25 protein-coding genes and 1 pseudogene are annotated in these 44,493 nt (G+C 72.0%); 17 read left to right on the forward strand and 9 right to left on the reverse strand.

The window, feature by feature from the left end:
- On the forward strand, window positions 1-3,786 hold a 3,786-nt coding region (locus ACP4J0_RS33520), incomplete at its 5' end, for a type I polyketide synthase (protein ID WP_426602474.1).
- A gap of 99 nt (window positions 3,787-3,885) precedes the next feature.
- Here the strand turns inward: ACP4J0_RS33520 and ACP4J0_RS33525 are convergent.
- The 3 genes from ACP4J0_RS33525 to ACP4J0_RS33535 form a co-directional block, all read right to left on the reverse strand.
- A complete protein-coding gene (locus tag ACP4J0_RS33525; protein WP_426602475.1) occupies window positions 3,886-4,896 on the reverse strand; it encodes an ACP S-malonyltransferase in 1,011 nt (336 codons plus the stop codon).
- A gap of 234 nt (window positions 4,897-5,130) precedes the next feature.
- The gene (locus tag ACP4J0_RS33530; protein WP_426602476.1) at window positions 5,131-5,976 is read right to left on the reverse strand and encodes an ABC transporter permease; all 846 of its coding nucleotides are present in this window, start codon (window positions 5,974-5,976) and stop codon (window positions 5,131-5,133) included.
- Entirely contained in the window at window positions 5,973-6,980 is a 1,008-nt protein-coding gene (locus tag ACP4J0_RS33535; protein ID WP_426602477.1) for an ABC transporter ATP-binding protein, read from the reverse strand. The genes ACP4J0_RS33530 and ACP4J0_RS33535 overlap by 4 nt, the downstream gene beginning before the upstream one ends.
- Before the next feature lie 448 nt (window positions 6,981-7,428).
- Here ACP4J0_RS33535 and ACP4J0_RS33540 point away from each other — a divergent pair, with 448 nt between their 5' ends.
- The 4 genes from ACP4J0_RS33540 to ACP4J0_RS33555 all read left to right on the forward strand — a co-directional run bounded on the left by ACP4J0_RS33540 (window position 7,429) and on the right by ACP4J0_RS33555 (window position 11,140).
- On the forward strand, window positions 7,429-7,986 hold the full coding sequence (locus tag ACP4J0_RS33540; RefSeq protein ID WP_426602478.1) for a sugar phosphate nucleotidyltransferase: 558 nt from the start codon (window positions 7,429-7,431) through the stop codon (window positions 7,984-7,986).
- Window positions 7,983-8,657: a thioesterase II family protein gene (locus ACP4J0_RS33545; RefSeq protein WP_426555087.1), complete on the forward strand. Its 675-nt coding sequence runs from the start codon at window positions 7,983-7,985 to the stop codon at window positions 8,655-8,657. The genes ACP4J0_RS33540 and ACP4J0_RS33545 overlap by 4 nt, the downstream gene beginning before the upstream one ends.
- A gap of 217 nt (window positions 8,658-8,874) precedes the next feature.
- Window positions 8,875-10,278 carry a class I adenylate-forming enzyme family protein gene (locus ACP4J0_RS33550; RefSeq protein ID WP_426602479.1) on the forward strand — a complete coding sequence of 468 codons (1,404 nt, stop codon included), beginning with the start codon at window positions 8,875-8,877 and terminating at the stop codon, window positions 10,276-10,278.
- 61 nt (window positions 10,279-10,339) lie between these two features.
- The gene (locus ACP4J0_RS33555; RefSeq protein WP_426602480.1) at window positions 10,340-11,140 is read left to right on the forward strand and encodes a hypothetical protein; all 801 of its coding nucleotides are present in this window, start codon (window positions 10,340-10,342) and stop codon (window positions 11,138-11,140) included.
- Here the strand turns inward: ACP4J0_RS33555 and ACP4J0_RS33560 are convergent.
- The 5 genes and pseudogenes from ACP4J0_RS33560 to ACP4J0_RS33580 all read right to left on the reverse strand — a co-directional run.
- On the reverse strand, window positions 11,064-12,725 hold the full coding sequence (locus ACP4J0_RS33560) for a flavin monoamine oxidase family protein (protein ID WP_426602481.1): 1,662 nt from the start codon (window positions 12,723-12,725) through the stop codon (window positions 11,064-11,066). The genes ACP4J0_RS33555 and ACP4J0_RS33560 overlap by 77 nt on opposite strands.
- Before the next feature lie 177 nt (window positions 12,726-12,902).
- Window positions 12,903-13,631, reverse strand: coding sequence for a 4'-phosphopantetheinyl transferase family protein (locus ACP4J0_RS33565; RefSeq protein WP_426602482.1), 729 nt, complete (start codon window positions 13,629-13,631; stop codon window positions 12,903-12,905).
- Window positions 13,628-14,575, reverse strand: a complete 948-nt coding sequence (locus ACP4J0_RS33570) for a metallophosphoesterase family protein (protein WP_426602483.1) — start codon at window positions 14,573-14,575, stop codon at window positions 13,628-13,630. The genes ACP4J0_RS33565 and ACP4J0_RS33570 overlap by 4 nt, the downstream gene beginning before the upstream one ends.
- Entirely contained in the window at window positions 14,556-17,477 is a 2,922-nt protein-coding gene (locus tag ACP4J0_RS33575) for an AAA family ATPase (protein ID WP_426602484.1), read from the reverse strand. Before ACP4J0_RS33575 ends, ACP4J0_RS33570 begins: the two co-directional genes overlap by 20 nt.
- A 919-nt stretch (window positions 17,478-18,396) precedes the next feature.
- A pseudogene (locus ACP4J0_RS33580) lies at window positions 18,397-18,660 on the reverse strand (ISAzo13 family transposase); the annotation flags it as partial.
- 447 nt (window positions 18,661-19,107) lie between these two features.
- Between ACP4J0_RS33580 and ACP4J0_RS33585 the strand changes: the two are divergent.
- Genes ACP4J0_RS33585 through ACP4J0_RS33605 form a run of 5 tightly spaced genes read left to right on the forward strand, consistent with a single transcriptional unit; the run spans window position 19,108 to window position 23,177 of the window.
- Window positions 19,108-19,971 carry a 3-hydroxyacyl-CoA dehydrogenase family protein gene (locus ACP4J0_RS33585; protein ID WP_426602485.1) on the forward strand — a complete coding sequence of 288 codons (864 nt, stop codon included), beginning with the start codon at window positions 19,108-19,110 and terminating at the stop codon, window positions 19,969-19,971.
- Between the two features lie 2 nt (window positions 19,972-19,973).
- Window positions 19,974-20,246 (forward strand): acyl carrier protein, encoded by a 273-nt coding sequence (locus tag ACP4J0_RS33590; protein WP_426602486.1) that lies wholly within the window; start codon window positions 19,974-19,976, stop codon window positions 20,244-20,246.
- A complete protein-coding gene (locus ACP4J0_RS33595) occupies window positions 20,239-21,348 on the forward strand; it encodes an acyl-CoA dehydrogenase family protein (RefSeq protein ID WP_426602487.1) in 1,110 nt (369 codons plus the stop codon). Before ACP4J0_RS33590 ends, ACP4J0_RS33595 begins: the two co-directional genes overlap by 8 nt.
- Before the next feature lie 15 nt (window positions 21,349-21,363).
- Window positions 21,364-22,440, forward strand: a complete 1,077-nt coding sequence (locus ACP4J0_RS33600; RefSeq protein WP_426602488.1) for an HAD-IIIC family phosphatase — start codon at window positions 21,364-21,366, stop codon at window positions 22,438-22,440.
- 59 nt (window positions 22,441-22,499) lie between these two features.
- Window positions 22,500-23,177, forward strand: a complete 678-nt coding sequence (locus tag ACP4J0_RS33605) for a class I SAM-dependent methyltransferase (protein WP_426602489.1) — start codon at window positions 22,500-22,502, stop codon at window positions 23,175-23,177.
- Between the two features lie 476 nt (window positions 23,178-23,653).
- On the opposite strand, the gene ACP4J0_RS33610 is transcribed toward ACP4J0_RS33605, so the two are convergent.
- Entirely contained in the window at window positions 23,654-24,304 is a 651-nt protein-coding gene (locus ACP4J0_RS33610; RefSeq protein ID WP_426602490.1) for a carboxymuconolactone decarboxylase family protein, read from the reverse strand.
- Between the two features lie 399 nt (window positions 24,305-24,703).
- Between ACP4J0_RS33610 and ACP4J0_RS33615 the strand changes: the two genes are divergently transcribed.
- The 7 genes from ACP4J0_RS33615 to ACP4J0_RS33645 form a co-directional block, all read left to right on the forward strand.
- Entirely contained in the window at window positions 24,704-38,437 is a 13,734-nt protein-coding gene (locus tag ACP4J0_RS33615) for a type I polyketide synthase (RefSeq protein WP_426602491.1), read from the forward strand.
- Window positions 38,438-38,634: 197 nt separating this feature from the next.
- Complete coding sequence (locus ACP4J0_RS33620; protein WP_426602492.1) at window positions 38,635-39,405, forward strand: AraC family transcriptional regulator; 771 nt, start codon at window positions 38,635-38,637, stop codon at window positions 39,403-39,405.
- Between the two features lie 257 nt (window positions 39,406-39,662).
- A complete protein-coding gene (locus ACP4J0_RS33625; protein ID WP_426602493.1) occupies window positions 39,663-40,718 on the forward strand; it encodes an iron-siderophore ABC transporter substrate-binding protein in 1,056 nt (351 codons plus the stop codon).
- Window positions 40,715-41,758: a FecCD family ABC transporter permease gene (locus ACP4J0_RS33630; RefSeq protein WP_426602494.1), complete on the forward strand. Its 1,044-nt coding sequence runs from the start codon at window positions 40,715-40,717 to the stop codon at window positions 41,756-41,758. Before ACP4J0_RS33625 ends, ACP4J0_RS33630 begins: the two co-directional genes overlap by 4 nt.
- Window positions 41,755-42,807, forward strand: coding sequence for a FecCD family ABC transporter permease (locus ACP4J0_RS33635; protein WP_426602496.1), 1,053 nt, complete (start codon window positions 41,755-41,757; stop codon window positions 42,805-42,807). Before ACP4J0_RS33630 ends, ACP4J0_RS33635 begins: the two co-directional genes overlap by 4 nt.
- Window positions 42,804-43,658: an ABC transporter ATP-binding protein gene (locus tag ACP4J0_RS33640; RefSeq protein ID WP_426602498.1), complete on the forward strand. Its 855-nt coding sequence runs from the start codon at window positions 42,804-42,806 to the stop codon at window positions 43,656-43,658. Before ACP4J0_RS33635 ends, ACP4J0_RS33640 begins: the two co-directional genes overlap by 4 nt.
- 289 nt (window positions 43,659-43,947) lie before the next feature.
- Window positions 43,948-44,493: MFS transporter (locus ACP4J0_RS33645; RefSeq protein ID WP_426602500.1), on the forward strand; the 546-nt coding region annotated here is incomplete at its 3' end.

A 44,493-nucleotide genomic window follows, 5' to 3' on the forward strand; every position in this document is an offset into this window, starting at 1 on the left:
ACCGTCACCACCGCGCTCGCCCACGCCCACACCCGGGGCATCGCGGTCGACTGGGAGGCGTACTTCGCCGGGACCGGGGCCCGACTGGCCGACGTGCCGACCTATGCCTTCCAGCAGGAGCGGTACTGGATCGACGTGCCGGTCTCGCAGGTGGGTGACGTGGCGTCGGCCGGTCTCGGCCGGGCGGAGCATCCGCTGCTCGGTGCGGCGGTTGAACTCCCCGATTCCGAGGGGTTGTTGTTCACCGGTCGCCTGTCGCTCGATTCCCACCCGTGGCTGGCCGACCACGCCGTGTCGGGCGCGGTGCTGCTGCCCGGGACGGCGTTTGTCGAGCTGGCCCTGCACGCCGGACAGCGGGCCGGTACCGAGCTGCTGGAGGAGCTGACGCTGGAGGCGCCGCTCGTCCTGCCCGAACGCGGCGCACTCCAGCTGCGATTGTCGCTGGCCGAGCCGGACGCGAACGGGCGGCGGGCGCTGCACGTGCATTCGCGCCCCGAGGCCGCGAGCGGCGAGAGCGGCCTGGACGTGCCGTGGGCCCGGCACGCGAGCGGTCTGCTCTGCCCGGTGTCCGCGGCGACCCCGCCGCCGGCGCAGGACGCGGTGGTCTGGCCTCCGGCCGGGGCCGAACCGCTGGACGTGACGGGTCTGTACGACGGCTTCGCCGCCGTCGGGTTCGCGTACGGCCCGTCGTTCCGCAACCTGCGGGCGGCCTGGCGCCGCGGTGACGAGCTGTTCGCCGAGCTCCTGCTGCCCGACGAGGCCTTGGCCCAGGCCGCGCAGTTCGGGGTGCACCCCGCGCTGCTCGACGCGGGCCTCCACGGCATCGTGCTGGGCTCCTCCCTCGTCGCCGACGACGAGCAGCGGGGCGAGGACGGCCCCCGCATGCGGCTGCCCTTCTCCTTCGGCGGTGTCGGCCTGCACGCCGTCGGTGCCGGTGCGCTGCGGGTGCGCCTGGCCCCCGCGGGTTCCGGCGCGGTCTCGCTCGCGGCGTTCGACGAGCGCGGCGAACCGGTGGTGTCGGTCGAGTCGCTGCTGCTGCGGGAGATGAACCCCGCCGGGCTGCGGGCGGCCGGCCCCGCGTTCCACGAGTCGCTGTTCCGGCTGGAGTGGCCCGCCGTGGCCGGTGGCGCCGCCCCGGCGGGCGGAAGCTGGGCCGTGGTCGGCACGGACCCGTTCGGCCTCGAGGCCGCGCTGCGGGGAGCGGGCGTCCCGGTCGAGGCGTACGCGGACCTGGACGCGCTGGCCGGCGTGGTGGCGGCGGGCAAACCGGCACCGGACACCGTGCTGGTCCCGTGCGTCCCGGCGGGCGCCGCGAGCGCGGCACAGGTCGCGGAGGAGGCCCGGCACGCGGCGCACTCCGCGCTCGGGCTGGTCCAGGCGTGGTCGGCCGAGGAACCGCTCGCCGCTTCACGGCTCGCGTTCGTGACGCGCGGCGCGGTCGAGGCCCGGCCCGGCGAGGGGGTGCGGGACGTCGCCCAGGCGGCGGTGTGGGGCCTGGTGCGATCGGCGCAGTCCGAGAACCCCGGCCGCTTCCTGCTGCTCGACCTCGACGCTGAGGACGACGGCGGCGACGACCCGGCGAAGCTCGGCCCGCTCCTGGCGGCCGCCGCTGCCGCGCAGTCGTCCGGCGAGCACCAACTCGCCCTCCGAGGGGGAACACTGCACGCCGCACGGCTGGCCAGGGTCCCCGCGGCACGGCCCGAGGCCACCGAACCCGCCGAGTCCGCCGAGCCCGCCGAGGAGCCGCAGGTCCCCGCTCTCGACCCGAAGGGCACCGTCCTCATCACGGGCGGCACCGGCGTGCTGGGCGGCCTTCTGGCCCGGCACCTGGCCACGGAACGGGGTGTGGGGCACCTCGTGCTGACCAGCAGGCGCGGCCCCGACGCCGACGGTGCCGCCGAGCTCGTGGCCGACCTCACCGCGCTCGGTGCCGAGGCGACCGTCGTCGCCTGCGACGCGTCCGACCGGGAGGCGCTGGCGGCGCTGCTGGCGGGCATCCCCGCCGAGCACCCGCTCACCGCGGTCGTCCACGCGGCCGGCCGTCTCGACGACGGACTGGTTCCGTCGCTGACCCCCGAGCGGATCGACACCGTCCTGCGTCCGAAGGTGGACGCGGCCCTGCACCTGCACGAGCTGACCCGGGACGTGGACCTCGCCGCGTTCGTGCTGTTCTCGTCGGTGGCCGGCACACTCGGCAACCCCGGACAGGCGAACTACGCGGCGGCGAACGCCTGTCTGGACGCCCTCGCCCAGCACCGGCGCGCGGCGGGGCTGCCCGCGGTGTCGCTGGCGTGGGGACTGTGGGAGACGCCCAGCGGGATGACCGGCGAGCTCACGGCCGCCGACATGCAGCGTCTGGCGCGCGCCGGACTGTCGCCGCTGACCTCCGGGGAGGGCCTGGCGCTGTTCGACACGGCCTGTGCCCTTGCAGCGGCCGCCGGCGGCGGGACGGGAGCGGACACGGCCGACGACGGCGTCCTGGTCGCGATGCACCTGGACACCGCGCCGCTGCGTGCCCGGGCGGAGGCCGGTGCCCTTCCAGCCGTCTTCCGGGGGCTGGTGCGCGGTGCGTCCCGCAGGGCCGCCGGGCAGAGCGCCGGCGAGGCGGCGGCATCGGCGGCCGCCCGACGGCTCGCGGAGCTGCCGGGGCTGTCCGAGGAGGAGCAGGAGCGGGTGCTGCTCGACGTCGTGCGCGCACAGGTCGCGGCCGTGCTCGCCTACCCCTCGCCCGACGCGGTGGGGGAGACCCAGGAGTTCCTGGAGCTGGGTCTGGACTCGCTGACCGCCGTGGAGCTGCGCAACCAGCTGAACGCGGCGACGGGCCTGCGGCTGCCTCCCACCCTTGTCTTCGACTACCCGACACCCATCCTGGTCGCCGGACTGCTGCGTGCCGAACTCGCCGGGGCTTCCGGGGACGCCCAGTCGGCCGCGGGCGACGCGGGGGGTGCCGGGGACGAGGGCGCCGGAGTGTTCGGCGCGATGCTCCAGGAGGCCGGAGCACAGGGCACCTCGGGGCAGTTCATGGAGATGCTCATGCAGGCCTCGCGGTTCCGGCCCTCGTTCGCCTCGCCGGCGGAACTGCGCAAGGCGCCCGCCTTCGTGCGGCTCGCCCGGGGTGAGAAGCGGCCCGGAGTGGTCTGCTTCCCCTCGATCCTGTCGATCTCGGGCCCCCACCAGTACGCCCGGTTCGCCTCCGGGTTCCGGGGGCACCGGGACGTGTGGGCACTGGGCGTGCCGGGCTTCCTGCGCGGTGAGCAGCTGCCGACGTCCGTGGAGGCCGTGATCGACGCGCAGGCGGAGGCCGTGCTGCGGAACACCGGCGGCGAGCCGTTCGTGCTGCTCGGCCACTCGTCGGGCGGCATGCTCGCGCACGCGGTCGCCGCGCGGCTGGAGGGCGCGGGAACCCGTCCCGAGGCCGTGGTGCTGATCGACATCTACTCGCACGACGACGACGCGCTCGTGGGCCTGCAGCCCGGTCTCGGCCAGGGCATCGCCGAGCGCCAGGACAGCTATGTGCCGGTCGACGACACCCGTCTGCTGGCCATGGGCGCCTACTTCCGGCTCTTCGCGGGCTGGAAGCCGACGCCGGTGACGTCCCCGACGCTGCTGGTCCGGGCCGGCGAGCGGTTCTTCGACTGGTTCCGGCCCACCGACGGCGACTGGCGTTCCTACTGGGACCTGGAGCACACCGCCGTGGACGTGGAGGGCGACCACTTCACGATGATGGAGCAGCACGCGGCGACGACCACGCGGGCCGTGGAGGACTGGCTGACCCGAACCCTCTGAGCGGGCCCGCGGCACGCAGCCCGCGGGCCGCGGGTGGAACGGCGGAGGGCCGGTCCCCACCACTCGGGTGGGGACCGGCCCTCCGCCGTCGGCGCCGTGTCAGGCTCCGCGCCGCTCCCGCTCCCGGGCACGCTTCTTCGGCAGCCCCACCGTCACGACCTCGAAGGAGTCCTTGGTGAGGTCGAGCCGGTGGAAGAGGTTGTCCGGCCCCGTGACGCACACCGCGCCGACACCGAGCCCCTTCAGGCCCGCGACCACGTTCGGCCAGTGGATCGGCCGGTCGAAGGTGTCCAGCATCATCGCGCGCAGCCCGGCGGCGTCGCGGACGACCGTGCCGTCCACGTCGTTCACCACGGGAAGGGCGGGGTCGGCGAGTTCGTACGCTCCGAACACCTCCGCCTCGGCCTTGCGGCGCAGCTCCGAGAACGACGCGGCATGGACCGGCGGCCACATCGAGTACATGGAGTAGCCGCCCGCGGCGCTGATGCGCGCCTTGAGCCCGTCGAGCTCCTTCTCCTGCACCGACAGCATGTGGAAGCCGGTGTCGAGCCGTCCGGAGACGTCGTACCAGGCGCCGCGGTCGTCGAGTTCGGCGAGGATCGCGGCGAACGGCTCCTGCGGCACGCGGACGAAGCAGTGGGTGACGACGTCCTGGTAGGCGCCGGCGAAGTACTCCTCCTCGCAGCGGGCGCACTCCGCGGTGAGCCGCACGACGTCCGCGAAGGACAGCGAGCCGACGAAGGCGGCGGCGGCCTTCTGGCCGAAGCTCGGTCCGGCGCAGACGTCGGGGGAATGGCCGAGGGCGTCCACAGCCCGGTCCGCCATGGCCATCGAAGCGATCAGGAAAGCGATCTGCGAATAGGCGGAGTAATCGTCCTCCGCGGCGCGAAAACGGTCGAAGAGCGAGAAGCCGAGCGCTTCGTCGGCCTCGGCGAGGCGCTGGCGGGCGTACGGGTCGAGCAGCAGGAACTTCCCGATCTCCGAGAAGGACGAGGGCCCCATGCCGGGAAACACGATGGCCGTGCGGTTCCGCTCCTCGGCGTCGCCGGAATGCGGTTGCCGGGAAAGGGCGGTGATGTCGTTCTCGGGAGTCGGCTGTGAATTGCTCATGATGCGGATGCCTTTGCCGCCGGCCGGTCGCCCGGTCATGGTCGGTGTACGTCTGGAGCGGGTCGGGAAAGAGCGCTCGGACAAGGGGGTGCTTTCGCCGGACGGGCCGGACGAAAGCGGCCCCGCGCACCCGGCCGCGCGCGGTGCGCGTGGCAGGGTCCACGAGGCGCTGGGTGGTGCGGAACACGGAGTACGGGACACGGAGCGGGCGGGACGCGGACCTGTGCCGCCGGATCAGTCCTGGGCCCGGCGCAGGAAGCCCAAGATGCCGATCGTCCCGAAGATCACGATCGCCGCGCTGAGCGCGGTCAGGTCCACCCATAGAGGGATCGATGCGGGGCCCGCCGGCAGCATCAGGTCGCGGATGCCCTCGCTGACGTACGTCAGCGGGTTGAGGGTGCACAGCACCTGGAACCAGCGCAGGTCCGTCAGGGCCCGCCACGGGAACTGGGTGCAGCCGGTGAACATCAGCGGGGTCAGCGTCACGGCGAAGACCACGCTGATGTGTCGGGCCGGGGCGAGGGTGCCGATGGTCAGCCCCACCGTGCTTCCCGCGAGCGCGCCCATCAGCAGCACGCCCAGGGTCGGCAGGAAGGTGTCCATGGGCCAGGAGACGTTGTCCAGGACCAGCAAGCCGATCGGGATCATCACCAGGGAGGCGATGACGCCGCGCAGCGTGCCGAAGACCATCTTCTCCACGGCGACCAGGGTGGTCGGGATCGGGGCGAGCAGGCGGTCCTCGATCTCCTTGGTCCAGGAGAAGTCGATGACCAGCGGCAGCGCCGTGTTCTGCAGGCTGACCAGGAAGCTGTTCAGTGCCACGACGCCCGGCAGCAGGACCTGCTGGAACCCGCCCGCGGTGAAGCCGAGATCGCCCAGCACCTTGCCGAACACGAAGAGGATGAACAGCGGCTCCACGAGCACCTGCGCGAGGAAGATGCCCAGTTCGCGGCCGGTGACGAAGGTGTCCCGCCAGAGGATGAAGAAGAACGTGCGGGTCGCCGTGCGCACGCCGGTGCGCTCGGGGCGCAGCTCCTCGGGGAAGCCGGCGACGGGGTCGGGGGCGGTGGTCGCGGTCATCGTAGCTCCCGGCCGGTCAGATCGATGAAGACGTCCTCGAGGGTGGCGGTGCCCACGTACAGGTCCTTGATGTCGCAACTGGCGTCCGCCAGGACGGTGATGACCGTCGGCAGTACCGAGCCGGACGGGGCGTCGCTGTAGATGCGCAGGCGGACCGGGGCCTGCTCGCCGGCCTGCTCGGTGTCCTCCTCGTGCTGCACCACCTCGACCCGCTCGACGGGATCGATGCCCTCCAGCAGGCGCGTGACGCTCTCCGCCCCCGGCTGCGCGGGCTGGACGGTGAGCGTGAGCGCGGTGCTGCTCAGGCTCTTGAGCAGCGCCTGCGGGGTGTCGAGGGCGAGCAGCCGGCCGTGGTCGACGATGCCGACGCGGTCGCAGAGTTTGGCGGCCTCGTCCATGTCGTGGGTGGTGAGCACGGTCGTCACGCCCCGCGCGCTCAGTTCGGCGATGCGCTCGTGGATGAACAGACGCGCCTGGGGGTCGAGCCCGGTGGACGGCTCGTCGAGGAACAGCACGTCCGGACGGTGCATCAGGGCCCGCGCGATCATCACCCGCTGGGCCTGGCCACCGGACAGCTCGTCGCCGCGGGCCTTGCGGCGGTCGGCCAGCCCGACCCACTCCAGGCACTCGTCGGCGAGCCGGTTGCGCTCCGAGCGGCTCATGCCGTGGTAGCCGGCGTGGAAGACCAGGTTCTGGCGCAGGTTCAGCGACCGGTCGAGGTTGTTGCGCTGCGGCACGACGGCGAAGGCGCGGCGCGCCCGCGCCGGGTGGGCGGCGACGTCGACTCCCTGGACGAACGCGCGGCCCGCCGTGGGGGCGACCCGCGTCGTCAGGACGCCGATGGTCGTCGTCTTGCCCGCTCCGTTCGGCCCGAGGAACCCGAAGACCTCGCCCCTGCCCACCGAGAAACTCAAGCCGTCCACCGCGGGCCGGTCGCGGCCCGGGTATTTCTTGACCAGCCCGTCCACCACTACGGCGGAATCCGTGGTCTGATGTGATGTCATTGACGCCTACGAATCGTGCGGGACGCGGCAACGGCAGTCCGGTGATTCGCACGGTAATGTCGTGTGACCGGCCACGCGTCGAGCGCCGACTGAAGAGGACATGGATGGTGCGGATCCTGTGTAGCACAAGGGGTTTCGGCACACTTCGGTCCCTTGTCGATCTAGGGGGCGGCAGGGAATTGTAAGGGGGGAATAGGGGCTGCCCGGCCGTTTCTCGCATCGCTTTTCCGGTCGCGTCGGCAAACATTGGGAAAGCGGTGTTGCAGCCCGGTCGGGAATCCCTCTAGCATCGCCGCGTGATCGCGCCGAATTGCATCCCCGGAAATGAAATTCCGGTGGGTCGCGCTTGTGCGTTTCTTCCCGCGGACCCCGGCTCACCGGGGCGGGCGGTGTACGGCGCGACAGGCGCCACTGCCCTCCGCACACTTCCCCCGGGCAAGGAGACCCCGTGAAGGCACTCGTCGTGCCGGCCGAAGGACCGGTCCTCCGGCAGGTCCTGCGCGGCATCGCCGACGCGGGCGTCGTGGACGTGGGTGTCGTCGTCGCCGGCCCGGACGACGGCGTCAAGGCAGAGGCGGGGGACGGTTCCCGCTTCAGTATCAGCATCACCTACCTGCCGGAGCAGCCCGGGCAGGCGGGCACGATCGGTGCGGTGCGCAGCGCCCGGGAATGGCTGGCGGACGACGACTTCGTGCTGTGCGCGGGCGACGGATTCCCGCCCGGCGGGATCGTGGAACCGCTGGAGGAGTTCCGGGTCCGGCGGCCCGCCGCGCAGATCATGGCGGCCCGGGCCCCCGGCCCCTCCTCCTGGGACGTGTACTTCTTCACCTCGGCACTCCACACGGCCGTGGAGGCGGTGCAGCGCCCGGCCGCGGGCGGCGACGGACTGTCCGACGCCCTCCAGTGGCTGTACGACAAGAGCCTCGGTGTCACCGTGTGCAGCGCCGAACCGGACGGGGCCGGCTCCGCGCACGGGGCGGCCGGGGCAGGACCGGCCGGGGGATGACGTCCGAGTCCAGCGGCCACGCCCGAGCTGTCACGGACGTCGCGTGCGACGGCGTGGTGCTCATCAGGATCGAGCAGCCGGCCGTCCCGAGCCGATACCGGCTGGTCTGCTTCCCGGACGCGGGAAACTCCTCGGCCTGCTATCTCGCCATGTCCGAACTCCTTCTCCCCACCGTTGAGTTGCTCATCGTCCAGTACCCGCTGCTGGACACGGGGGAGGCGGAGCCGCCGGTGAACCGTCCCGGCCTCACCGACAAGATCTACGATGCGGTGCGCGACTGGACGGACCGCCCGCTGGCCCTTTTCGGCCACCGTCTGGGGGCCGAACTCGCCTACGGTGTCGCGCAGCGGCTGGAGCGGGAGACCGACACCGGGCCGCTGACGCTCTTCGTGTCCGGCCGTCCCGGTCCCGGCCACCGCGGATTCCTGGGGCCGCCCGCTCTCCAGTGCTGCGTCGTCGCCCTGACGGGGGACCACGACCCGCAGGCGCCGCTGCCCGGCGTACGGGCCTGGCGGCGCTGCACGGCCGGGCCGTTCGACCTGGAGGTCTTCCCCGGCGCGCCCGGCTACCTCGACTCGCACCGCCGCGAGGTCGTCAATCTCGTGCACGACCAGCTCATCTCGCTCCACGGACCCGAGCCCGACCGTGCCGCGCCGAAGCAGGGGCCGTAGGGGGCGGAACAGGGGTACCCCGCGATGTGCCCTGGTCCCTAGCGTGACGGGTGGAGAACCGCGTCCACGGTACGGGACCGACAGCACCGCCGCGCAGCGCAGCGCGCGCATCCCCCGCGCTCCCCCCCAGTGAACGGGTCCGGGCACGCCCTCGGCACCGCGCAGACCACGTCAGCACCGGCCACGTTCGGCCCAGAGGAAGGACTCAGTGCCACCGATGACCGCGAAGATCTTTGCAGCAGACTCGGTACGGCTCGTCGAGGAGTTCGAGCAGGACGCCCTCCGCGTGGCCGATGTGCTCCGGGAACACGGGATCGGCCTCGGCGACCGCGTCATGCTGAAGGCCGGGAACTCGGCGAGCTACGTCTGCGTCCTCTACGCGCTGATGGAGGTGGGAGCCTCCATCGTCCTCGTCGACCAGCAGGAGCACGTCGAGGAGACCCGGCGGATCGCCCTGCGCACCGGCGTCAAGGTCACCATCGTCGACGACGAGACCCCCATCGACCAGGGTGCCGACCCCCTCTACCTGTACGAGCTGATGGTCGCCACGGCGGGCCGGCCCTCGGTGCCGCGCAACCTGTCCTGCGACGCGTGGGGCGAACTGCCCGACGGCCTGATCATGTGGACCTCCGGCTCGACCGGCTCGCCCAAGGGCGTGGTCAAGTCCGGCGGGAAGTTCCTGCGCAACCTGCGGCGCAACGCCGAGCAGGTCGGCCACCGTCCCGACGACGTGCTGATGCCGCTGCTGCCCTTCGCCCACCAGTACGGGCTGTCGATGGTGCTCATCGCCTATCTCACCCGCTGCTCCCTGGTCATCGCCCCCTACCGGCGCCTGGACCGGGCCCTGCGCATGGGGCGCGACGCCGGCGTCACCGTCATCGACGCCACCCCCTCCAGCTACCGCAGCATCCTGAGCCTGGTGACCCGCAAGCCGGCGCTGCGCGAACACGTCGCCGGCGCCCGGATGTTCTGCGTGGGCGCGGCGCCGCTGGACGCCCCCCTCGTGGCGGCCTACGTCGAGGAGTTCGGCCTTCCGCTGCTGGACAGCTACGGCTCCACCGAACTGGGCAACATCTCCTTCGCCACCCTCGGCAACCCCGTCGCGTGCGGCCGTGCCATGGACGGCATCCGGCTGCGGATCGTCGACGAGGACGGCCAGGAGGTCGCCGCCGGGCAGCCCGGCGAGATCGAGGTCGACACCCCCGACGCGCTGGAGGGGCAGATCGCCGACGACGGCTCCGTCCTCCCCGTCCCCACCGGATGGCAGCGCACCGGGGACCTCGGCCACCTCGACGACGCCGGCAACCTGCACGTCCTGGGACGCAAGTTCGCCGTGCACCGCATGGGCTACACGCTCTACCCGGAACTGATCGAGCGGAAGGTGGCGGCAGAAGGCTGCCCCACCCGCATCGTGCCGCTCCCGGACGAACTGCGCGGCTCCCGACTGGTCTTCTTCGTCGAGGACGAGGAGCAGCGGGACGCCGGCTACTGGCGGGAGCGGCTGTGCTCGCTGCTGCCCGCCTTCGAACAGCCCAACAGGGTCGTCGTGCTGGAGCGGTTCCCGCTCAACCGCAACGGCAAGCCCGACAAGAAGCAGCTCGCGCGGATGGCCGCCGAGTGACACAGCCCGCCGCCCGGCGGTGGCGGCGGGGCACGGCAGGAATCGACAGGGGAGTCGGCTGGTGCCCGAGATCCGCGCCCGGCCCGCCCGCCCCGCTCCAGTGGCAGACCTTCTTCTCCCTCCCGGCCGAACGGTTCGGCGCCCCGGCGCCGTCGTCGAACGATCCGGGCTCTCACTGGGCAAGGTCGGGCAGCCGCGTGTCCTCTTCCCGCAGGCGCGCTTCGTGCACCTGTACCGCAGCGGGCCCGACTGCGCCCTGTCCATGAGCCGGCACATCGCCTTCCGCATGATCCCCATGATGCTGGAGATCGCCGAGCGGTGCGGCGTGGACTCCCCGTACGAGCTGACCGCGGAGCACTTCGCCCAGGTCCCGCCCGACCCGGCCCCGCTGCTGACGGGCACGTACGACCCCGCCCTCATCATGGACCGGCCCATCCCGTTCCCCGTCTTCGGCGACATGTGGTTGCGCTGGATCGTCGACGGCGTACGGAACCTGGAGGAACTCCCCGCCGGCATCCGCACCTCGCTGTCCTACGAGGACCTGCTGGCCGAGCCGCGCGAGGAGCTGACCCGGCCGGCCGGGTTCATCGGCGTCGAGGCCCGCCCCGACTGGCTGGAGGCCGCCGCCGGCCTTCTCGACGGCGACGGCCGCCGCGGCTCCGCGGGCCTGCTGGACCCGGCCGAACCGGAGGCGCTGCGCCAGTCCTGCGCCGAGGGCACGGCGGCCTTGGCGGGCGCGGCCGGCCGGCCGTGGGCACGGCGTCCGAGCCGGAGAATCCCGGGCCTCAGCAGTCGTAGGGCAGGTCGAGGGGCGCGAGCACCTCGAAGAGGTCGCCGGGGCCGGGATTCTCCGGGTGTGTGATGCCGCCCAGGTGCTCCAGGACGCCCCACACGGCGTTCAGCGCCGTCGTGACCGCGCCCTCGGCGAAACCGGCCGTCCAGGAGACGTCGTCGCCGCACAGGAAGAAGCCGCGCTCGGCGGCGGGCAGGCCGCGCTGCATGAACTGGGTGAACAGCCGCCGCTGGTAGCGGTACTGACCCGGCAGGTTCGCCTTGAACGCGCCCATGAAGTGCGGCTCGGTCTCCCAGGTGATCGTGAGCGGGTCGCCGACGACGTGGGAGCGGATGTCGAGCCCGGGGTAGACGAGAGCGAGATTGTCCAGCAGGACGTCCAGCCGCTCGCCGGGGGCCAGCGTGGCCATCTTCAGCGAGTCGTCGTTCCAGGTGTACGACAGGCACATCACGCCGGGGCGGTCCGGGCCGTCGTCGAAGAGGTACACCCCGCGCGGCATGCGGTCGGTGAGGGTCATGCTCATCACCGGCTCGCCGGTGAGCGGGTCCAGGTCGTGCCAGAACGGCCGGTCCGTCAGGACGAACAGCTTGGAGGCGCCCATGTAGTGCGTGCGTTCCACCGCGGTCCACAGCGGCGCGGACAGCAGCGCCGGGTCGCACTCCACCCGGTTCAGCAGCGTCCACAGGTGCGGGGTGTACACCACCGCGTCGAACCGGTCGTCACGCCCGGAGGCGTCGGTGACCCGGAAGCCGCCGCCGTCCCGGACGACCGAACGCACCCGGGGCCGCGCCGAACCGCCGTGCAGGGACGCCAGGGACGTCCCCGCCGGCCAGTGCGCGCAGTGTTCCGGCCGGTGCTCCCACAGGCCGTACGGTAGCCGCTGGGAGCCGCCGGTGATGGCGACCTGGTTGGCGTCGGCCTCGGTGTAGACCACGCGCAGGATCTCGAGTAGCGAATTGGGGAAATCGGTGTCCCAGCCGCCGGTGCCGAAGCCCACCTGGCCGAAGATCTCCCGGTGCCGGAACGACTGGAACGCCGAACTGGTCGCGAGGAAGCCGTAGAAGGACTGGTCGTCGAACTCCCGGACCAGCCGGTTCCACACCCGCTTCAGCGTCTCGGTGTCCCGCCGCTGGACGGCGTCGCGCATCGTGGCGAGTTCGGCCCGCTCCTGCAGCGCCTTCTCCCACGCGGAGGCCACCTGCACGTAGACGTCCGGGAGGTCGTCGGCCACCCGCGCCCGGTGCCGCTCGCCCATGAGGTGGATCAGGGTGCTCGGCGTGCTCGGCGCCAGCGGATTGGGGAACGGGGTGGTGCGCAGCCCCAGCAGGTCGACGTAGTGGAACAGGGCCCGGGCGGAGAGCGGGAAGCGCATCGCCCCCATCTCCGCCACGCGGTCCGGCTGCCCGGGGAAGGGCACCGAGCGCATGCGGCCGCCGATCTGCTCCGCCTCGTACACGACGGGGCGCAGGCCCAGGCGCATCAGCTCGTACGCCGCGGTCATGCCCGCCATACCGCCACCGACCACGGCCACCGGGGATCCCAGGCGTTCCGGGGGGAGGGCGCCGAGCCCGGCCGGATGGCGGAGCCAGCCGTCGTACGAGAACGGGAAGTCCGGCACGAGCATGGTGACGGGGGCCGGGCTGACTGACGTCATCGGGAATACCTCTCGGGCCGATTCCGCGGCGCTTCCAGGAAACGGGAGACCGTTCGGGCGGGAGCCGGGCAGCGCGGCGCGCCGGGCCGCACGCCCGGGGTACGGGACACCGCGGCCCGCGGCTGCGCAGTCACACCGGCAATGACGCTATTTCGGCGGGAGTCGGGGCAACAACCCCTAGGAACCCTGGTAACGGACCGTGCCCGGACGGGTTTCCGGCACCGCAGCGCGGGCTGCGGCGGGGAAGCCGATGGCCGTGACGACGAGCCCGCGGTCCGCGAGCCACCGGCCCGTGAAACGCTCGGCCAGGCGGCCGTCGGGAGCCCGCCGCGGCCGCAGGATGCGCGCCGAGAACGTGCCCTGCGGCCGGGCGGCCGTGCCGTCTTCCTGGAACGCGATGTCGGCGTCGTCGAAGTCCAGTTCGGTGCCCACCAGCGGGTACCAGGTCTTGTAGACGGCCTCCTTCGCGCTGAACAGCAGCCGGTCGCGGCTGAACCGCGGCATGGCGCCGCCCGCGCGGACCCAGGCGAGCTCACCCGGCAGCGCGATCGACTCCAGAACGCCGCCGGGCAGCGGCAGGTCCGGTTCGGCGTCGATGCCGATCGCCGCCAGATCGGTGTCCCGGGCGAGCGCCGCCGCCCGGTAGCCCTCGCAGTGGGTCATGCTGCCGACGACTCCGGCCGGCCACTGCGGGACGTTGCGCACCCCGGGCAGGACGGGGACGGGCGGCATCCCGAGGGCGGCCATGGCGCGCCGGGCGCAGGCCCGCACCGTGGCGAACTCCTCGCGGCGCCGGTCCGGGGTCCGCGCGACGACCGCGGCCTCCTCGGGGTAGAGCGCCGCGGAGCCGTCGGGCCCGAAGACGTCGCTGGTGGCCGCCGTCTCGGGCAGCAGTGCCTCGATCATGCCCGCGCCTCCCGCGCCGGGAGTCCCTCGGCCGCCCGCGGCTGCTGACCGGTGTACGGCAGGATCTGCCGCAGCAGTCCCCTGGGGTGTCCGCGGCGGCGCCACTCGCGCGGGTAGCCGATGGACACCTCCTCGAACCGGACCCCGTCGTACCAGGTCGTCCGCGGGATGTGCAGATGCCCGTAGACCACCGCGGCGGTGGTGAACCTGCGGTGCCAGTCGGCGGTCAGCACGGTGCCGCACCACTGGGCGAACCCCGGGTGCCACAGCACCTCCGTGGGCTGCCGTACCAGCGGGAAGTGGTTGACCAGCACCAGCGGCACCGACGGGTCCTGCGCGGCCAGCCGCCGGCGGGTCTCGGCCACCCGGGCCCGGCACCAGTCGTCGCGGCCGCGGAAGGGGTCGGGGTGGAGCAGGTACTCGTCCGTGCACACCACACCCGCCTCGTGCGCGCGGGCCAGCGACTCCTCCTTGGTCGAGGTGCCCGCCACCCGGAACGTGTAGTCGTAGAGCATGAAAAGGGGCGCCACCCGCACCGGCCCGCCCGGGCCCTCCCACAGCGGCCAGTCGTCCTCCGGGGTCAGGACGCCGAGCCCCCGGCACATCTCCACCAGGTAGCGGTAGCGCTCCTCGCCCCGCAGCTGCACCGCGTCCTCGCGCGGAGTCCACAACTCGTGGTTGCCGGGTGCCCATACGACCTTCGCGAACCGTCCGGCCAGCAGACCGAGGGCCCATGCGATGTCCTCGGTGAGCTCGCCGACGTCACCGGCCACGATCAGCCAGTCGTCGTCGTGGGAGGGCCGCAGCGACTCCGTGATCGGCCGGTTGTCGGCCATGCCGACGTGCAGGTCGCTGACGGCGAGCAGCCGCGGGCCGGGAGACGGTGCCCCTCCCGCCGGGAGGGGGGCGTGGGGTGTGGCGGGGTCAGGCGATATGGGCGACATCGAGGTCCAAACTGACCGGCAGGTCCCTGCGGTGAGAGATGTTGATCTTCCGGTAGACGCGGGTGAGGTGCTGTTCGACGGTACTCACCGTGATGAAGAGCTTCGCGCCGATCTCCCGGTTGGTGTAACCCTGTGCGGCCAGTGAGGCCACCCTGCGCTCCGCGTCCGTCAGGCCCGCCGTCGCCGCCGGCTGCGGTTGTTCGGGGGCCTTCGGCGCAGCCTGGCCCGGCTGCTCGGACTGCAGGGACTGACGCAGCTTGTGGGCGCCGCAGCCTTCGGCGATCCGCCACGCCCTGCGGGTGTGCAGCTTGCTCTGGACCGGGTCGCCGAGCTGCTTGTGAGCCTGCCCCAGATCGGTCAGGGCACGCGACAGCTCGTAACGGTCGCCGCTGGACTGGAGGAGCGAGACCGCCTCCGACAGCAGCGGTGCGCGCTCGCCGAGGGGCCGCGCCGCCGCCAGCACGTGCAGCGCGATCCCGCGGACCCGCGGTCCGGCGTCACCGGTGAGCTGCTCCCGCGCGAAGTGCTCCACCTGGTCGCGGCTGCCCAGTGCGAGCGATGCCTCCGCGACCCCGACGCGCCACGGCGCCAGCGTCGAGCGGTCCATGCCCCAGCGCCTCATCAGCCGGCCGCATGTCGTGAAGTCCCGCAGGGCCGCGTGCGGACGGCCCGTCTCCAGCTCGTGCCGCCCCCGCGCGTACAGGTACTGCAGCCCGTAGCGCGTCGCGAACATCTCCTCGGGCACCGGCCGGCCCACGACCTCGGCGGCGGCCTCGTGGTCGCCCATCGCGGTGCACGCCTCGATCAGGACCGACAGCGGGGCCCCGATGCCCACGCCCCAGCAGTGCGGGGGCAGGTCCTCCAGAGCCTCCTCGACCAGCCGCCGCGCCTGCGTCAGGTGGCCGTGGCGCAGCGCCATGTGGGCCCGGACGGTCCGCAGGATCGCCGTCGAACTCGCGGGCCAGCGGGCCGTGACCTCCGCCAGCAGCCGGTCGGCCCACTGCGTCGCCGTTCCCAGCCGGTCGGCGTAGACGAGAGCGAGCAGGCAGGCCTGCACCGTCGGCTCGGTCTCCTCCGTCAGACGGAGGGCGGCGAGGATCCGGTCGGCGGTGTCGGAGAGGCGGACGTCCTCCTGTGCGGGCGATGTCCCGCCCCCGCCCGCGCCGTCCCCGCCCGCGTCCCCGCCCGCGTCCCCGCCCGCGCCGCCGGCGAGCGCCCCGTGCAGCGCCGCTGCCGCCGCCAGCCGGCTCTCGTTCGGCCGGGACACCGGGACCTCTGCCGCGCTGCCGTGCAGCGGGGCGAGTGTCGTCCCGACCCGCTCCAGGACCCCGGGGAACGTGCTCGCCAGGACGGACCGCAACCACAGCACCTCCGCCGCGAGTTCGGCGTCGGGCGGGGACGCGGTCCCTGCCACGTGCCGCACGGCCGTGACCGCGTCGTCCGTCCAGCCGTTCCACAGCAGGTCGCCCACGAGCCGCAGCGCGTCGGCCGCCGGCAGCTGACCGGCCCTGACCGTCCCGGTGAGCGAGCGGACCTGCCGCGGCCACGCGGACGGGGTGACCCGCCAGATGAACCTCGCCAGCGCGATCCGCACTTGCGCGCGCTCGCGTTCGCTCCTGCAGCAGCCCTCGGCCATACGCAGACAACTCACCGCGAAGTCCACCCGTTGTGCGGCCATCGCCTCACGGGCCGCATCTGCCAGCACCTGGGGCGCCCACTCCTCGTCGGGTGGCGTCATGGCGTGCCCCAGCAGCTGTTCCGCGACCAGCAGCGGGGGAGCGCCGTCGTGGTACAGCAGACGGGCGGCGCGCGGCCGGAGCCGCGTCACCGCCTCGTCGTCCAGGCTCTCCACGACCGCCGTCCGCACGCCCGCGTGGCGGAACCGGCCGCCGTCCAGGACACCCGCGTCGGCCAGGGCCGACACCACCTGCAGGACGGCCCGCTCCTCGACCTCCACCAGCCGGGCCAGCAGCGACAGCGGGCTGACGCCACCCAGCAGGGCGATCCCCTGGGCGACACGCAGGCCGTCGGCCCCGACGCGGTGCACGATCAGCAGCGCGCTGCGCAGGAACCGCTCGTCGGCGCCGGGCGACCCGTCCGCGGCGCCGTCGCCGGGCTGGGCCGACGGGCGTTCGTGGGAGAAGTGGTCCTCGACCAGGCCGTGGACGAGCAGCGGATTCCCGCCGGTGGCCGCGTGCAGCGCACCGGCCACCCGGGCGGTGGCCGCGGTGCCGGCCGGGCCCTCGCCCGGCTCGCCCCCGCGCGCCCGGGCGACGAGCAGCCGCTCCACCCCGGCGACGCTCAGCGGACCGACCCGCACGTGCAACCCCTGCATGGGATGGAGGAGTTCCTCCAGGGCGCCGGGCGGTCTGCGGCGGACGTCGGCACCGATGGTCACGATCACGGACACCGCTTCCGGGCCCGACGACGGGAACCGGCGCAGCGCGTACGACAGGACCTGCAGGGACTGGGCATCGGCGTACTGGACATCGTCCACGGCGATCAGGACCGGTCCCCGCGCGGACATCCTGCCCAGTTCGGCCTCGAAGTACTGGAGGACCTCGGTCGCCACCGGTTCCCCGGCCGTGCGCAGGCCGCCCAGCCCTGCCGCACCGGTCAGTAAGGGCGGCGGGGGACCGGGTGCGGGCTGCCGGGGATCGTGGAGCAACTGCTCCATCACGCCGAACGGTATGGAGCGTTCCGCGGGGGAGCCGACGGCGGTGAGCAGTCCGTGCTCCGCGAGCGCGCGGTCCTCCAGGACGCGGTGGAGGAGTGCCGTCTTCCCCGACGCCACCGGCCCGCTGATCACCGCTGTGCGGCTGGACCCGAAGACCGTGCCCGCGCTCTGACCGGAGGTGAAGGCGACGAGGTCCGCGATCTGTCCATTTCGTTCCACCAGCATGACGTCAGACCTCCGCAATGCGTTGTGAGCTGGCGCCACGGTGGGCGTTTTTCCGGCGCCCGGCCACTGCGCGTGGTTCCGCGTGCGGGATCTCTGAAATGACGCTTGCGGTAGCACAGGGAAAATCGCAGCTGCTCACAAGGCGCATTTTGACAACCCCCGGCCATTCCGTTCCGACCCCGTTCCGGACTGTATCAACGTCCCGAGCACGTCGGCATCTCAACCTGTCGCCCGGGTATTGCCGCACAGCGAACATCCGGTGGACGTCCGGTTGCCGGAAGGATGTGTGTTGTCGCAGGTCATGGGTGCATGGCGGCGGGAATAAGAACGACAACCTCAAAGAACCTCAAATGCGGAACGCCGCCCTTTGAACCGGGTCCGCGAAGGCGTTCCGGGCGGGGCCCGGGATGGAGGGTCGCGGAGAATAGGGGTGAGTGTCGCACCCGGCTCGGAGAGCTCTCATCGACCGCTTGCCGTTGTGAACCCGAGAGGTGGCTTGAAATGGGGCTCACAAGCGCGTCGAGCTGCTGTATCCGCGTCGCTCGAGCCTCAAAGATCTTACGCACCGCTCCTCGCGGAGTAATACCGGGTCGGCGGTGAGGAAGATCACGTTTGCGCCGACAAGTGCCACGCGCCCGCGCTCGGTCGTGCGCAGGCCGGGGACGCGGCGTGGAGCCGGTCACCCGGCTCGCGGCAGGGACGAGGACCGGTCAATGCCCGGGCGCAGTGGCCCCCTTCGGTCGGTGCCCGCGGCCCTGCGGGAACTGCCCCAGGCGCACCGCGCGATCGATGACCGGCGCCAGGTCGTGGATCCTCGGGTGCCCGCCACCCGGAGGCAGCGGGGCGAAGCCGCGCGGGACGGCGGCCGTCAGCGGTGGGCGGAGCGAATGTCCGAGGCCGGTGGGCGGTGGGTCCGTGGCAGACATGGAAAGGCGGGCACCAGCCCCGGATCGACCTCCCGCAAGGGCTTCCGGCCCGCGCCCGGTGCGCGGACCCGGCCGGCGGGCTCCTCCGCGTGCTCCAGCTCCCGCTTACCCCGCGACACCGTGGACTCCGCCACCCCGGCCGCTCCGGCCACCATGCGGATCCCGCCGTGGCCCAGGACACGGGCCACGGCACCCAGCGTCAGGCGCTGCTGCCGCTCATCGAGATGCGGCAACAGCAGCGCCAACACCTCATCCAGCTCTGCCTTCGTCCCCTCCGACACCCTCTGCGACCGGACAGCCCGCAGAAACCGAGGAGCTATTGTTCGGCAGCTCCATGGGAGTATCCCTCTGTTGTTCACGTCTTTGTCGATGACGGGCAGGATTTCCTTTACCATTGAGCTGAGCGAAGAAATACTGACCCATCATTCCTTGACCCTCCAAGGGGGGTATAGGGGATGGCTAGGGGTTGACGCGATGTTTGGACCGTACGTAACCTCCCATCGAGAATTCAACCGATCAGGTTGCCAGTTGCATACTCTCCCGTTGTTGCCAATTACCTACTCCCCCGTCTAGGATCCGTAAAGCATTTTCCGATGCCGGGATTGGACCAGGGCAACCAGGGGCGTACTGCGAGATCGGAGGCCGCTTCGTCGGCGCCACCCTCGTGGAGGTGTGCTCAATTGGATGGGGTTTGGGGGCAGATCTTGTCGAATTCAGAATCGGATACGATTGCTGTTCTCGGTGCAGGGGTAATGGGACGCAGCATCACCGCACTGGCACTGGGCTGCGGGATGCATGTCATGCTGGTCGACGTCTCGGAAAATATACTGCAGAATGCCCGAGCAGAAATCACCGAGCAATTGCGGCACGGGCAACTGATGGGCGCCTTCCCCGGCTCCCGGGCTGCCGGAACACTGACAACGACGCTTTCCAGCGAGGGCGCGGCAGATGCCACCGCAGTGATCGAGGCGATCACCGAGGATGCCTCGCTCAAGGCGCGAGTACTGGCAGAGATCTCCAGCACGGTCCCCGCCGGGATCCCGCTGATCACCAATACATCGGGGATTCCCGTCGCCGAACTGGCGAAGTCGGTGCAGCGGCCCGCGGAACTGGCCGGGGTGCATTTCATGAACCCGGCCTATCTCATCGAGATGGTGGAGGTCGTCCGTGGCCCGCAGACCGGCGACGACGCCATGGCCGCGGTCCTGTCCTTTCTCGGGCGGCTGGGAAAGAAAACGGTCGTCGTGCGCGACGCGCCGGGGTTTGTCACCAGCAGGCTGCTGCATCCCATGATCAATGAAGCGGCGAGAATCGTGGCCGACGGCGTCGCGAGCGTCGAGTCCGTGGACCGTCTGATGCACGGATGCCTCGGCCATCCCACCGGTCCGCTGCGCACCGCCGACCTGATCGGACTGGACAATCTCGCGGACGCTCTGCGACTGCTTGCCGAGCGGACCGGAAATTCCACCTTCGAGCCCTGCGAACTACTCATGGAGAAGGTGCGCCTCGGCGATCTGGGGCGCAAGACGGGGCGCGGTTTCTATGACTATGGAGAGGTGCTTTCGTGAATATGGAGCAGGCAATCCCGGCTGAGAGTACCGAGCAGGAAATCACGGCGTTCGTCTCGCGGCGGGTCGGGGCGGAGGTCCCCGCCGACCAGGACCTCTTTGCGTCGGGGCTGGTTTCCTCGCTGCTCGCGATGGAGCTCGTCGTCCATCTGGAACGGGCGTTCTCCGTGCAGATCCTGGGTGACGACCTCAAGCGGGACAACTTCCGCACCGTCCAGGCCATGACCGCCCTGGTGCTGCGGTTGCGCGGCTCCGAACAGCCCGCCGATGCCTGAGCCGCTCGCAGGCGCCCGGGAGATCGTCGACGACCTTGTCGGCGACCGGGCCGCGGGGTGGGACCGGGCCGGCCTGATTCCCGACGAGGTACTGCGAAAGCCGGCTGCCCGCGGCTTGCTGTGCGCGCAGGTGCCGGAAGCCTTCGGCGGACTCGGGGCAAGCAGCGCGGCGAACGGCGAGTTCACCGCGTACGTGGGCAGCCGATGCAGCTCACTGCGGAGCGTGATGACCTCGCAGGGCATGGCCGCGTGGACCATACAGCGCTTGGGCAACCCGCAACAGCACGCGGCGTACCTGCCGGAACTGGCCGGTGGCCGGCTCGCCGCCGTCGCGTTCAGCGAGCCGGAGGCGGGCAGTGATCTTTCGGCGATGACCACGGCCATTGAACCCGATGGTGACGACGTCGTCGTCCGCGGGCAGAAGGTCTGGACCACCGCGGCTCACTACGCCGACATGATCGTCGTCGTCGGACGCCATGGCTCCGGGGCGGCCGCTGTCGTGGTGCCTGCGTCGGCTCCGGGCGTCACCGTACGCAGGGTCCCGCAGCCGTCCGGCTGCCGGGCGGCGGGCCACGCGGACGTACGACTCGACGACGTGCGGCTGCCCGCCAGTGCGGTACTCGGCGGCGGGCAGCCTTTGGCGCTCCTGGTGACAACCGCGCTGGCGTACGGGCGGATCTCGGTCGCCTGGGGCTGCGTGGGTATCCTCCGGGCCTGTCTCGACGCCGCCCGTGATCACGCCCGGACCCGGCGGCAGTTCGGAAAACCGCTGGCCGGCCATCAACTCGTCGGTCGCCACCTGGCGAACCTGCTGACCGCTGAGCAGATCGCCACCCGGGTGTGTGAACACGCCAGCGGGTGCTGGGACGGCGGCTCTCCTGACATGGTCGTCGCCTCTGTCCTCGCCAAGCAGGTGAGCGCTGTCCAGGCCGCGCAGGGCGCTGCCGCGGCAGTGCAGGTCCTGGGTTCGGCAGCCGCGCACGAGGGCCATGTGGTCGAGCGCGCGTACCGGGACGCGAAGCTCATGGAGCTCATCGAGGGCAGTACGGAGATCTGCCAGTTGATCCTTGCCGACCACGCGGTGTCGATGACGGTGACATGAGACGAAGGAGGAGCCGTGGCTGAACAGGCCCCGATCGTGAAGTGCCTGGTGTGGGACCTCGACAACACCCTGTGGCAGGGCACGCTGCTGGAAGACGGCATGGTGACGCCCCCGGCCGCGGTCGTCGAGCTCATCGCCGAACTGGACCGCCGCGGCATCCTGCAGTCGGTGGCCAGCAAGAACGACCACGACCAGGCATGGAAGCAGCTGGAAGCGCTCGGCGTCGCCGAGTACTTCGTTCTGCCGCGCATCGGTTGGGGACCGAAGTCGGATTCGGTGCGGGAAATCGCAGCCGAGCTCAACTTCGCGCTCGACACCATCGCCTTCGTCGACGACCAGCCGGCGGAACGAGCGGAAGTCCAGTTCCATCTGCCGGCGGTCCGCTGCTACGCCGCCGAGCAGTTGCCCGAGCTCGCAGCCCTGCCGGAGTTCAGTCCGGCCACGGTGACCGTGGACGCGCGCCGCCGTCGGCAGATGTACCAGGCCGGATTCCGGCGGAAGGCGGCCGAGGCGGAGTTCCAGGGGCCGAGTGATGACTTCCTGCGTTCCCTGGACCTGGTGATGCACATCGAACGCGCCACCGAGGACGAACTGTCTCGGGTGGAGGAACTGACGCTGCGCACCAGCCAGATGAACGCCACGGGAGTGCATTACTCCCTCTCCGAGCTGCGCACGCTGCTGGCCGATCCACGCCACGAGGTACTGGTGACCACGCTCACCGACCGGTTCGGGCCGCACGGCGCGGTCGGCCTCGAGTTGCTGGAGAAGCGCGCACACGTCTGGCATCTCAAGCTTCTGGCCACGTCGTGCCGCGTGGTGTCGTTCGGTGCCGGTTCGGTGATCCTCGGCTGGCTCGTCGACCAGGCCGCACACCAAGGCGTCCACCTGATCGCCGACTTCCGGCGGACCGAGCGCAACCGGATCATGGAGATCGCCTACCGGCTCGCAGGTTTCACCGACGAGCCGTGCGACTGCCGAGCCGGGCTGCCCGCGCCTCCGCACGAGGACATCCAGCGGCTGCATCTGCTTCCGGCGCCTTGTGCCCCGCCGCCCACGATGAGTCTGCACGCCGTCAGCCTGCAGGGCGCCTGAGCGCTTCCCGGGCGCGGGAAGCCCCCGACCGGGTGTCGACGAAAGAAGGTAGATCACGCATGGCGAACCAGATAGGTCTCCCGGCCGGGCTCTCGGACTACATCCGGGAGTCCTCCCTGCGCGAGGACGAGGTCTTGCGGAAGCTACGCGAGACGACGTCGGAACTTGCCACGGGCAGCGCGATGCAGGTCATGCCCGAGGAGGGTCAGCTGCTGACGCTGCTGGCCGGCCTCACCCCGGCCCGGAGGATCCTCGAGATCGGCACGTTCACCGGGTACAGCACCCTGTGCCTTGCCCGTGCGCTCGCGCCCGGCGGACGGCTCGTCACCTGCGACATCACCGACCGCTGGCCGCAGATCGGTGCCGACTACTGGACCAGGGCGGGCGTCGACGGGCAGATCGATCTCCGGATCGGTGACGCGACCGACACCCTCAAGGCCATGATCGCGGACGAGGGCCCCGGTGGGTTCGACTTCGTCTTCATCGACGCCGACAAGCAGCGCTATCCGGACTACTACGAGATGGCGCTGACTCTCCTCGGCGACCACGGGCTGATCGTGGTCGACAACACCCTGTTCTTCGGAAGGGTCGCAGACCCCGACGCGCAGGACGCCGACACCGCCGCGATCCGCGCGTTCAACATTCTGGTCCGCGACGATCCGCGGGTGGAGATGTCGCTGGTCCCCATGGCGGACGGCATCACGTTGATCCGGAAGAAACAGCGGATGCGGGAGTGAGCGGCCCCACCGAGGCGCAGGCGCCGGCATTGCGCCCCCGCCGTCCACGAGGGCCGCACTCAGCCGACCGCCCTCCGCACGAAGCCGCGTGGGCGCCGTCGAAGCAGCGCGCAGTTCGACGCCGTACACCTTGTCCCGGGTTGAGCTGTTGGCCGAGGAATTCGATATTCCAGATCAATGCCGATGGAAAGCCGCCGCAATGATCACACCCGGCCCTTGAAAAGGGCGAGATTCACCTCGAGGCAGCGGATGAATGAGCCTTCACTGAGTCGGATTCTGCATTTCTAATGGCAAACCACTTCTCCTGTTGCTCGGCAATGGAACGGTGTCGCCGGGTGGCCGCTGCGGTATGCGCAGCGGCTCGTTCTGCTCGCACCGTAGGGGCTGTCCCGCAATACCCGGCGAGTATTGCGGACAGCCCCTACGGTGTGAGCGGAGAAGCACCCCGTGCCGTCCCGCGACAAGAGGCGCCGGTTTCACGCCTCGGTACGAGACCCTGGCGCAAACGACACCTGCGGGCGCGCATGCCTGCCCGACCTCGTCCGCCCCGGGGCCGCGGGCAGCGGCGCCGGATGCTCCAGCCAGGTGTCGATCGGGACAAGACAGGAATTCAGGATGAACGCCAGGGTCTTGTACGTTCCGATGAGGGCCAGCAGTTCGAGGAGCTGCTCCTCGCTGTAGCGCTGGGCAAGCTGCCCCCACGTGCCGTGGGAGAGCGTTGACCTGGTGTGGAGCTCGTCGACCGCATCGAGGAGGGCGGCTTCGAAGGGCATCCAGCCGGAGGTGTCCTCGGAGCCGACTGCGGCGATGACCGTCTCGCTCAGTCCGACGAAGAGTCCCGCGGCGTGGTGGTGGGCCCAGATGTACGGGGCCTGGGAACGCCATGCCGTTCGCAGGATGACGATCTCGCGTTCGTGTGCCGGGAGGACGCCGCCGGCCACGTGTGACATCAGTGGCTGCATCGCGGGCAGCAGCGCCGGGTGGTTGGCGATGGTCCGCAGAACGTTCGGCGGAGGCCGGTCCGCGAGGAGCCCGTTCAGCATCCGGCTCACCGTCTGCGCATAGCTCTGGCCGGCAGGCGTGGCGGCGAAGTCCTCTACGTCCTGCGGGTCGATCCTGGGCGGCATTCCCCCACCTTCTGCTCAGTGTCACCGCGTCGGTTTTCGTGGACGGGCGGCTCGGCTTTGGAAGCCGTTTTCCGCCGACCGGGTTCCAACGGTAATGGAACCCGAGGGGATTTCAAACATCGAAGGTTCAGGTCTCGGGAAATTTTTTGACACTCCTCGTCGTCGCATCGAACAACACTCTCCGAATGATATGCATCTGCAAATCCAGAAGGTGTGGCGAACCGCCCCGAAATCAAACTGGAGTATTGGCGTTGCGCGATTGATGTGTAGTATCAATGCGTTGCTGATCACGGCTCGAACGGCAGGCCGGTATCGCCGGATTCCTGAAGGCCGGACGTGTGCCATCACGCGCCCTCTCCCCGCCGAGCCGGCGAAGACGAAGAGTTGGGAAGCGGTGCCGTGAACCGATCCGAGTCCACGTCTGCTGAGCGAATCCATGCGAGGGACGACGCCATCGCGGTGGTGGGGGTGTCCTGCCGGCTGCCGTCCGCAGAGGATCCCGCGCGGTTCTGGCGGCTGCTGACCGGCGGAGCGAGCGCGGTGTCGCAGGTGCCGCCGGGGCGGTGGAGCACTGGGGCAACTGCCTCCGACGAGACCGGCTGGGGTGCCTTCTTGGCCGAAGTCGACCGTTTCGACGCCGAGTTCTTCGGGATCTCGCCGCGTGAGGCGCGGTCGATGGACCCACAGCAGCGCCTCGCACTGGAGCTGGGCTGGGAGGTCCTGGAGGACGCGGGCCTGGCGTCGGCTGCGGTTCGAGGCAGCGACACCGGGGTGTTCGTCGGCGTGACCGCGGACGACTACAGCGCACTGGCCCGGCGCGGGGGATTATCGGCGATCGGGCATCACACCCTGACCGGCCAGAACCGCAGCCTGATCGCGAACCGGGTGTCCTACTTCCTGGGGCTTCGGGGACCGAGCCTGGTGGTGGACACCGGGCAGTCGTCGTCGCTGGTGGCGGTGCACCTGGCATGCGAGAGCCTGCGGCGCGGGGAGTCGGCGATGGCGCTGGCCGGCGGTGTGCACCTCAACCTGGTGCTGGACAGCGCGGTGGCGGAGGCCCAGCTCGGTGCCCTGTCCCCGGTAGGCCGCTGCTTCACCTTCGACGAGCGCGCCAACGGGTACGTCCGCGGCGAGGGTGCGGGCATGGTGCTGCTCAAGCCGCTGGCGAGGGCGCTGGCCGACGGGGATGAGATCTACTGCGTCATCGAGGGGAGCGCGGTCGGCAACGACGGCCCCAGCGAGGGCCTGGCCGCCCCCGACCCCCGGGGACAGCAGGCGGTGTTGCAGGCGGCGTGCCGGCGTGCGGGGGTCGACCCGGGCGCGGTCCAGTACGTGGAGCTGCACGGGACCGGCACCCGGGTGGGTGACCCGGTGGAGGCATCGGCGCTCGGCACCGTGTACGGGGCGGGCCGTTCCGACGGCAACCCGCTGCTGGTCGGCTCGGTGAAGACGAACGTGGGGCATCTGCAGGGCGCCGCGGGAATCACCGGCCTCCTGAAGGTCGTGCTGTCGCTGCGGAACGGCGAGCTCCCGGCGAGCCTGAACTTCCAACTGCCCAACCCGCTCATCCGCTTCAGCGAGTGGCACCTGGACGTGGTGACATCGAACCGTCCCTGGCCCTACCGCGACGGCCGTGCCCTGGCCGGAGTCTCATCGTTCGGCGTGGGCGGCACCAACTGCCACCTGATCGTGTCAGCCGCCGAACCGGTGCCCGGCAGTGCGCCCGCGGGCGAGAACCTCGGTATGGCGGACAGTGCCCTCATGGCGGGCGGCGCCGTGCCGTTGCCGCTTTCGGGCCGGACCCGGGACGCCCTGCGTGCGCAGGCCGTCAGCCTTGCATCCCGTCTGGAGGAGAACCAGCGACTCGACCCGGTGGACGTGGGCTTCTCCCTGGCGACCACCCGAACTGCGCTCGACCACCGCGCCGTCGTCCTCGCGCCGGACCGGCCGGGTGCCCTGGACGCGCTGGCGGCGCTGGCCGATGGCGAGTCCGCGACAGGCGTGGTGCGGGGAGTCGCCGACGTCGAGGGCAAGACGGTGTTCGTATTCCCCGGACAGGGTGCGCAGTGGGCGGGCATGGGCATCCGTCTGATGGCGGAGTCCCCGGTGTTCGCCGAGCGGCTGGCCGAGTGCGCCGCCGCGCTCGCGCCGTACGTGGACTGGTCGCTGCCGGAGGTCTTGGAGCAGACAGAGGGGGCGCCGTCGCTGGAACGCGCGGACGTGATCCAGCCCGCCTCCTGGGCGGTGATGGTCTCCCTCGCGGCCGTGTGGCAGGCGCACGGAGTGGTCCCGGACGCGGTGGTGGGGCATTCCCAGGGGGAGATCGCGGCGGCGTGCGTGTCCGGTGCGCTGTCACTGGAGGACGCGGCCAGGGTCGTGGCGCTGCGCGGCCGGATCATCGCACGCCGCCTGGCGGGGACGGGCGGCCTGCTGTCGGTGTCGCTGGCCCACGGCGAGGTCGAGGCACGGCTCCACCACCGGGACGGCCTGGTGTCGGTCGCGGCGGTGAACGGACCGAGCTCGGTGGTGGTCTCCGGTGACCTGGAGGCGCTGGACGGGCTTTTCGATGAACTGGCGGGCGACGACGTGCGGGTGCGGCGGATCGCCGCTGACTACGCTTCGCACTCGGCGCAGGTGGAGCCAGTACGCGAGGAGCTGCTGGCCTCGCTGGAGAGCATCAGTCCGCGCCGGGCCGAGGTGCCGTTCTTCTCCACGGTGACCGGCGAGTGGCTGGACACCACCGGTATGGACGCCGGGTACTGGTATCGCAACCTGCGACAGACCGTTTGCTTCGAACCGGCCGTCCGTGCGCTGCTCGGGCAGGACCACCGGTTCTTCGTCGAGGTCAGCACCCACCCCGTGCTGACCGCAGCGGTGCAGGAGATCACCGACGATGCCGCGGACGGTCCGGCCGTCGCCGTCGGCACGCTGCGCCGGGAAGTGGGCGGGGCGGACCGGTTCCTGAGCTGTCTGGCCGAGTTGTTCGTCCGCGGTGCGCCGGTCGACTGGTCGCGCTCGTTCACCGGGACCGGCGCCAAGCGGGTGGCGCTGCCCACATACGCGTTCCAGCGGGAACGGTACTGGCTCGAGGAGCCGGCCGGAGGTGCCGCGGCGCAGGACACCGCCCCGGCCGCTCCGATGGTCGTGCACGGGCACGCTCACGGTCCGGATGGGCACTCCGCCGTTCCGAACGGACACGCCGACGGTCCGGAGCCCGGCCGTGTGGAGTCCGACGCTCCGTGGACGCGCGCACGCCTGGGGCGGCTGGTTCGCACGGAGACGGCGATGGTGCTGGGTTTCACCTCCGCAGATCAGGTGAATCAGGCTCGGTCCTTCAGGGAACTGGGCTTCGATTCGGCGATGGCGGTGGAGCTGGTGACCCGGCTGAAGGCCGCGACCGGACTGCGGGTGCCCAACACCGCGCTGTTCGACCATCCCACGCCGGACCGGTTCGCGGATCATCTGGCCTCTGAGTTCACCGGCCCGGAATCCGGTGGTGCGTCGTCGGCGCCCCGCGACGTCCCCGCGGACGAACCGGTTGTCGTCGTGGGGATGGCCTGCCGCTTCCCGGGCGGGGTGACCTCGCCGGAGGGGCTGTGGGACCTGGTGTCGGGCGAAGAGGACGCCATCTCCGGCATGCCCACCAACCGAGGGTGGGCGCCGGAGATGCCGGAGACCGGCAGGCCGGGCGGGTTCCTGTACGACGCGGACCGTTTCGACGCGGCGCTGTTCGGGATCTCGCCGCGCGAGGCGGAGGCCATGGACCCACAGCAGCGGCTGGCGCTGGAGGTGAGCTGGGAGGCGGTGGAACGGGCCGAGATCGCTCCTTCGTCCCTGCACGGCAGCCGGACCGGTGTGTTCGTGGGGGCGATGGCCCAGGACTACGGTCCGCGGCTGCAGGACAGCTCCGGTGACGCGGAAGGGTATCTGCTGACCGGCACTTCGCCGAGCGTCCTTTCCGGCCGGATCGCCTACGCTCTGGGGCTGCGGGGACCCGCCCTGACCGTGGATACGGCATGCTCCTCGTCCCTGGTGGCGTTGCATCTGGCAGCGCAGGCGCTGCGAGCCGGTGAGTGCTCCCTGGCACTGGCCGGCGGTGTCACCGTCATGTCGGAGCCCGGGATCTTCGTGGAGTTCGCCCGGCAGGGCGGTCTGTCGCCCGACGGCCGCTGCAAGGCGTACGCGGAGGCCGCGGACGGCACCGGCTGGTCCGAAGGCGTGGGAATCCTGGTACTGGAGAGGCTGTCGGACGCGATCCGGGGCGGCCACCGGGTGCTGGCGGTACTGCGCGGCTCTGCGGTCAACTCGGACGGGGCGTCGAACGGCCTGACCGCGCCCAGCGGAATCTCGCAGCAGCAGGTGATCGGCCAGGCCCTGGCCGGTGCGGGCCTGGTGCCGTCGGAGGTGGACGCGGTGGAGGGGCACGGCACCGGCACCCGGCTGGGTGACCCGATCGAGGCTCAGGCGCTGCTCGCCACCTACGGGCAGGGCCGGGACCGGGATCGTCCGCTGCTGCTGGGGTCACTCAAGTCGAACATCGGGCACACGCAGGCCGCCTCCGGCGTCGCGGGCGTCATCAAGATGATCCTGGCGATGCAGCACGGTGTACTGCCCCGGACGCTGCACGTGGACACGCCGTCGTCGCAGGTGGACTGGTCGGCCGGCGCGGTGGAGCTGCTCACCGGCTCCGCCCCGTGGCCACAGGTCGAGCGACCCCGCCGCGCAGGCGTGTCGTCGTTCGGCATCAGCGGCACGAACGCGCACGTGATCATCGAGCAGCCGTCGCAGGACCGGCCCGGCCGGCCCGCCGCTCATCCACCGGCCGCGCTCCGGGCGGAGGCCGGGCCCGAAGTGGTGCCGTGGCCCGTGTCGGCGCGCACCGAGGCGGCGCTGGAGTCCCAACTGGACCGGCTGGCCGCTTTCGTGGCCGACACCGGCGCGGCGGCGCTGGACATCGGCTACTCGCTGACGACGACACGCTCCGAGCTCGAGTGCCGAGCCGTACTGCTGGCCGCGGCGGACAGCACGGAGGGCCGCGACGGGCGGACCGTGCGGGTGGCAGAGGGCACGGTGGCGGGCGCCCCCGACCCCGTGGCGCTGCTGTTCGCCGGCCAGGGCGCGCAACGGCTGGGCATGGGTCGCGAGCTGCACGCCCGCTTCCCGGTGTTCGCGGCGGCGTGGAACGAGGTCTGCACGCTGCTGGACGGAGAACTGGAACGGCCGCTGCGCGAGGCGGTGTTCGGAGACGACGCGGGGCTCCTGAACCGTACCGAGTACGCCCAGCCCGCGCTGTTCGCCCTGGAGACAGCCCTGTTCCGGCTGGTGGAGTCGTGGGGCGTGGTGCCTGATCTGCTGGTCGGGCATTCAGTCGGAGAGATCGCGGCGGCACATGTGGCCGGGGTGCTGTCCCTTCCCGACGCGTGCAAACTCGTCGCCGCACGCGGACGGCTGATGCAGGCACTGCCGGACGGCGGCACCATGATTGCGCTGCAGGCCACTGAGGACGAGGTGATGCCGCTGCTCGCCGGCTCCGAGGACCGGGTGGGGCTCGCCGCGGTCAACGGCCCGCAGGCGGTGGTGGTGTCCGGGGACACCGCCGCGGTGGAGGCGATCGCGGACCGGTTCGCGGCCGACGGCCGCAGGACCACTCGGTTGCGGGTCGGCCACGCGTTCCACTCCCCGCTGATGATGCCGATGCTGGACGAGTTCCGCGCGGTCGCCGAGGGTCTGGCCTTCGGCGAGCCGCGCATCCCGATCGCCTCGACCGTCACCGGGGAGCCGATCGATGCGGAGCTGATCCGTACACCTGACTACTGGGTCCAGCACGTCAGGCTGACCGTGCGGTTCGCCGACGCGGTCGGTGCCGCGGCCGCCGCCGGCGCCCGTACCTTCCTCGAACTGGGCCCGGACGCCACGCTGTCCGTACTGGCGCAGGATGTTCTCACCGACGTGGCGGGCGTCGAGACGGTGCCGCTGCTGGGCAGGGACCGTGACGAGGAGTCCACGACGGTGACCGCGGCCGCCCGGCTGTACGTGCGGGGCGTGCCGGTCCGCTGGACCGAGATGTTCGCCGGCACCGGCGCGCGCCGTGTCGCGCTGCCGACCTACGCGTTCCAGCGGGACCGGTACTGGATCACGCCCGCGGGCAAGGCCGCGGCGGCCGGCGTGGCCTCGGCAGGGCTCAGCGGTGTGGCGCACCCGCTGCTCGGCGCGGTCGTGGAGCTGCCCGGCACCGGTGGTCTGCAGTGCACCGGCCTGCTGTCGGTGACGGCACAGCCGTGGCTGGCCGACCATGTGGTGGCCGGACAAGTGACCTTTCCCGGGACCGGTTTCGTGGAGCTGGCGGTACGGGCCGGCGACGAGGTCGGCTGTGGTCTGGTCGAGGAGCTCACCCTGGTCACACCGCTGGTGCTGTCCGGGCAGGGCGACGGCGGTGTGCGGATTCAGGTGGCCCTGGACGACCCCGGTGACGACGGCCGACGCGCCCTGGGCATCTACTCGCGGCCCGCCGACACGCCGGACGGGCCATGGGCGCTGCACGCCACAGGCGTGATCGCGCCGGGTACGTCAGCGGCCGACGCCGGTCACGGGCCGGTGGCCGACGCCGGTCACGGGCCGGTATGGCCACCGAAGGACGCCGTACCGGTCGACCTGGACGGCTTCTACGAGGGGCGGCGTGATACCGGACTCGCTCACGGGCCGGCGTTCCGGGGTGTCCGGGCGGTCTGGAGGGCGGGCGACGAGGTGCTGGCCGAGGTCGTGCTTCCTGAGCACGTCGCCGACGATGCCGACGTCTTCCGGCTCCATCCCGCGCTACTGGATTCGGCGCTGCACATCGCGGCGCTGACCGGGCTCGACGACTCGGACGGCGCGCGGCTGCCGTCGGCGTGGTCCGGGGTGTCGCTGCACGCCGTGGGTGCGTCGGTGCTGCGGGTGCGGATGAGCAGGACGGGCGATGACACGGTCACGCTGACCGCGGCGGACGCCGCGGGCGATCCGGTGGTGTCGGTGCGCACGCTGGTGCTGCGCCCGCCGGCGGTCGACGCCGCGGGGGCCAGGGCCGCGCGACCGCTTCTGCGTCTGGACTGGCTGCCCGCCCCGGTGCCGGACACCGCCGGGCATGACCGTGTCGCGGCCGGGGAGGCGGTGCTGCTCCCGGTCACCGCGCCCGTCGGCGTGCCGGTGCCGGAGGCGGTCCGTGCCGTCACTGCGTCCGTGCTCGACGCGCTGCGGCAGCACCTCGAGGACGAGAACGGGAACGGGAACGGGAACGAGGACGGCGACGGCCGACGGCTGGTGTTCGTGACCCGCGGAGCGGTGGCCACCACCCCCGAGGCGGCGCCTGACGTGGTGGCAGCATCGGTGTGGGGGCTGGTGCGTTCGGCCCGGCAGGAAAGCCCCGGCAGTTTCGTGCTGCTCGACCTGGACCCCGCGGACGACGGGGATCCGGTGTCGGCTGCCGCGGGAACGCTCCGTGCGGCGCTGGACCGTGATGAGCCCGAGTTGGCGCTGCGCGCCGGTGAGCTGCTGGTGCCTCGCCTGGCCGCCGCCGACGCCCCGGACCTGTCGGCGCCGGGCACGGTGTGGGACGGCGACGGCACCGTGCTGGTCACCGGCGGTCTCGGCGGCCTCGGCGCGCTGGTCGCCAAGCACCTGGTCACCACGCACGGGGTCCGTCACCTGCTGCTGGTCGGCCGTCGGGGTGCCGCCGCGGAGGGCGCCGACGAGCTGGTGGCCGAGCTGACCGGGCAGGGCGCCCGGGTGGCCGTCGCCGCCTGCGACGTCTCCGACCGCGCAGCCCTGGCCGCCCTGCTGGAGGAGATCCCGGACCAGCACCCGCTGACCGGCGTCGTGCACGCCGCCGGTGTGCTCGACGACGGGTTGGTCGGGGCGCTGACCCCGGATCGGCTGGACAGGGTGTTCCGTCCGAAGCTTGACGGCGCGTGGCATCTGCACGAACTGACGCGCGACCGCGGCCTGACGGCTTTCGTGGTGTTCTCGTCGGTCTTCGGCGTCCTTGGCAACGCGGGACAGGCAAGTTACACCGCGGCGAACGCGTTCCTGGACGCGCTGACGCAGCGGCGGTGCGCAGAGAGGCTCGCGGGTCTGTCGATCGGCTGGGGGCCTTGGCCGCAGGACGCCGGTATGTCCGCTGGGCTGACCGCGGCGGAAATGGGGCGGATCACGAGGGCCGGGTTGCCGACGCTCTCCGTCGAGCAGGGACTGGCCTGGTTCGACGCCGCAGGTGCGGCGGGCGAGGCATCCGTCGTTGCCTCACGGGTCGACCGGGCTGCCGTGCGCGCGCGTGACACCGTGCCTGCCGTCTTCCGCGGACTGGTCCCCGCCGGGCCCGCCCGTCGGGTCGCCGCCACCGGTAGCGGCTCCGGCCTGCTCGCCGGGCTGACGCCCGACCGGGCCCGTGCCACCCTGCTGCAGCTGCTGCGCGAGCAGGTGGTGGCGGTGCTCGGGCACGCGGGTCCGGCGACGATCGGGGCCGGTCGGACGTTCAAGGACATGGGCTTCGACTCCCTGACCGCCGGCCAGTTGCGGAACAGCCTGAGGAAACGGACGGGCCTGAGCCTGCCCTCGACCCTGCTCTATGACCATCCGACGCCGGAAGCGCTGGCCGCCCGTCTGTGGACCGAGCTGGGCGGCGGGGTCGACGAGCGGCGGGAGGGCCCCGAGCCGGCCCCGCTCACGGAGGGCGGCCCGGCGGCCGCGGCACCCGGTGCGGAGCCGATCGCGATCATCGGAATGAGCTGCCGGTTCCCCGGCGGGGTGCGCTCGCCCGAGCAGCTGTGGGAGCTGCTGGCCGCGGGCACGGACGCCATCACCCCGCTGCCCGCCGACCGCGGCTGGGACCCGGGCGTGTACCACCCCGATCCGGACCGCGCAGGCAGGACCTACTCGTCGGCGGGGGGCTTTCTCGACGGCGCGGCCGGGTTCGACGCGACGTTCTTCGGCATCTCCCCGCGTGAGGCGGCCTCGATGGAACCGCAGCAGCGGATGCTGCTGGAGCTCGCCTGGGAGGCGTTCGAACGCGCCGGCCTCGATCCCGGGTCCCTGCGGGGCAGCATGACCGGTACGTTCGTCTCGGCAACGGCCCAGCAGTACGGCGCGGGGGCGTCGGCGGACTCCGACGGGTACCAGCTCACCGGAACGATCCCCAGCGTACTGTCGGGTCGCCTCGCCTACATGTTCGACTTCGGTGGGCCGTCCGTGACGGTGGACACGGCCTGTTCGTCGTCCCTGGTCGCGCTCCACATGGCGTGCCAGTCGCTGCGCTCGGGAGAGAGCACCCTGGCCCTCGCCGGCGGCGCCACGGTGCTGACCAGCCCGGACGTTCTTGTCTCACTGAGCAGGCACCGCGTCATGGCACCGGACGGGCGCTGCAAGGCGTTCGCCGAGTCCGCGGACGGCATGGGCATCGCCGAAGGCGCCGGTCTCCTGGTGCTGGAGAGGCTGTCGGACGCCGTCCGGCACGGCCACCGGGTGCTGGCGGTCGTCCGCGGGTCCGCGGTGAACTCCGACGGTGCCTCCAACGGGCTGACCGCACCGAGCGGTCCGGCGCAGCAGCGGGTCATCCGGCAGGCCCTCGCCAACGGCGGGCTGTCGGCGTCCGACGTCGACGCCGTCGAGGCACACGGAACCGGCACGGCACTGGGCGATCCGATCGAAGCGCATGCGCTGCTGGCCACCTACGGCCAGGACCGGGGCGGCAACCCGCCGCTGCTGGTCGGCTCGGTCAAGTCCAACATCGGACACACCCAGGTCGCCGCGGGTGTCGCGGGTGTCATCAAGATGGCGATGGCGCTGCGCCACGGCCAGTTGCCGAAGACGCTGCACGTCACCGAGCCGTCCTCCCGTATTGACTGGGACTCGGGCGCGGTCAGCCTGCTGACCGAGTCGGCACCGTGGCCCGACCTCGGCCGTCCGAGGCGGTGCGGGGTGTCGGCGTTCGGGATGAGCGGGACCAACGCGCACGTCGTCCTGGAGCAGGCCCCGACACCCGCCGACCGGCCCTCGCTCGCGGGTCCGGTCTCGGACGGGCCGGCAGCATGGCCGGTGGCGGCCAAAACGGCCGGAGCGCTGCGCGCCCAGGCCGGGAAACTGCTCGCCCACCTGGACGACCACCCTGGGCTCCGGCCCATGGACGTCGGGTACTCGCTGGCGACGACCCGCGCCGCGCTCGAGCACCGGGCGGTGCTGGTCGGCGACGACCGCGCGGCGCTGCGCGAGAGCCTGGCGGCCCTGGCCGAGGGCACCTCGCATCCCGCCGTACTGCGGGCAACAGCGCCCGGGCGGGGCCCAGTGGTCTTCGTCTTCCCGGGGCAGGACGCGTCGTGGAGCGGGATGGCCGCCGGGCTGCTCGACGTCTCGCCCGTCTTCGCCGCCCGCGTCGGCGAGTGCGAGGCGGCTCTGGCCCCGTACCTCGACTGGTCGCTCACCGGCGTGATGCGCGGCGAGCCCGGCGCTCCCCCGATCGAGGGGCGGCCCGATGTGCTGCAGCCCGTGCTGTGGGCGATCATGGTCTCGCTCGCCGCCCTCTGGCGCTCGTTCGGTGTCGAGCCGGCCGCCGTGATCGGTCACTCCCAGGGCGAGGTCGCCGCCGCCTGCGTGAGTGGCGGATTGTCGCTGGACGACGGTGCTCGCGTGGTGGCGCTGCGCAGCCGGCTCATCCGCGAACGCTTGTCCGGGAGTGGCGCGATGATGTCGGTGATGGCGTCGCCGGAGCGCATACGGGCGCTGCTGGACGGGGTGTCCGGCGCGGTGTCGATCGCGGCGGTCAACGGGCCCGAGACGGTGACGGTCTCCGGTGATCCGGCTGCCCTCGACGAGGTCGAGCGCGGCCTGTCCGCAGCCGGAATCATGCGCTGGAGGCTGGCCGGCGTGGACTTCGCCGCCCACTCGGCGCACACCGACGAGATCGAGCCCGAGTTGCTCGAGATGCTGGCTCCGGTGCGGCCCCGCCCGTCGGAGGTGCCGTTCTACTCCACGGTGACCGGGGGCCGCTTGGACACGGAGGAGCTTGACGCCCGGTACTGGTGCCGGAACCTGCGGCAGACCGTGTCCTTCGCCGAGACGATGACGGGCCTCGTGCGCGAGGGATACGGTTTCATGATCGAGGTCAGCCCGCATCCGGTGCTCGCGGTCGGCACCAGCGAGATCATCGAGCGCGCGGGCAGCCCCGCGGTCACCCTGGGCACCCTGCGGCGGGACGACGACGGATGGGACCGTGTCCTGCGCTCGCTCGGGGAGGCGTACGCCCACGGCGTTCCCGTCGACTGGAGCACGGTGCTCTCCGGCGGCCGTACGGTGGACTTGCCCACCTACGCCTTCCAGCACGAGTCCTACTGGACAGCCCCGCCCGCCTCGACGCCCCGCACGACGGACTCCACCGACGACCCGCTGTGGGACGCCGTGGGCCGGGGGGACGCCGCCGAGGTCGCCACGCTGATCGGCCTCGAAGCCCAGTCCAAGGAAGCGCTCGACTCGGTGCTCCCGGCGCTGTCGGCGTGGCACAGGCGGCAGGACGAGCACTCACTGATCAGCAGGTGGCGCTACCGGACCGTGTGGACACCCCTGCGTGTCCCCGCCGACCCGTCACTGACCGGAACATGGCTGGTGGTGACCACGGACGGTGTCGACGATGCGGATGTGCTGGCCGCACTGACCGCACACGGCGCCCAGGTGCGCCGTGTGGTCCTCGACGGGACCTGCACCGATCCCGAGTTGCTGGCGGCACGGCTCGGGGATGTCGACCGCGCGGCCGGGGTGCTGTCGCTGCTCGCGGTGGCCGAGGAGCCGGACGGGGGCGAGCCCGCACTGCCCGCCGGTCTGGCGCTGACCGTGTCGCTGGTCCAGGCGCTGCTGAGGTCCGGTGCCGAAGTCCCGCTGTGGACGGTGACCCGCGGTGCGGTCCCGACGGGCCCGGCCGACCCGGTGCGCCACCCGCGGCAGGCGATGGTCCTCGGGCTCGGACGGACCGCGGCGCTTGAGGCACCATCGCTGCGGGGCGGGCTGGCCGACCTCCCCGAGCGGCTCGACCCCGAGGCCGCCGGGCGATTCGCTTCGCTCCTCTCGGGAGGCTTGAGGCAGGACCAGGCGGCCGTGCGATCCTCGGGCGTGCTCGTCCGGCGACTGGTGAGCGCACCGGCACGAGCCGACTCGCCCGGCACCTGGACGCCCGGCGGCACGACGCTGGTGACGGGCGGCACCGGGGCGCTGGGCAGTAGGGTCGCCCGGTGGCTGGCCCGGCAGGGAGCCGAGCACCTGGTGCTGTTGAGCCGGCGTGGCCCGGCGGCACCGGGCGCGGCCGAGCTGACGGCGGAGCTCAGGGCCAACGGGGCGACCGTCGACGTGGTGCGGTGCGATCTGACCGACAGGGATGCCGTGGCCGCGGTACTCGACCGGCTCTCGGCGAACGGCAGTCCGGTGCGCGCGGTGGTGCACCTGGCGGGGACGCGCGCCCTCGGGCCGCTGGGCGCGGAGCGCCTCGACCATTTCGCCGATGCGGTGCATGCGAAGGTGGCGGGCGCCGCACACCTCGACGAGCTGCTCGACGACACCGGCCTGGACGCCTTCGTGCTGGTCTCGTCGGTGGCCGGTGTCTGGGGTGTCGGCGACCACGCGGCACAGGCGGCGGCCAATGCGTATCTGGAGGCGCTGGCGTCACAGCGTCGTGCCCGCGGCGCCTGCGCGACGGCGATCTCCTGGGGCCCCTGGGAGGAGGCACGCAGTCAGATGAGCGAACAGGACGGTGAGCAACTCGTCCGCGGCGGGATGTCCTTCCTCGACGGCGACCTGGCCCTGGCCGGGCTCGCCCAAGCACTGCACGAGGAGGAGACCGCGCTGACGGTCGTCGACATCGACTGGGAGCGTTACCTCCCTGTCGTCACCGCGGCCGGTCCCAGTCCGCTCTTCAGCGAGCTACCGGAGGCACGGCGCCTCGACGAGCCCGCACCCACGAGCGACGACGGCGGGTTCACGGTGCGGTTGCGGAAGCTTCCCCCCGCGGAGCAGCGACGACTGCTCGTGGACCTGGTGCGGCGCGAGGCCGCGGCGGCGCTCGGCCACTCCTGTGGCGAGGCGGTCGATGAGCACGCGGCGTTCCGCGACAACGGCATGGACTCGCTCGCCGCGGTCGATCTGCGCAACCGCCTTGCCTCAGCGATGGGCACGGCGCTGCCCAGCACCGTCGTGCTCACTCACCCCACCCCGGCCGAACTGGCCGGCCATCTCATCGACCACCTCGCCTCACCGCCGACGGAGGACGGCGGCACCGGCGGCGCCGCACCGACCGACCTGGTCGCACGCCTCCACCGCGACGCCGTGCGGACCGGCCGCATGGACGACGCCGAGACCCTGCTCTTCGACCTCGCCGCCCTCCGGCCCAAGAGCACGGGGCCCGTCCCGCCCACCGTGGACCGGCTCACCGCGGCCACCTCAGGCACCCGCCTGATCTGCGTGGCCCCCGTCGTACCCCTGACCGGGCCCGACACCTACTTCGCACTCTCCCAGGCGCTCCCCGAGGACTGGGCCGTCTCCTGCCTGACGCCTCCCGGCTTCGGCAGCGACGAGATACTGCCCGCCACCCGGGAGGCGCTCGTCGAGGCACTGGCCCAGGCCGTGGACGCCCGGAGGGGCGACAACAACAGCGAGCCGGTGATCCTCCTGGGCACTTCATCCGGCGGCATCCTTGCTTACGAGACCGCCCGCCACCTCGCCGACCACGGCACGCCCGTGCAGGCCGTCGTCCTGCTGGACACCTACATCCTGGAAACCCCCACCGCCCGCGCGCTCCGTCCCCACCTGTGGCACGGCCTGTACGAGCGCGAGCACGTCGTCGGCAGCTACACCGCTACGGACCTGTCCGCCTACGCCTGGATGGAACGGCTCCTCCGCACCTGGACCCCAGCCCCCGCGCCCTTCCCGACCCTGCTCCTCCGCGCCTCGGAACCCCTCCCCGTCCCGCACGGGACCGACACGGGGCGGGACGACTGGCAGACAGCCCTTCCCCACATCACCACCACCCTGACCGTCTCGGGCAACCACTTCACCCTCATCAACCAGCACGCCGCTACCACTGCCGCCCACATCGCCGACTGGCTCGCCGGGCAGGGAGGGGTATGACAACAGCCGTGTCGCGTTTCGGTGGTGGACGCCGTCCGCAGATCCCGCCCTCGGCCACGGCGCCGGCTTCTGGGTCGCCCGCTGATCCAGTAGCACACCGGAGCCACGCGCAGACAGAGCACGGTGTTCCCGGGGCCTCCCGCCCGCGTGCGACCCGCGTACGGTCCGGGCAGCCGGGTGCCGGTTAGCCTGACCGCATGCGTGTCACCAGGGAGCTGCCGTCGCTCGCCGCCGGCGAGGTCGACGTGCCCTTCGTGATCAAGGGGTACGAGGAGGTCGTCGCCGACGACACGGCCTGGAACGAGCACTCGCACCCGTGGCACGAACTCCTCTGGAACGAGCAGGGCGCGTCCACGGTCGTGGTGGGTTCCCAGGTGTGGTGCGTCACGCCGACCCTGGGACTGTGGATGCCGGCGGGGCAGATGCACTCCGCCTCCGCGGTCGCGGGCACCTCGTACCGGGCGCACTTCTTCCGGTACGGCACCGTCTCGGCGTTGCCCGACGTGCCGGTCGCCGTGGACATCACCCCGCTGCTCCGGCTCCTTCTGGAGCGGCTCGAGGAGAAGGACCTGCCGTCGCGCTCCCGGGCGGTGACCGAGACCATGGTTCTCGACGTGCTGCGGCCGTCGGCCCGCGCGCTGCTGGTGCAGTTGCCCACGTCCACGCTGCTCCGGCCGATCGTGGACGCGGTACGGGCCGATCCGTCCCACCAGCGGACGCTGACCGGCTGGGCCTCCTCCCTCGGGTGCAGCGCCCGCACACTGACCCGGGCGTTCCGGACCGAGACGGGCACGAGTTTCGCCCGGTGGGTCGCCGCGGTACGGGCCCAGCACGCCGTGCACCTCCTCTCCCGCGGATTCGAGGTCGACGTGGTGGCCGACGCGGTCGGCTACCGCTCGGCGAGCGCCTTCGGGGCGGCCTTCCGGCGGACGACGGGCACGACTCCCGGCAGGTTCCGGGCGCGCTGACACAGCAGTGTGAAGGTCGCCCCGGGAAGACGGCCGGGGCGAGGGCCGTCCAGGGAGCGGGACGAAGGCTGTCCCGGGCGGAGGCTGTCCGGGCGGCGGCCGTTCCGTGGCGTTCCCGTACCCGCCGGATGTCCCGATCGCTACAAGGGCTGTCGAAAAGGCTCGATTGATGTGCGTACATCGACTCCATACTCTGTGCAGGCAAGGCTTACCTAACTTGCCGTGCCACCCCGGATCGAAAGTGACGAGACGCGTCGATGAGAACTCCACGCCTGCCTGCGCTCGCCCTCGCGGCGTCCCTCCTGTTCGGCCTCACCGCCTGCGGCGGCCAGGACGGTGACCAGGACGACAGCAGTGCCACCGGCGCCGGTGCCGGCGCCGAGGGCTCCGGCCAGTTCCCCGTGACGATCAAGCACGCGCTCGGGACCACCGAGATCCCCGCGAAGCCCAAGCGCGTCGCCACCGTCAACTGGGCCAACGAGGAAGTGCCGCTCGCCCTCGGCGTCGTCCCCGTCGGCATGGCCGAGGCCACCTTCGGTGACGACGACGGGGACGGCGTGCTGCCCTGGACCGAGAAGCGGCTGGGGGAGCTCGGCGCCAAGACCCCGGTCCTGTTCGACGAGACCGACGGCATCGACTTCGAGGCCGTCGCCGACACCCGGCCCGACGTCATCCTCGCCGCGTACTCCGGACTGACCGAGCAGGACTACGAGACCCTCAGCCAGATCGCCCCCGTGGTGGCCTACCCGGAAGCGGCCTGGGCGACCCCGTGGCGCGACATCATCCGCCAGAACAGCAAGGCCATCGGCCTCGCCGACGAGGGCGACAAGCTCATCGGCGACCTCGAGGGGCAGATCAGCGAGACCGCCGCCAAGTACCCCCAGCTCAAGGGCAAGACGGCGATGTTCATGACGCACGTGTCCTCCAAGGACGTCAGCCAGGTCGGCTTCTACACGACCCACGACACCCGCACCCAGTTCTTCACCGACCTCGGCATGAAGATCCCCGCCAGCATCTCCGGGCCGTCCGAGTCGACGAAGAAGTTCGTCCTCACCAAGAGCGCCGAGCGCATCGACGACTTCAACGACGTCGACATCATCACCGGCTACGGCGACGACACGGGTGAGCTCCTGAAGGCGCTCAAGGACGACCCGCTCACCTCGAAGCTGGCCGCCGTCGAGCGGGGCTCCATCTACCTGCTGCCCAACACCACCCCGCTGGCCACCGCCGCCAACCCCACTCCGCTGTCGATCCCGTACGTCCTGGACGACTACGTGAAGGCGCTCGCCCAGGCCGCGGACAAGGTCAAGTGACCGTCACCGCCACCCCGACCGCGCCGGACGCCGTGCTGGTACGGCGTCCGGCGCGCGTCCGCGTCCTCTGGCTCCTCGTGGTGGCCGCCGTCCTGATCGCCGTCATGGTGGCCTCCCTCGCTTTCGGGTCCCGTGCCGTGGCCTGGTCCGACGTGTGGGCGGCGCTCGGCGGAGCGGAGGCGACCCTGGAGGAGGCGGCCGTCGCCAAGCGCATACCGCGCACCCTCCTCGCCGTCGTCGTGGGCGCCGCCCTCGGACTCTCCGGCGCGGTCATGCAGGGAGTGACCCGCAACCCGCTGGCCGACCCGGGCATCCTCGGCGTCAACATGGGCGCCTCCCTGGCCGTGGTCACCGCCATCGCCTACCTCGGCCTCGCGTCGGCGTCCGGTTACATCTGGGTGGCGATGCTCGGGGCGGCACTGACCGCCGGCTTCGTGTACGCCATCGGCTCGCTGGGCCGCGGCGGCGCCACCCCGCTGAAGCTGGCCCTCGCCGGCGCCGCCATCACGGCCGCGCTCACCTCGCTGGTCAGCGCCGTCGTACTGCCCCGCAACGACATCTCCGACACCTTCCGGCTGTGGCAGATCGGCGGCGTCGGAGGCGCCTCCTACGACCAGCTCGGCAGCGTCCTGCCCTTCCTCGGCGCCGGGTTCGTCATCTGCCTGCTCTCCGCCCGGGCCCTCAACTCGCTGGCACTGGGCGACGACCTGGCCGCCGGACTCGGTGAACGGGTGGCCCTCGTCCGGGCCGGCGCGGCGCTCGGCGCGGTCGTGCTGTGCGGCGCGTCCACCGCCGTCGCCGGGCCGATCCTCTTCGTCGGTCTCCTCGTACCGCACGCCTGTCGGCTCCTGGCCGGCGTCGACCACCGCTGGCTGCTGCCGTTCTCCGCGCTGGGCGGCGCGATCCTCCTGACGGCCGCGGACGTGCTGGGCCGCCTCGTGGCACGGCCGGCCGAGATCGACGTGGGGATCCTGACCGGGATCATCGGCGCCCCGTTCTTCATCCACATCGTCCGACGCCAAAAGGTCAGGTCCCTGTGAGCGCACCAGCCGTCCGCGCCCCGTCCACGACGGCGGCCGTCACCCGCGCCCGGGTCCGCGGCGCGTACCGGCGACGGCTGCTCGTCCTGACGCTGCTGCTCCTCGTCGCCGCCGCGTTCGTCACGACCCTCATGGCCGGCCACACCTTCTACCCGGCCGGTGACGTGCTGCGCGTGGTCATGGGCGAGCAGGTGCCGGGCGCGTCCTTCGCCGTGGGCAGGCTGCGGCTGCCGCGGGCGGTACTGGCGCTGACCGCCGGATTCAGCTTCGGCATGGCCGGTGTCACCTTCCAGACGATGCTCCGCAACCCGCTCGCCAGCCCCGACGTCATCGGCATCAGCGCCGGAGCGAGCGCGGCGGCGGCCCTCGCCATCGTGACCTTCTCGATGAGCGGGACCGGGGTGTCGGTCGTGGCGATAGCCGCCGCGCTCGGGGTGGCGCTGCTCATGTACACCCTCGCCTTCCGCGACGGGGTCGCCGGCACCCGGCTCATCCTGATCGGCATCGGTGTCGCCGCCATGCTCGACAGCGTCACCTCCTACGTCCTGTCGCAGGCCGGTGAGTGGGACCTCCAGGAGGCGATGCGCTGGCTCACGGGAAGCCTCAACGGCACCACGTGGGAGGAGACCGTGCCCGCCGTCCTCGCCGTGCTCGTGCTCGGCCCCGTGCTGCTGTCCCGGGCCCGCGACCTGAGCGCGCTGAGCCTGGGCGACGACACGGCCTCCGCCCTCGGTGTCCGTGTCGAACGCACCCGGGTGACGGTGATCGTCGCGGCCGTCGGGCTGATCGCGTTCGCGACGGCGGCCGCCGGACCGATCGCCTTCGTCGCGTTCCTCTCCGGGCCGATCGCCGCCCGGCTGACGGGGACCGGCGGATCCCTGCTGGTGCCCGCGGGACTGGTCGGTTCCCTCCTCGTCCTGGTCGCCGACTTCACCGGCCAGTACGCCTTCGACACCCGCTACCCCGTGGGCATCATCACCGGCGTCCTCGGCGCGCCCTACCTCGTCTACCTGATCGTCCGCACCAACCGGGCCGGAGGCTCACTGTGACCGCGTCCCACACCCTCGCCACCGAGGACCTCACGCTCGGCTACGGCGACCGTGCCGTCATCGAGGGCCTGGACCTGACCCTCGCGGCCGGGCGGATCACGGTGATCGTCGGCGCCAACGCCTGCGGCAAGTCGACGCTGCTGCGCGCGATGTCCCGGCTGCTCGTCCCGCGCACCGGCCGGGTCGTCCTGGACGGCAAGGAGGTCCATCGCACCCCCGCCAAGGAACTCGCCCGCACCCTGGGCCTGTTGCCCCAGTCGCCGGTCACCCCCGAGGGCATCACGGTGCTGGACCTGGTCGGCCGGGGCCGCCACCCCCACCAGCGCGCCTTCTCCCGCTGGACGGCGAAGGACGACGCGGCGGTCGCCGCCGCACTGGAGGCCACCCACACGACCGACCTGATGGACCGGGCCGTCGACGAACTCTCCGGCGGCCAGCGCCAGCGCGTGTGGATCGCGATGGCCCTGGCCCAGCAGACCGACCTGCTGCTCCTCGACGAGCCCACCACGTTCCTCGACATCAGCCACCAGATCGAGGTCCTCGACCTGCTGACCGACCTGAACCGGACCCGCGGCACCACGATCGTCATGGTCCTGCACGACCTCAACCTGGCCGCGCGCTACGCGGACCGGCTCATCGCCCTGGCGTCCGGACGACTGCACGCCGCCGGCACGACCGGGGAGGTGATGACCGAGGACACGGTCCGGGCCGTGTACGGCATGGAGAGCCGCGTCATCGAGGACCCGGTCTCCGGCAGACCCCTCGTGCTGCCCATCGGCCGCCACCACTCGACGGCGGCGGGGGCCGGGGCCACCGCCGGGGCTCCCTCGACCGCGGACAGCACGAGCTGAAACCACGCGTGGTGGCACCCCGGCCCGGAGCGTCACCACGCACACGCGGATCATGGACGGGACGAGGGCGCCCCGGCGCCCGTCCGCCGCCCGGCGCGTCCCACCACCGATCACGCCCGGAAAACCCGTCCGGCACGCCCGGAAAACCCGTCCGGCACGTCCGGCCCCAGGAACACGGAGTACGTCCATGCGCTCGTCCCACCCGCAACCACCGCCCGAGGTGTCCGCGTCGCCGCGGCACGCGAGCGGCGTGCGCCCGGCTGCCGGACCGGCCGGGAGCCGCTGAGCCATGACCCCGAAGCTTGCCGCGCTGCTGCCCGACCTCGCGCCCTGGCGCTCCTCCCGCGACTTCCGCCTCCTGTGGTCGCAGGGCCTGGTCACCTACCTCGGCAGCGTGATGGCGCTGATCGCGCTGCCGCTCCAGATCAAGGACCTGACCGGCTCCCCGCTCGCGGTGGGCGTGATGGGCGCCGTCGAACTGGTACCGCTGGTCGTCTTCGGCCTGTACGGCGGCGCACTCGCGGACGCGGTGGACCGGCGCAAGGTCATCGTGCTGACCGAGGCGGGACTGGGACTGCTGGCGGTCGTCCTGCTGGTGAACGCGATGCTGCCGCAGCCCGCGCTGTGGCCGCTGTACGTGGTGGCCGCCGGAGTGGCGGCCCTGGCCGGACTCCAACGGCCGGCCCTGGACTCGCTGCTGGCCCGGATCGTCCCGCACGACCAGCTCGCCGCGGCGGCCGCGCTGAACGCCCTGCGCTGGCAGGCCCTCCTCGTCCTGCTCTGCCTCGCCCTCAACTTCGGCGCCGAGGCGCTCATCACCCGCAACTACTGGCTC

The organism is Streptomyces sp. WG7 (assembly GCF_049975785.1).
Lineage (GTDB): Bacteria > Actinomycetota > Actinomycetes > Streptomycetales > Streptomycetaceae > Streptomyces.

What these genes read in the sequence shown, in the direction of transcription:
- ACP4J0_RS33525 (WP_426602475.1), bottom strand. Translation starts at nt 4,896, where the DNA reads ATGAGCAATTCACAGCCGACTCCCGAGAACGACATCACCGCCCTTTCC.
- ACP4J0_RS33565 (WP_426602482.1), bottom strand. Translation starts at nt 13,631, where the DNA reads ATGATCGAGGCACTGCTGCCCGAGACGGCGGCCACCAGCGACGTCTTC.
- ACP4J0_RS33590 (WP_426602486.1), top strand. Translation starts at nt 19,974, where the DNA reads ATGGAGCAGGCAATCCCGGCTGAGAGTACCGAGCAGGAAATCACGGCG.
- ACP4J0_RS33530 (WP_426602476.1), bottom strand. Translation starts at nt 5,976, where the DNA reads ATGACCGCGACCACCGCCCCCGACCCCGTCGCCGGCTTCCCCGAGGAG.
- ACP4J0_RS33545 (WP_426555087.1), top strand. Translation starts at nt 7,983, where the DNA reads ATGACGTCCGAGTCCAGCGGCCACGCCCGAGCTGTCACGGACGTCGCG.
- ACP4J0_RS33625 (WP_426602493.1), top strand. Translation starts at nt 39,663, where the DNA reads ATGAGAACTCCACGCCTGCCTGCGCTCGCCCTCGCGGCGTCCCTCCTG.
- ACP4J0_RS33605 (WP_426602489.1), top strand. Translation starts at nt 22,500, where the DNA reads ATGGCGAACCAGATAGGTCTCCCGGCCGGGCTCTCGGACTACATCCGG.
- ACP4J0_RS33570 (WP_426602483.1), bottom strand. Translation starts at nt 14,575, where the DNA reads ATGTCGCCCATATCGCCTGACCCCGCCACACCCCACGCCCCCCTCCCG.
- ACP4J0_RS33620 (WP_426602492.1), top strand. Translation starts at nt 38,635, where the DNA reads ATGCGTGTCACCAGGGAGCTGCCGTCGCTCGCCGCCGGCGAGGTCGAC.
- ACP4J0_RS33560 (WP_426602481.1), bottom strand. Translation starts at nt 12,725, where the DNA reads ATGACGTCAGTCAGCCCGGCCCCCGTCACCATGCTCGTGCCGGACTTC.
- ACP4J0_RS33610 (WP_426602490.1), bottom strand. Translation starts at nt 24,304, where the DNA reads ATGCCGCCCAGGATCGACCCGCAGGACGTAGAGGACTTCGCCGCCACG.
- ACP4J0_RS33535 (WP_426602477.1), bottom strand. Translation starts at nt 6,980, where the DNA reads ATGACATCACATCAGACCACGGATTCCGCCGTAGTGGTGGACGGGCTG.
- ACP4J0_RS33550 (WP_426602479.1), top strand. Translation starts at nt 8,875, where the DNA reads ATGACCGCGAAGATCTTTGCAGCAGACTCGGTACGGCTCGTCGAGGAG.
- ACP4J0_RS33575 (WP_426602484.1), bottom strand. Translation starts at nt 17,477, where the DNA reads ATGCTGGTGGAACGAAATGGACAGATCGCGGACCTCGTCGCCTTCACC.
- ACP4J0_RS33595 (WP_426602487.1), top strand. Translation starts at nt 20,239, where the DNA reads ATGCCTGAGCCGCTCGCAGGCGCCCGGGAGATCGTCGACGACCTTGTC.